Here is a 57,671-nt window from a genome sequence, read left to right as displayed (position 1 = left end):
TGCTCTTGCACCTGGATGCTTGCAATCGCAAGTAACAACCCTAAAACAAAACATAAAAACGGTAGCAAGAGGTCTTTTCGATTCTTTTTCATCCACTCGATCATTTGCTTCACCCCTTCTTCGTCAAACGATACTGACCAGTCTGGTCGCGTTCAAAGGTCAAAGAGACCAATCCATCTGTCACCTGATAAGACAAGGCTAATACTTGCTTGTCCTTTACAGAGGTCAAACTAAGAGAATTGGGAAGACCTGATTTTTTCAAGACTTCTTCTACTGCCGTTCCCTTTTCCATTTTTCCATCCAAAGGCTTATAGCCTGTAAAATCTGCTAATTTTAAATTCTTTTTGCTCTGATAGTGAGACGATTTTGGCGCAAATCCTTGAATCGAGCTCAAATAAAAGGTATCATCCTGCTTTTGAAATTCTATGGTATAAGGATAAATCCCCTGCACAGGAGTCCCATAACCTAGCTGGACTTGCGCTCCAAAACTCGTATCTTCTTGTGTAAAACTCGCTGCTTTTCCAATTTTTTTGACGAATGCAGATAAAGTCACCCAATTTTTTTGTGTCTTTCCTTCTTCCCTTACAAGCTCCAATGATAACAAGTCTTCTAAAGCCGGCTCTTTGGAAGAAGACGCAACAAATTGCTGGCTATCTTCGTGCATGCGAGACAAACTCAACAAGCGATCTTTGGGCAAGGTTTTCACTGGATGAATTATAAACACCAAGCAAACACCAACCATAAAAGCCAGCAAAGCACTTGCAGCTTTTTGGAGGATCCGCTTATGACGTTCTATCCACTGTTTCATTTCTTCCATCCTTCATGCTCTTTCTATTCAAACTCTTTCTATTGTATAGAAAATTAGCGTATTTGTCTCGTCTTATCCCAAAAAAGAGGCGCTTGCCTCTTTCTTGTCTGATCCTTTTAGTAGCTGTCTTTACTGCTCAAGAGAAAATCTCCATTTTCTTGGCGAATAAAGGTCAAATCCACGTAGTCCCCATTTTTCTTTTGGAAGTCCATGACCAATTCTATCTCGTCTGAATCATCAGATGAACTCACCGTCAGATTGACTGCATCACCGTATTTTTCTAAAAGCTCTTTGTAAGAGGTTCCTCCAGCACCGGTCTCACTATTTCCAACTTTGAATCCATCTGCAAAGTTGTCCTCAACCGTAAGATTTTTCCCAAATTGATTAAATTCAAATTTGACAAGCTGGAATTCTTTCCCTTTCTTAGAGTAAGTCGCTTTGACCTCTTTATTATAAGAGTTATCATCCCAAAATAATTTCAATTCTCCACTTTCAAATTGAACGGAGCTAGCTTTCCCATAAGCTTCAATCATTTCCTCAGGAGTCTCCCCAGCATCACTTCCTGTTAAAAACTGAAGTTGCTCGATATCAGACTGTTTCCAGCTAAAATCAACTTCCGCGTCTTCTGCGGTCAATTGATCCAAATCGATATTGGAAGACGAACCAGACTGGTTACCTGACCAAGAAGTCTGCTTTCTAGATGATGACGTGCTAGGGCTAGCATGACCAATCAAATAGCCACTGACTCCACCGATAAGAAGCCCAACTAAAATCCCAAGGGCAAAACGAATCGCCTTCTTGTCCGCAGTATCCATCGGTCTTCCAACAGGAGAAAGAGGAGCTTGTGGAATAGGTGTCTCAGGAACAGGCACTGTTTGCGGACCAATTGGTTCAGCTGCCATATTTTGAGGAGCTTGTGGTGCAGGCTGGAATGGAGGAGTCGGTTGGGGAGCAGCAACTACATCTGGATTTTCTCCAACAGTTGCTTCATCCATCTTTGGAGGCTCCACTGTTTCTGAAACAGCTGGCTCGTCTGCTTCTTCTTTCATTGCTTTCATCTCCGTCACTGAAAGGCCACTAGCTTCTGGAACAACCAAGTCTTCGGCTTCTTCTTTTGGGACAAAGGCTGGCGCAGCCACATCAAAATGCGGTGTCCCATCTAAGGGAGTATCTTTCATAAATTGTTCTTGATCTTTCTCGGACATTTCGAATTCTCCTTTTTATTCTTCTCTTCTACTATAACATAAAACCTATCAAGGACCAACTCCTGTCTGGATGGACTAAAAAAGATCGGAGGGATATCCGACCTTTTAGATGCTTATCTTAAAATTTCTTGCGAAGGGAGACAATAGCAAGCCCTGCAAGTGAGAGCAAGCCCAATGTTGCCAAAACGACACCTGTTTCTTGACCTGTTTTTGGCAATAAACGGCCAACGACAGATTTGCTTGAGTCGCTTGAATTTGAGGAAGAACTAGAAGAAGAGCTTGAGCTCGATGAAGAAGTTGAACTTGAGGAATTTGAAGATGAGCTGTTTGAAGATGAGCTCGATGAGCTACTTGAGCTAGAAGACGAACTACTTGAGCTACTTGAACTAGAAGATGAGCTACTTGAGCTTGAAGATGGGCTTGTTGTACTTGGTGAAGTGGATCCTCCTGTCTCAGAACCGTTATAGCCTGCAATGAAATTACGATAAATTGGGTTTGAACTTGCAAGTGAATCCACCATCAAGCGTCCTGACCCATCGTAAGCAAGGGACACTGTTACTTCCCCTTCTCCATTATCCAACTGTTTAAAGCGACCATCATCTTTTGTGGTTTGACGAATGTAGAGTTTAACAGTTCCAGAATTCAGTCCAGAGAGATCCACATCATCAAATTCGATCGTCCCATCTGCTGTATTTTGCCCTTTAGCAACGGTCTCTTCTTCGCCACCTTCAGATTTGTAAATCAATGCAAATTGGTAGGCTCCTGCATCATGCGCACTTTCTTTCTTGCCTTCACGCGCTCCCACTACATCGACACGACCTGTTTTCAATTTCAAAGAAAGCTGATTCGATTCGAAACCTTCATATGTTGGTTTTTGAACAAGGTCTAGCTGACCATTTCTGTACTCATAAACCGCAGCTTTTGTATTCGCAGATACTGGGTGAGCAATAGCCATTCCACCAAGCATAGATGAAAGCAACAAGAATTTAGCCAAGTTCTTTTTCATAATTTTCATTCCTTTTTCAATTATTTTTCATTCGTCTTTCATTTTATAATATGAAACAACAAATGACAACTTTTATATTCAAATAACTTTTTATATTAAAGGATTTGAGTATAAAATCCGTGCCTGTAGCTATTGTCTAGCTAGAAACCCTGTATCATCAGTATTTTAGAAATGAGTTTAGCAAATGATCAAGAATAATAACTAGTTAGTGTTTATATAATTGAATCTTAAGGGAAAAATTATGAAATTATTTTACAAGTAAAAAAACGACCTCTTGAGAGATCGTTTTATCCAGATGTTGCTACATTTTCAAGTCGGTATTCCCCTTGCTGATTCTTTTTAAATGATAAGGTTATTTTTCTTTGATCTGTTGTAAAGTATAGAATATATATATAACTATTTTCCCCTTCATACAGGTTGTTACTGTAACTATTCTTAGGAATTCCAAACTGACTTATAGCCTCCATTAACCCAATCCCTTCCTGGCCACTTTTAGGTAAATAAGAACGATATTCTTCTAAAGTTTTATTCGCCATGCCCGCTTGAGCTTTAGTCACTTCAAGATAGACACGCTCAACACGACTTTTTCCTTCAAACTCATTAATAACAATTTTGAAAAAACCCTGTTGGTCAGAAAGCTTATAATAAAAGGTTACTCGTTCTTTCCCCGAGGAATTATAATCAAGTAAACCTGCAAACGCCTTTCCATATTTCTCAATTACTTCTGAAGATGTTATCGTTGGCTTCTTTGTAGCATCCATTAACTCAAAGACTTCATCAACTGAAAAAACTCTTACTTGAGATGGATCAACCCACTCAGAATTTTCTTTTTTTAATATATATCCAATTTTTTTATTCTCACTTTTGCTTGCTTGAGTATTTGAAGGGCTGGTAGAAGATTTCTTATTTTGATATCTTTCCGAAGATCTTATGATCTTATTTACGGGTTTATGAACGACTGTTTTTTTATAATACCAGACTCCTATCAGAAAAAATACGAATACAACGATCACTGAAAAGAGTACTCGGATTATGTTACGTGAAATCCGAAATCCTATTTGTTTCTTTTGATCTTCAAAAATCGCCCCTTGAGGTCCTTCATCCGAAAATGCACTCGGAAAAGAGTACAGATTCCCATGATTCTTAGACCATTCACGTTGTACTTTTCTTCCTCTTGACATGTCGTACTCCTTACTTTATTGTCTTACTCTACTATAGCATTAAAAACTGTATCACAGTATATATCTTCCCCATTCTAGTCACCAAGTATTTCATGAAATGAATGTTCTATTTACTTTCCTCTTTTGTCGCCAAACAGTAATCTCCGTTTTCTTGTTTATAGAATGTTAGCTTATATGTTTTTTTATATGACATTTTTTTAAATTCAATTACCATTTTCGTTTTATTTTCATGAGTAATTTTATCTTGGTCTGCCGACATCATGATAGAGCCTGAATGATTATTTTTCAGTACTTCTGAATATGAAACACCATCTTTCCCGTTTTCTGGATTCCCTACTTTCAGACCGTTGTATTGATCGGCAGGCATCTGATCTTTCTCTAAATTATTAGAATTTCTGGAATAATTAATGCTTTTAAGGTAATACCTTCCCTCTGCTTTCTCAAAATAAGCAAATATCATCTCATTAGAACTATTCTCATTAACGTTAGATTTATCAAGGTTTTGCCATATTAACTCAATTTTATCATCATGAATTAATGCCTCTTGAGCTTTTCCATATTTCTCTAAGAAATCATCAATCATGACACCTTGTTTAGGGTTTTCTCGACTCCCAAACTTCAATTCTAAAAACTGGGATATGTTCCAAGAAAAAGCAGAATCTTTTGGAGCTATAATCTTTTTAGATTGATCACGTATGGAGCGACTATTTTTTGTACGTGTTTTTAGCACAGGATAGGCTTTTTTAGTAATCATATTAACACCTTTAGAATAACCGATAGCCAGCCCTATAATCATTCCTAGCAAAATGTACCCAATAGAAGAAGCAATCCAAAAATTTTTTCCAACTCTTTTAAGTTTATCATTCCACCAACTATTATTTAATTTCATAAGTCGATTTATTTTCATTTTTCATTAATCTCCCTTAGAAGCGTTTCGATCCAATGTAAAGAAATTCTCCATCGGGCTGCGCCACAAATAGAAGTGTTTTATAATCACCATCTACTTGATAGGTTACATTCGCAAGCACTCTATTAGATTTATATTCTTCTCCTTCACTTGTTATTTTTTTCTCTGTCTCTATTTCAACGGATGCCCGATGTTTTTTCAAGATTTCTGACAATGGAGTCCCGCCTTTTCCAGTGTTTTTGTCTCCTTTCATCAGATTTTGATACTCTTCTGTCGTCAAACGAAATTCATATGCACTATCGTCACTATTTTCTTTTTGTTCTTTAGATGTCTTTTTGGAAGACAAGCCATATAAGTCTCGAATGGATACACTCTTTAAATAATAGTTATTATTATATTTTTCAAATTCAAAACTTAAGTCTTGCTGGTTTGAACCGATCAAATTAGTCCAACTTAGACTTAATCCATCTTGATTATATCTAGCATATGAAGCTAAACCATAGTTTTCTACAATCTGATCTGCTGTTAATCCAAGTTTAGATGAATTATTATAACTTAACAAACCTAAATCCTTAAGTGCCCATAAAAAGATGACGTCGTCTTTTTTGGATACGAAACCAGTTTTTGTTTTTTTCGCCTCCTTTTTCACTCGATTTAAGAGTTCGAAACGTTGGGATTCTTTGGCTGTCTGAGCAGACTTCCCCCATGCATAACCAGCAATTTTACCAAATAATAAACTAACCACTCCGGATAAGATGATGACTAAAGCCAACATTGATAATAAAATTATTTTTTTCCAATTACGTTTGGATCGCATTTCAACAGTTCTCTCTAACTGATCTTTTTGAAGTTCATTGGGAAAAGATTCCTTTTTTTGCTCCTCTGCCGGCACTGCAAAAGACTGTTTATCTTCTCTTGTCATACTCTCTCCTTTTTGATTCTCTTTGTCCCATTTGACGATCACAGTGAGTGAAAATCATTTGATAAACAAAGTATAAAAATGCTCCTTCTACTATATCATAAATCACCTGAAGGCGCCAATTCATCACTAAATGGGGAAATAGACACAAAAAAACGACCTCTGGCGAGATCGTTTTGTCTATTGATTAAAGACGAGCGTTGAGTTCTGCTCCAAGTTCTTCAAATCCTGGTTTACCAAGAAGGGCAAACATATTTTTCTTGTAGGCTTCAACACCTGGTTGGTCAAATGGGTTGATCGCGTTCAAGTAACCTGAAAGGGCGATGGCCAATTCGAAGAAGTAGATGGCATAACCAAGAGTGAAGGCATCTTGCTCAGGAAGAGTTACGTACATGTTTGGTACATCACCGTCTGTGTGGGCAAGAAGAACACCGTCAGTTGCTTTTTTGTTTACAAAGTCAACGTCTTTCCCTTGAAGGTAACCAAGTCCATCAAGGTCTTCTTCCAATGTAGGGATGATCACGTTCTTACGTGGTTTGTCCACACGGACAACTGTTTCAAACATGATACGAGTTCCTTCTTGGATAAATTGACCCAATGAGTGCAAGTCTGTTGAGAAGTTTGCTGAAGTTGGGTAAATACCTTTTTGGTCTTTTCCTTCTGTTCAGGCACACCTTATGGATGCATCTGCTGGAAATTCCCTTGCACTGGCTGGCTAGTTTGATTGACTTCAAGCTCTTTGCGCTTGACCTTGACCGTCTTTTTCTGGCATGCTTTTATCCTTATAAATTTTGTTGATTTGTCATATTGCGAAAACATTGAAAAACAATGACAAATTTTACAATATTAAAACATAAATTATTTTCCCTATCAAAAAGGGAGTGGGAAAGAACTTCAAACAAGTTAAAAAGTTCATCTTCCCACCCCCGCACAGTTGATCAGGCAATCTTTGGGGCTTAAAAAGCGAAGGAAGATGCCAATCAACCACCGCGTCATCTATTTTTTCTAATTTAGACCCAGAAGCCTGGACTTTTTGTCCAAGCTCTGAATCAATTTTTTTGACTTTTATGTTTCTAAATTGCTTGATTTTAAATTTTGTTATGGTCAAGCAGTTTCGAAAATCTGAATGGTAGAGTCCTTTTCAATTACTACTGCTTGGTCTGCTGCAACATGGAGAGTGCCCGGCAGGCTGCCCTCTTTTGAACCATCAAAAGAAATCGTGATATGGCCCAGTCCAGTTAAATTTTTTTCTACTACATTTCCTACGGCAGTAATCGAATATTCCTGACTATCTACCACCAGCTTTCCACCTTCTAGTATTGCACCTAGAAGATTTTTGTTATCGATTTTAAAACAATACTCTGCTAAGTCTTCCGGAGCTTCTTCTCCAAACAAAATGAGCATATTGGCATCTTGAATCATATTCTGAGCTTCAGGCCCCACTTGAATTACTTTAGCTTCAAAAATTTTCTTCATCTAATTCCTATTCATCCTTTCTCAAATCTGTCATAAACTTATGCTTATAGATAAGTTTAACATAATAGTTGCTATGTTTACGTGCATCTATCAAAGGTTTACTGATAAAGGCCAATACTAGCTATCCAAGCTACTAGCACCCGCGGAACACCATTGAGAAAGCGTGAATAAAGCACAGAAGGGACACCAACCTCAACTGTTTCAGCCTTGGCTTCAGATAGACCGAGTGCTACAGGAATGAAATCACAACCGTTTTGAGTGTTGATAGCAAATATAGCTGGCAGAGCCATTTGGGGCGGAATATTCCCTTTGCCGATTTCAACTCCAATTAAGGTTCCAATAATCTGACTGATAACAGCTCCGGGGCCTAACAAAGGAGATAGGAATGGCAAGGAACAGATAAAGCCAATCAAAATGAGTCCCCAGATGTTCCCAGCTAGGGGAACCATTAATTTTGCCAGCCAATTTCCAACACCTGAACCTTGAATAACCCCAATCAGCAAGGAAACAAAGGCCATGAAAGGAATGATCGTGTTGAGCATTGTTTGGATGGCTTCACGAGCAGCCTGGTTGAAAGTCGCAACGACCTTCCCAGCGCCCATCCCAATTCTTGCTACAATACTTGTTTCAGCTTTTTGCTCTGTAATTTTTTTACTAGTATCGTAAGTTGGCTTTTCTGTTACCACAGTTGTCGCTTTTTCGTCTTCATTAGCAGCAGAAATTTGATTAAGGCCAACTGCTGACACATAGATTTCCTCGGTTATATATTGAGCTAGAGGCCCACTTTTCCCTGTAGCGACAATATTTATTGTAGGGATCCCCTTTTTAGGATAAATACCACAGCGAAGAGTACCGCCACAATCCACGATTGCTAAAGCAATTTCCTCATCTGGGATAGAAGTTTTAAACCCATTAACAGCTTCCATACCGGTCAAATCAGCAATTTTATCCACAATATCTGGCTTTTCTCCTCCGCCAGTGATATAGATGAATTTATGCTTAGCTTCACTAGGTGTAATGACCAAAGGTCCTCCGAAACCGCCATTTCCTTTAACAACTTTTATACTCTTATATGACATAATTTCACTCTTTCTATCAATCAAATGTTTTACTCAAGGTAACACCTTGCTGTTTTGCTACATAAGCAGTTGTAAAATCGGTCACCCAACCGCCTACAAAGTTCATGACAAGCCCAACAAGCATGTAACGAATGGCTAAGTCCATTTGACTTAAACCTAAAGTTTGAATTCCTGTTGCAATTCCCATCCATACAAACAATTCCCCAGGATTGATATGCGGAAATACACCATTTGAAGTATGGCAGAACTGCATCTGAGCTGCTACAAAACTAGGTTTATAATATTCTGGTAAGAAACGTCCCATACTGATTGCCATCGGATTCCCCAGCATAAAGGCTGAAATGAAAGGTAAAATCATATACCGGCTAACAGGATTTTTAGCAGAAATCTTAGCCAGGGAATTGACCTTCTCTTCTCCCAAGAAAGCGATAAGGGTATTCATTGCAATCAATAGCATTAAGACAAGTGGTACAATATTTGTCATCCAGCTAATAAAGGTTTCTCCACCTAATTGGAAGAGTTTCATAAAACTCTCTGCAAAATTTGTAATGTGATTCATAAGGAACTCCCTTTCTTATTTTTTTTAAATAACTGTTTAATAGATAATTGTAAGTAATTCGCATAAAAGCCGAATCCCAGAAAAGAATCAGATGAACTTGTCTCTTTCTCAATACCTGCCTCATGCCAAAGATAGACTTTTCTAGCATCTTCTATGGCTGATTGCATCAACTTATTTTCTTTTCTCACAAGAGGATTATACTTGTCAAAATAATGGATGTCTTCTCCAACATAATCGTCCATATTTTGAAAACGTGCTAAGATTGTGACTCCTTGCATTTTGCTAGCTTTAAGAACCCGACCGTTTTCATCAACCGCGAACATGACAATCGTACCGGATTTGATTCTTCCGGACTTCCTGCCAATCGCTACGCGCCCCAGTCTTCGGAGCATCGTATAGGTCTTATTGAAGTCTTTGAGTTGCTGCCAGCCGAGGAACATTTGAAATATATAAGCTGCCATGACAAATACAGCGAAAATTATTAGCGAATTCATTAAAATACTCCTTTGCTCTTAGAAAATGATAGAAACTCTGTCTCTGTTTCTACAGCCCTCAATGCTTCTTTTAGAGAAGGCTCTCCTGCAATTCGAAAAATGTCGTCATACAATTCCAGCAATTCACTCTCCATTTTGCTTTCAATTTCTGAGGGAATGGCGACTAGAAAGATAAATTCAATCCAATCATCTCCTTTTTGATAAGGCTCTTCTAGCTTTCCAAACATTAAAATAGTCTTTGCATAACCCTGGTTAATTGTATGGGGGAAGGCAATTCCTCCACCAAAAATGGTTGATTGTTTTTTCTCCCTATCAATTATCCGATTTCTAAAACCTTCATCAATCATCTGAAGTTTCTCTAACTCTGCAACCATATTTAGCAAGTATTGCTGATAGGTTTTTTGGGGACTCAACCGAAGAAAACGTAAGCTGACTGTTTCTAGATTTTTTTGATGAAAAGCATTGACCCTCTGCCATTCTTCCTGCAGCCATTGATCATCAAAAAGATGATTAACTTGAATGACTGGAGATTTAGAATCTTTATATTTTAGAGGAACTGTCGTAAAAATCGCGAAATAGTCCTGATTCAAATCCAGATTAAAATCTTCTTCAGAATACTGAGTAATGTCTACATCATTTCCAAGGATTCGTCTGAGTTGCTGAATAATCATCGCAGCAGTTCCTCTTCCTGTTGTGCAAACTACAGCTATCTGCTTGCGAGAACCATTTACAACAGAGTTTTGCTTTCTTAAAATCATTTCAAAATACAAAGCCAGATATCCGATTTCAGATAATTCCAATTCAGAACCAAAAATTGCAGATAGTTCTTCTCCAGCAATTTTCGCCATTTCAAAAGCAAAAGGATATTGAGTTTGAACCTCGCCATGGAATATATCATTAGCTTGCACATGGAAAATCAGTCGATTGATTAAGGGGCCTAGATGAGACTTGATTTCTTCAAATAATTCTTCATCATCAAAGTTAACCAACATTGTTTCTTTGACTTTCTTGACAATCCCTTGAAAAATGTTTGCAAGCTGTTCAGATTGATAAGACGGCTTGCTTAAAGTGTCAATAAAACGGATATTAAACGGAAAACACAAAAAGTCTATTTCAAACTGACTGAGGGAAATCTTATAAGTCATCTCAATATGATAGATTAATTTTTCAACCAAAGGTGTCTCTGTTAAATCATTCCTATAGTAAGGAATAGGGCAACTCAACACCCTAGATGCATGAATACGCTCCACCATAATTGAAATTGTCTTTCGAAGGAGTTCCTTTGTTTCTTTCGGGATTTTATACTCCTGGAGTAGCGTCTCCAGAAAAGAAGATGTTGCCTCGGTGAGTGTCTTTCCTTCAAAGTAAGGGGCCACTTGGTGAATATAGAGCAAGCGCAAATTCAGCTCGGACCCCAAGACCTCCAGCCCACGGTTGGGCTTTCCTGAAATAGTGATAGAGTAACTCTCTGCCAAAGATTTTACTTGTTTTAAATCCTTATTAAGGGTACTTCTACTAACACCTGCTTCCTCAGCCAAGTCGTCAATAAGAAGAGGGGAGGTTGACTTAATTAAACGTTTTAGTAAATAGGCAATTCTTTTACTGGAAGAATTGAAGTCACTCTCCCGTTTTAAACTACCAGATAAAATCCCTTCCAACTCAGTATAGTCATACACCTCTAACATTAACTTATCATCTTGTGAGATAATCTGGATACTCGGAGCCAAAACATCATTTAATTGTTGGATACTCTTTTGCAAGGTTTGCATACTAATATCCAGCTCTGAGCGCATATCTACTAAGGAATAAGTTGGCTGTGAGACCATTTTTTCTAAAATGTTATACCATCGATTTACTATGGTCAACTCTCTTCCTCACCTTCATTTTTTTAACCGCGAGTTTTCCCTCCGGCAATATTTGTAGTGACTCCAGTTATATAGCTAGAACGGTCTGAAATATAGAATGCTACAAGGTCAGCTACTTCCCGTAGTTTACCACTTCGTCCCAAAGGAGTTGTTGAAGTTGAAGCATAACCAGCTCGAATATCTTCTACCGTCTTTCCACGGGTATAAGCAAGAGCTTCCTCATAAGAAAGAGTTCGAAGTCCCGTAGCTTCCATAATTCCTGGAGCAATTCCAACCACACGTACACCATGCTTACCCAGCTCTTTTGCCCATGAACGAGTGTAACTATAGACTGCTGCTTTTGTGGCAGCATAGGCACTTTGTCCTTCAGAACCTTCCAAGCCTGCTTCTGAAGCCATGTTCACAATTACACCTTTTCCATTTTTCACTAAAATACGTCCCACTGCCTGACTAACCAGATACAAACCTTTTTGATTAATCATCGTTACTTTTTCGAACGTCTCATCGTCCAATTCGTAAGGACCTTTAGGATTTTCTGCATCGATTAATAATCTAGGGATATTAATCCCTGCATTATTGACCACTGCATCAATATTGCCAAATCTTTCAACTATTTTGGCAACACCCTCTTCTACTTCAGAGCGAGAAGTTACATCAACTTTCACAAATAATAGATTTGGATGACGCAAATCGTTGTCGCTAAGATCGAAATTCGCTACATTGACACCTAATTCCAGCAATTCTTCAACGATTGCCTTACCGATCCCAGATGACGCGCCAGTCACAAGAACTGTTTTGCCTTTTATGTTTAACCAATCATTCATTTTGATACCTCTCAAATTTTATTTACAAGGCAATTATACAGCGCTTTCATAAAAGAATTAAGACACTCTTTTTTATACTGTTCAAAAAAATAATAAACTAATTATGAGGCTTGTAGTAAAAAATCCACAAGAAATGAACTTGTGGATCTCTTTTTATACTCTAAATGAACTCAAGGCATATAAGAATCAAAGGCGTGCATTCAACTCAGCACCCAGCTCTTCAAAGCCTGGTTTTCCAAGAAGGGCAAACATGTTTTTCTTATAAGCCTCAACTCCAGGCTGGTCAAATGGATTGATACCATTCAGGTAGCCAGAAAGAGCAATAGCCAACTCAAAGAAGTAAATAGTGTAGCCCAAAGTGAACTCATCTTGCTCAGGCAGTGTCACAAACATATTTGGAACTCCACCATCAGTGTGTGCTAACAGCACTCCATCTGTAGCTTTTTTATTGACAAAGTCAACATCTTTTCCTTGCAAGTAGCCAAGACCGTCCAAGTCTTCTGCCAATTCAGGAATCAGCACATTTTTGCGAGGTTTATCTACACGTACAACTGTTTCAAAGAGGATACGGGTACCTTCCTGGATAAATTGTCCCAGAGAGTGCAAGTCTGTTGAGAAGTTGGCTGAAGTTGGGTAAATCCCTTTTTGGTCTTTCCCTTCTGACTCACCAGCCAGTTGCTTCCACCACTCAGAGAAGTATTGCAGAGATGGTTCATAGTTAGCTAGAACTTCTGTCAGATAACCTTTACGGTACAAGATATTGCGTACAACTGCATATTGATATGCTTCATTTTCAGCCAACTTATCAGAAGCATAAGCCTTGCGAGCAGCATTTGCTCCTTCCATTAACTTGCTGATATCAGCCCCTGCAGCTGCGATTGGCAAGAGTCCCACTGCTGTCAATACTGTAAAACGACCACCTACACTATCAGGCACTACAAAAGTATCCCAGCCATTAGCATCTGCTTCAACCTTAACTGCACCTTTAGCGCGGTCTGTAGTTGCATAAATCCGTTTATTTGCTTCTTCCTGACCATACTTCTTAACCAAGAGTTCTTTGAAGACACGGAAAGCAATAGCAGGCTCTGTAGTCGTTCCTGACTTAGAAATAACGTTGACAGAGAAATCTTTGTCTGATACATAGTCTACCAAATCAGCCAAATAGCTTGAAGAAATAGAATTTCCAGCATAGAGGATTTGAGGTGCCTTGCGTTCTTCCTTGCTTTGTAGATTTACAAAAGAATTATTCAAGAAATCAATAGCTGCACGAGCTCCTAAATAGGAACCACCAATACCGATTACGATCAATACCTCACTATCAGATTGGATTTTAGCAGCAGCCTTTTGAATACGAGCAAATTCATCTTTGTCATATTCTTCAGGCAAGTTCAACCAACCAGTCATTTCTGCCCCAGGACCTGTACCATTTCGCAGAGCAGAATCTGCAGCAGTCACTTGAGGCTGCATATAATCTAGTTCATGTGGTGCTACAAATTTATCTAACACCTTTGAGTAGTCAAATTTAATATGTGACATGTTTATCCTCCAATTGTTCTTTTCTTTTATGATAACGCTTTAAGAAAAAATAAGCAAGTGCTTTCACTATTTTAAAACGTTTACATTTTATATTCTATACTATTTTTCTAAATAAGCTAACCTTAGGACATAACCGAGAGCACTCGTTTGCGTAAGTCAACAAATTTTAGGCCTATTGAGAAGAACAATTTTGATTGACAAGAAAACAAATACGCTTCTTAAGATTGGATGTCAGCTGAATTCATTTCAGGTCCGTTCAAACTAGATTCGCTGCTCCAATATTCATCTGCACCTTTTAGGCTTGATTCATTATACTTCGGAACCTAGTTCTCACTTTGTTCGAACTGCGTCAATGCACCTAAGTTCATCCGCGTCCGTTGGACTTGATTCACTAAGGGCTATCATAGGTTTACAGCTTTTTCCCTAACGGGAAAAACTGCATCCATTGCTCTAGGATTCGTCTGCGTCCCTTGGACTTGACGCATCAAGAGCAATAGAAAAGAGCACACAGTTCACTTCGCTTAGGGCTGCTGGATTCCTCCCCTGACCCGCTTCACGCAGAACTGTTGCTCCGATAGGTATTATATCATAATTTGTTCGATTTGCAAAGGTCCGGTTTTTATTCTTGTGTTTCGGCCTTGGCTGCGAGTTTGGCTTGTTTTTTTCGTTCTCGACCTTGGCGGAAGAAGGTCTGCATGATGGCTGCACATTCTGCTTCCAAGATTCCTGTTTCTACTTCGACTCGGTGATTGAGGCGTTCATCTGCCAAAATGTCGTAGAGACTACCTGCTCCACCGAACTTCTGATTGGTCGCCCCGTAAATCACCTGGGGAATCCGAGCTAGACCAATGGCACCACTACACATGACACAGGGCTCAATCGTGACAAAAAGCGTCGTATCCAGCAGGCGCCAGCTATTTTCACGCTGATTGGCCTCCTCGATCGCCATGATTTCCGCATGCATGACCGCCCGCTGCAGCTCCTCACGCGCATTATGTCCACGCCCGATAATCTGACCATCCTTGACCAAGACACAGCCAATCGGTATTTCATCATTGGCGAGGGCAATCTCCGCCTCCTTCAGGGCTTCCCTCATAAACATCGCTTTTTCCTCTATCGTGTAGTCCATCTCTTCCTTCTTCCTTTTCGTTTCTTTGTTCATTATACCATAGGCAGCTTACGACTCACAAAAAAAGCCGCCGATTGGGCGACTCTTATGGGAGATTATTATGAAAAAGTTTAGGAGGTTTAAACAAAGTTAGGAGGTCTTTGTTTATGCTTCTAGTATAGCTGGCCTATCTTAAATAAAGCTTAAGTTCTCTGAGTATTGATGATTTTGGAAATATCACCACTTAGAATCTCAAAAATATCTGACAAATTGCTGGCTTACTACTATCCGCTTTGTCGCAGAACCAACTATTGTGGCATCGCTCATCCTTTACGTAACTCAAGGATTTGGTCATAGCGCTCTTCTTCATCAATATGATGGGCTATTTCTAGTACCGTGATCGGCAAAGAAAAGATTAGGTCTCTAACCAGACGACTATTTTTTTCGTCCAAAGCTGATGTCACTTCGTCCGCTAATAAAATATCCTTCTCGCGTAAGAGAAAACGAGCCAACTCTAATCTGACACGCTGACCTCATGAAATGTTTTCACCATTATTATGAATTTCTACATTCAAAATATCCTGAAATTCATCTATTAAGCCAACTCGGTCCAATACCTCCAATAATTCATGGTCCTGAAAAGGCTGACCAAAAGTTAGATTATAGCGGATAGTATCGTTAAACAGGAAGGGATGCTGGCTAATTAAACCGATATTCCCTTGGAAATGACTCGTTATTTGATTTCCATCATACTGAACGAAAATGTCACCCTCATCACATACTTCTTCTCCTAAAATCAAGCGAAAAAGAGTCGTCTTTCCAGACCCGCTCGGTCCTTTGATTAAGACCTTCTGACCTACTGAAATCGTCGCCGTCAAATCAGAAAAAAGCTGACGTTCAGCAAAACTTTTTGAAATATGATTTAAGCGCAACGATTCGAGATTTTCAACAAATTGATCCTTTGTCTCTTCGAAATCAGGTTCTTCCTCGATAATCTTAAACAGGCGGTTCGCAGTCGGCAAGGCACCTTGGAGATTGGCTGCACTGTACATCAGAGTTTGGATCGGTTCTACCAGCATCCCCGCAGCAACATACATAGAGATGAGGCTTGTAATAGAAATAGAATTTCCCTGTAAACTCAAATAAAAGCCTAAAGCAAGAGGAACAACCTGACTAAAAAAGACCATAAATCCATTAAAGAAAAAAATAATATTATGTGTGAAACAAAATCTTTGGATGGCTTTTTGATATTCTCCGTTTAAATCATTCACGCGCTCTTCATTCAGCCTCATGGCCTGATTAATCCGTAAGGTTTGGCTGCCTTGCATACTATCCGAGACAAGCCCATGTAATTTCGTTCTAAGCTTGGACCAGCTGTCTCCCGAATCTTGTAAACGACGATTCATGATGAACTGAGGAATAGGTCTCATAATCGTAAAAATGACAAAAATAAGTCCTAAGAGAAAATTTTGTGAAACAATATAAATGGCTGTAACAAGGGCGACAAATCCCCAACTCACCATAACATTTATATTTTCCAAATAATTATCGCCCACATATTCCATATCTTGAGTTAGCAGACTAACTTTTTCATCATTGGAAAATTTAGGATTCAATATGACTTTCTTAAATAAAAGGGCACGGACACTTTTGTTGATTTCTCTTCGGAATATATTGTGCGAATAGTTTGAAAACAGCATCAGACTATAAATAACAAGATAGACAGACAAACCAAATAAAACAAAATTGAGAATTTTTCCATAAGAAAGGCCGTTTTGATCTAACTTCAAGGCCTTCGTTAAAATCAGAGGTTGCGCCAACACCAAACCACTATTCACAATACGCCCTAAAAAAATAGGAAAAAGATACTTCTTATCAATGTACTTATAAATATTTCTCATAATTATCATCCATCAAAATAGAGGGCTAGCACAACCCTCTTCTCTAATTTATTTAAAATCGTGATTATTTACAATCACAATTATAGTTAAATACTCTAGGTTTAGCATTCATTTTGTCATCGAATTTGTTATTCTTAGTCAATAAATAACCATTCGTAGTGATTGCACTTTGATAATGAATCTGATATTTCTCACATAAATCTATAAAAACAGGAGACAACCGCTTGATAGTTTTATATCCCAACAGTGGTTCTCCTCCAAACCAGCCTACTGACAAATACTTATACTTCCCGGACTGAAGTTTTTCTTTCAAAAATTGGACAATGGCATCTTCTGTCTCTGTTGACATAGCAATATTTTCAAATTTTTCATAACAATACTTACACCGAAAATTACAATCTCCATGTGTCAAAATTGTTAGTTCCAATAATTCAGCATCTGTATCGCTTATTTTAGATAGATACTTTTCGACCTCATACTCACCCTCACTTAAATATTTATTTTTATCAAGATAAGCATGAAACTCTTTCCTAATCACATCATTGCTGTCGACTACTCTATTCAATTCATTCGTAAGAAAAAATGAATGATTGGTTTTAGTATTAAAATACAACGTACCATCATCAGTACTATATTTTAATATATATCGTGACAAATTCATATTATCACCTCTTAATCTGTGTGACTTAACCTACAGTAAGTATACACCGATAGAAATATTAAATAAAGCAATATTCAGCAGATTAGAAAAGTTCCAACTTTTAATATTTTGGAAAAGGTTATCCTATAAAAGCTGCAATTTCGCCAACTTCTTGAGCAATATAGGTGGCGCCGGCTTCTTCCAATTCTTCCCTGCTTCCAAAGCCATAAAGGACACCGATAGAATCAAGCTTTTGCGCTTGAGCGCCAAGCACATCGTGCTCCCTGTCTCCAATCATGATGGTATGCGCCAAATCTGTAATCCCATTTTGCTCCAAGGCATACTGGATAACATCGCTTTTTTTACTACGTTTTCTATCCATGGTCGCACCAGCGACAAAGTCAAAATAATCATACAAACCAAAGTGTTTGAGAATTTGAATGGAAAATTCTTCAGGCTTTGACGTAGCTACAATCAACTGTTTGCCAGCCTGCTTGAGAGAAGCCAGCAAGTCAGGAACGCCTAGATAGACCTCATTTTCATAAAGGCCTTTTTCGGAAAAATACTCATGATAGTAGTCAATGGCCTTTAAACATTCTTCCTTAGAAAATCCATAAAAGCGCTCAAAAGACTCCTGCAAGGGCGGACCGATGAAAACTCTCAATGCTTTCTTGTCTGGCACTTGAATCCCATATTTTCCTAAGGCATAGGCCACCGAGTTGGTAATCCCTAGTTCTGAATTGGTCAAGGTGCCGTCTAGGTCAAATAAAATCGTTTGATACATTTTTTCCTCTTTCTGCTTTCAAAAAGAGGCTGGGACAAAAGTCCTAGCCTCTCAATTGTCTTTGGATTGTCGAGCAAGACGCAGTGGTTGAGTGGGCTCTACTACGCTGATTTCATCAGCTTTTACAGCCCTACTCAACTGTGCGGAGGTGGGACGATGAAATCGAATTCTAACGAATGACCGATTTCTGTCCCACTCTCTTATCTTCATTTGCTTATAAACTAGACCACACACTTTCAAGGATATTGGTTTGGTCACGATCTGGTCCGACTGAGAAGGTTGAAATGCGCACACCAACTAATTCACCGACACGGCGGACATAGTTGCGGGCATTTTCTGGAAGCTCATCCAAGTGGCGGACACCTGTGATGTCTTCTGACCAGCCTGGTAATTCTTCATAGATTGGTTTGCAACGTTTGAGTTGCTCCAAGCTTGCTGGGTAGTGGTCGATGCGTTCCCCATCCAAGTCGTAGGCTACACAGATTTTCACTGTATCCAAGCCTGACAGAACGTCGATCGAGTTCAAGCTAAGGTTGGTAATTCCTGACACGCGACGGCTATGGCGCATGACAACTGAGTCAAACCAACCAACACGACGAGGACGACCGGTTGTTGTCCCATATTCATGACCGACTTCACGGATCCGGTCACCCACTTCATCAAAGAGTTCCGTAGGGAATGGGCCATCACCAACACGGCTAGTGTAGGCTTTACATACACCGACAACCTTGTCGATCTTGCTTGGGCCGACACCTGATCCGATAGTCACCCCACCTGCGACTGGGTTTGAAGAGGTTACAAATGGATAAGTTCCTTGGTCGATATCCAACATAACCCCTTGGGCTCCTTCAAAGAGCACGCGCTTACCGTTGTCCAAAGCATCGTTCAAGATGACAGAAGTATCGGTTACATATTGCTTGATTTGTTGACCATATTCATAGTATTCTTCGAAGATATCGTCAAATGACAGAGCCTCTGCATCATAGAGTTTGGTAAATTGACGGTTCTTTTCTTCCAAGTTGATACGAAGACGTTCCGCAAAGACGTCGCGATCCAAAAGGTCCGCGATCCGGATTCCCACACGCGCAGCCTTGTCCATGTAGGCTGGTCCAATCCCTTTGATGGTCGTTCCGATTTTGTTGTCGCCTTTAGACTCTTCTTGGAGACGGTCCAATTCGATATGGTAAGGAAGGATGACATGGGCACGGTCTGAAATGCGCAAACTGTCCGTTGTCACACCTTCTTCATGAAGATAAGCCAACTCTTTGACCAATGATTTAGGGTTGACCACCACGCCGTTTCCGATGACAGAGATCTTTTCAGGGAAGAAGATACCAGAAGGAATCAAGTGCAACTTGAACTTTTTGCCGTCGATTACGATGGTGTGCCCGGCATTGTCCCCACCTTGATAGCGAGCAATGACTTCTGCATTGGCTGATAGGAAGTCTGTAATCTTCCCTTTTCCTTCATCACCCCATTGGGTTCCTACTACAACAACTGATGTCATAATTCTTTTTCATATACCATAGATAGTTGCCTATCTATGCCTTTCTTCAAACTAAGGGCAGGAGTCTCACCTGCAAGTTTGTCTTACACTCTATTATAAGCAATTTTTAATGTTTTTTCAAGATTCACTCGGCTATCGTTTATTTTTCTCCTTTCTTTTTAAACCAACTTCTCTATGAAACTCGTCTTTTACTTGGAAATGGCTTCTTTCTAGAAATAACGTTCGGAATTTTCTTTTCTTCTCGTCCTTCTTCTGAAACGACTGATTTTCAGAATTCTCCTTGTCCCCACTTTGCTTGATTTGTGCTAAAATAGTAGGTATGGACAAAATTATTAAAACTATCTCAGAAAGTGGTGCTTTTCGTGCTTATGTACTAGACAGTACAGAAACTGTACGAACAGCCCAAGAAAAACATCATACACAAGCTAGCTCCACGGTCGCACTTGGCCGTACCCTCATTGCCAGCCAAATCTTGGCGGCAAACGAGAAAGGAGATACTAAAATCACGGTCAAAGTCCTTGGGACTAGCTCACTCGGAGCTATCATCACCGTGGCAGATACCAAGGGAAATGTGAAAGGCTACGTGCAGAATCCTGGAGTGGATATCAAGAAAACCGCGACCGGTGAAGTTCTGGTCGGACCATTTGTCGGAAACGGAGAATTCTTGGTCATCACAGATTATGGTACGGGAAATCCTTATAACTCCATGACCCCTCTTGTAACCGGTGAAATCGGAGAAGACCTGGCCTTTTATCTGACAGAAAGCCAACAAACACCATCTGCAGTTGGACTCAATGTTCTGTTGGATGACGAAGATAAGGTTAAAGTGGCGGGTGGCTTCTTGCTCCAGGTCTTGCCAAATGCCAAGGAAGAAGAAATCGCGCGCTTTGAAAAACGCATCCAAGAAATGCCTGCCATCTCCACACTTTTGGAATCTGAAGACCATATTGAAGCTCTTCTTGCCGCTATCTATGGGGATGAACCTTTCAAACGCCTCTCTGAAGAAGGACTTCGCTTCCAGTGCGACTGCAGCCGTGAGCGTTTCTTGAACGCTTTAGCAAGTCTGCCAGCTAGTGATCTAAAAGAGATGAAAGACGAAGATCACGGTGCAGAGATTACCTGCCAATTTTGCCAAACCCACTACCACTTTGACGAAAATGACTTGGAGGAACTCATTCGTGACAAATCTTAATACGCCATTTATGATCGGGGATGTCGAAATCCCTAACCGTACCGTCCTAGCCCCAATGGCCGGAGTGACCAACTCAGCTTTCCGGACCATTGCCAAAGAACTGGGAGCAGGACTCGTTGTGATGGAAATGGTCTCTGACAAGGGAATCCAGTACAACAATGAAAAGACGCTTCACATGCTCCATATCGATGAAGGAGAAAATCCTGTATCGATCCAACTCTTTGGAAGTGACGAAGATAGCCTCGCACGCGCAGCTGAATTTATCCAAGAAAATACCAAGACCGATATCGTCGATATCAACATGGGTTGCCCGGTGAATAAAATCGTCAAGAACGAGGCTGGTGCCATGTGGCTCAAGGACCCAGACAAGATTTACTCCATCATCAATAAAGTTCAATCCGTCCTTGATATCCCACTCACTGTTAAAATGCGGACGGGTTGGTCGGACCCTTCCCTAGCAGTTGAAAATGCCCTCGCTGCTGAAGCTGCGGGTGTCTCTGCCCTTGCCATGCACGGACGGACCCGAGAACAAATGTATACAGGTCACGCTGACCTTGAAACCCTTCACAAGGTTGCCCAAGCTCTGACCAAAATTCCATTTATCGCAAACGGAGATATCCGTACGGTTCAAGATGCCAAACAACGGATCGAAGAAGTCGGTGCTGATGCGGTCATGATTGGTCGCGCTGCTATGGGCAATCCTTATCTCTTCAACCAAATCAACCACTACTTTGAAACAGGAGAAATCCTGCCTGATTTGACTTTTGAAGACAAGATGAAGATTGCTTACGAACACTTGAAACGCTTGATTGATCTCAAAGGTGAGCACATTGCCGTTCGTGAATTCCGTGGTCTCGCCCCTCACTACCTCCGTGGAACATCTGGTGCAGCCAAACTCCGTGGCGCCATCTCCCAAGCTAGCACCCTAGCAGAGATTGAAGAACTCTTACAATTAAACTCATAGAAATAATAAAAGCAGGGCCTCACATGAGGTCCTGTTTAGAATTATGACAAAGTCATCTTAGAAACTTTCCTTAGGTGAGTACGGACGTCAGCGAACTTCGAAGAAGTTCCATGACTTAGTTTTGAGCCTAAGGTCTCAAAACTCCCGAGTGTCTGAAACAATTGTGTTTCAGACACTTTTCTCACGGCGGAAAGTTTCAGTGTATATTTGAACAATCCTAATAGTATATATCAGTTTAATTTTTTTGCATCACCTAGATTGCTTAATATTAAAAACAATTTGTCTACAATCTATATAGGACCTCATGTGAGGTCCTATTATAGATTATCTGTCTGTAAGCCGAGTTGTTTGACTCTAGCGGTGTAGTAAGTCATGATCAAAAAGAGGTTGGCTGTGATCAGCCAGATGGACCATTGGTGGATGAAATGCATGAGGATGGCCACGCTAATCGCTCCCGCGACAAAACTTCCAACGACAATCCCGTAGTTCATGGCCTGACGCCGATACTCGTCCAAATCTCCCTTTCCTCGAGTGATTCGGTACAAGGCCGTCAGCATCTTGCGGTAATTTCCAGAAGTCATAAAGATCACATAAGGGTGATTTTCGATGAGGCTCCCTGTAAAGGTCAACATCATCATCCCTGTCCCAAAAGCAATAAAGGGAACTTCTACAGGTGGTATGACAGACACCAAGGGAATCAGGAGTGTCACCACAAACAAAGGAATTAACATCTTGGTCCGCCAAAAGGCTGTCTTGCGATACTCTTTGATATGGAGGGCAACCACAAAGCCGATCGAGAAAAATAAAATAGATGAAAAACGCATGATGGTATTTTCGACACGGGGATCGTGCCAATCAGCGATGAGAAGCAGGAGGTTCCCCGTTTGGGTCGCGACCAAACTCCGGTAGTGCATGTGGCAAAAAACATCGAGGCCCCCTCCGATAAAACCAAGCAGAGCCCCCATCAGTCGTGTATTTTGTGGTAAAATTATTTTTTCTTCCATAGTCTTGTCTCTTTTGATCTCAATTATGTTTATTATACCACTTTGCACACAAGTGGAGCAGGAAAAATCAGAAAAAGCCCTTCCGTTACTATAAGTAAGGGAGGGCTGGTAGAATGAACCCCGCTCGATCTACTGTTTCAGGCGATAGGTCTTGCGTGGTTTTTTCTTAGGTACTCGCTTGACACCCACTTCTTCCACGAATTCTCCGAATTTCACGAGGAAGTTATTGCTAACGATGGGACGTCCAGGATTGATCAGATTGACCAATTCGGTTGCTTCATAAACGGTGAAAGGCTCCTCTAACAGATAGAGGAAGGTTGGATTCCAGTCGAGACGTCCCTGAATCCGCTTGATCGATTCTTGAATGATTTGATAGTGGTCAAAAGCAAAATCAGAAGCAACTAAGGGTTTTCCATCGAGCAAACACTGGGACTTTTTGAAATCGACATCGAGAAAAACAACTTCCTTGGCATCGTCTCCTGCTTGGACCATGTTTACTGCTTCTGCTGGCAGATAGACCAGATGAGCGATGGTAATGACCCAGCCTCTGGGATCCCGCCCAGGGGTGGAAACCGTCATGAGCTGCTCCACCTTATTAACTGGAAGATCGAGCCCGACTTCTTCTTTGACCTCTCGAATACAAGCATGGGTTGCATCTTCATCCTTGTTCACAAAGCCCCCCACCAAGGCTAGGCGGTGTTGATATGGGTGGGCCTTGCGGCGAATGGCTAAAAGCTTGAGCTGGCCTTCGACAAAACAGTAGGCCACCATGTCCGCTGTGACACTAGGGGTTTCATAAGTCGGTAAGTCTTGTTCCTTGTACCACTTGAGAAAGTCTGCTTCACTTGCGACCGTCTCAAAATACTCTTTCTCCGTCATTCCTGCTGGAATCAAGAGATTGGTCATTTAGGCCACCTCCTTCTTGAGGGCTTTGGTCCATTGGTACCAGCCCACTAGGCTATTCAGCGTGTAGACCCAGTACATCCCTTGAATTTGAATACTCTGATCCCACCAGAGGTAGATACTAAAGACGTTGGTCGCAATCCAGAAGATCCATTGCTCCCGGTATAGGCGGGTCATTAGGAGCTGGCCAACCCCATTGGTCGCGTCGGTGATACTATCACGGAAAGGACGAGCACTATGGATGCTCTGATAAGCAAAGCCCATACCAATCCAGATCACGGCACTCAAGGCCAAGTAGCGCATCCACTCGATCAAGGTCAATTTCTTGGCTTCAAAATGAGATTCTTCGACCTTTCCTTGATCGTTGATCCGATTGGAGAGCCAGACATAGAGACCGATCGGTTGCATGATGAAGAAATAAAGAGTTGTCAGGACTTCCCCATAGAAGTTTTTATTGAGGGCTAAAACGAGGTAGATGGCTGAATTTACTGCTCCAAAAAGGTAGTTGCTAGCTCGCCCTTCTGCAACGAGAATGACACAGACAATTCCTGTCCAAGAGGCAAACAATCCCAGCCAATCATGTTGTCCTATTAAATTTGTCCAATCTATGGAAAAAGAACCATTAGAATGAAAAAGGACCTTGATGAAATATTGTATTTGAGTCATGAACTCTAATACAAAAGGAACGCTAGAAAGAAGAAGGAGATAGATCCATTGAAAAGCTGTCCGTCCCATAAAAAGGTCCTTCCAGAGGAGTTTCATAATATTGACAAAGCCTTGCTTTCTCGCTTCTCGGTGGACATTTGTAAAGTCTTGGATAAAGGTTGTGAATTTTTTAGTGAGGTTGTTCATTAGGTGATTCATAAGCTGCTCCTTAGTCGGCTTGGTAGATGGTATCAATAACGTTCTTGGCTTCTTCATAGTTGCCGAGGTAGTCTGATGCGAGGAAAGTAGTCGGAATGTTTCCTAGGTATTGCTGGCGCAATTGGTCTAGGTAATTTGAAAAGCTGGTACGGATCTCTTCATCAGCCATGGTCATGTCTCGGAAACCATCATTGACATAAGAGCCGATCGGCTGAACAAAGAGGATCAAATCCCATTTTTCTTTAGACAAAATACTAACAAAGAGGTTGTCAAAGGTATCGGTCATACTGGTATCCTGGCCTTCGACTTCCATATAGTAGTCGTAATAACCCTTGGTCACCAGGGAATTGGTATCTGCGATGACAAGGCCTCGATTGGCACTACTATCGATGAGCTTAGAGGTTTGATCATACTGTCCTAAAAGTAGGTAATAGTAATCTTTTGGCGTAAGCTCATCATCCCGAACATTGTTCTTGATCTGGTATTCACGGGCATATTCAAGACTAACAGGAGCATCGTAAAAGCGAGCCAAGTCCTTTGCAAGGGTCGTTTTCCCGTTACTGGCGCTCCCCATGATCAAGACTTTTTTCGTGAACTGGCGACGGAAGGGTTGAGCGATGTATTTCCAATATTTGCTTGGATTTTCTCGGATCATGGTAGCAGAGATCCCAAAGCGACGCTCCTCTAAGTGGACTTCAAACCCTCTCGCTTCCAACTCTTCCTTGTAGGCTTTCTCCCCCACATAAAATATCAACTCTTCTATCTCTGTTTGATACTGTATGGTGTCAAGGGCTGTTTGTAACCAAGGTTCCCAACCCAAGGGATAACGAGGAAGTTCCGTCTCATCTAGCTTATAGACTTGGGTCAATTCATCATCTGAGAAGGCTTCACGGATATAGCGGAAGCGTTTTTGTAAGGTCAAGCCCACTTCTTCGCCACGGTCCCCTTCATAACCAGAAACGATGACACGAACACGATCACACTGACGCTTGGCCCGCTGGATCAGGTCAATATGCCCTTGATGCAAGGGGGCAAAGGTTCCAAATACCACAGCGATTCTTTCTTTCTTCATACTGACTCCTTTTTATAATTTTTTATAAATAAGTTTTCTTTATGTTTTTATTATATACTATATTTTCTGGATGTCAACACTTTTTTATAAAAAAATATATTTTTCTTTAAAACAGCAAAAAAAGATCTGAAAAGATAAGATTTTCTTTTCAAATCTTTCGACTTTTATTCACGAGTGAGGGAGTGGCTGACACCGTCTTTAAGAACAGTCACACTGGATACAGAGCCATCTTTTCCAACTACGATATCTAGAGTCGCTGCAGACCCATCGCCTGCTGAGAGATTAGCATGGTAATGGCCGTCATCCAAGGTATAGTTATAACCGCTGACGCCATAAGCTACGGGTTGACCTCCAGGAAGCTGGATCGTTACTTGACCACCTTGACCAATAGTGACCCCAGTGTCGCGTTTGTCAGACCAATTCCCTGTTGCTGCGGAGAAGTCCCCTGCTGCCACGGAATAGACTCCCTTGTATTGGGCATTCTCCGTAGCAGACGCTTGCTTCTTAGCATGAGCATGACCTTCTTCTAGACTTGGCAATTTTTCTTTAGCTGGTGTTGCTGGAGCGGCCACTTCTTTTGTTTCTTTTGTTACTGGCGCTGCTGGAGTCGCTGCTTTAGCTGGAGCAGGTGTTTGACTAGCTGCTGCTTGGTTATTTTTGCTACCAACGGTATGACTTTCTTCTGATTTGCTATCAGAGGATGAAGAGGCAATCGGATCTTTACTAGTGATCACTTTTTTCTTAGAAGAAGAGCTTGTTTGTTTAACCAGACTGGTCTTTGAACTACTTGCTTCTGAAGTTTTTTCTTCTTTATTCCCGCCACAAGCTCCTAGGAAAAGACTAGCTGTCAAAGCTAGGGCTGCTAGGGAAATGATTTTTTTGTTTTTCATAACAGAACCTCTTTTTGTAACATTTGTAATATTTTGTAACATTATTGTAACACTGTTATATGAGGCTGTCAATAGTTTCTCAAATATTTTTCTAATTTGAAAGAAATTTTAGGTAAGTTCCTAAACTTTAGCAAAAAAGAGGCTGGGACAAAAGTCCTAGCCTCTCAATTATTTTTGGATTGTCGAGCAAGACGCAGTGGTTAAGTGGGCTCTACTACACTGATTTCATCAGCTTTTACAGCCCTACTCAACTGTGCGGAGGTGGGACGACGAAATCGAATTCTAACGAATTACCGATTTCTGTCCCACTCTCTCCTCATTATTTATACACTTCTTGATAGAATTCGATCTTATCCCCTTTTTTAACGGTGGTTTCAGCAGCACCTTTTGGGGCCATCTCGCCATTGATCTTGTACATCCAGTAAAGACCTTTGGCTTCATCTTGGCTGTGACCGTCAATCGAGGTGATCATGCCATTTTTTTCTTCAATCTTGTAGTTGGCTTTGAGCACTTTCATGAGGTTGCTCTCTTCTGCTACTTTCAAGGTTTTTGATTGCGCTTTTTGACCTTCTGGCGTCACGCTAATTGTAATCGAAATTTCGTTTTTCTTGGCAACTTCTGCGCTAGAAGCTGTTGGTTGATTGTTTGTGCTATGAGACGGAGCGCAACTCGCTAAAAGAAGAGCTGCAAGTAAGGTCATCAAGCTAGAAATGGTTTTTTTCAACATAAAATCTCCTAAAGATTTGATAGATAATGGGATAGAAAATGATCGTCGACAGAGCATGGGCAAGGTTAAAACTAAAACCATTGACCAAAGCATAGGTCCACCAAGGAATATGGTACATCAAGGCATAAACACTATCGATCAAGACCCCATAAGCAAAGGACAGTAGGCCCACAAAAAGGATCTGAAGGACAATGGGCAACCACTTGTAACTGATGCGCCAAATGAGCATCAAACAGCCAAAGGCGACAATCTGAAAGAACACAATCAGGCTCATCCCCAGGAAAAAGGCGGAGACAAACATGGTGATCATCATCACAAGAAAAGCAAAGCTATACCCTTCAAATATCACCAAGAGAAAAAAGATGGCCGAAATAGGTTGGACATTTGGGAAAGGGGCAAAAGCCTGACGTAGAGCGACACAAAGGGCCGCCAAAAGCGAAATACGGGTTAATCGCTGAAGCGTCATGACGTCCTCCTAGACAATCTCGAACTTGATCGTTCCGGCTGTCGTTCCAACCTTGATGGTTTGCCCTTCTTGGGCTTGGCCTTTCAGCAATAGCTCTGCTAGTTGATCTTCCACTTCGGTCTGCAAGACACGACGCAGTGGGCGAGCTCCCATTTCTGGATCGTAGCCTTTGGTTGCTAGCAACTTGAGCGCTGAAGGCTGGAATTTGAGGGTCATGCCTTGTTCGGCCAAGGTCGCGATGAGCGGTTTGACCATGACTTTCACTACCTGCTGCATGTCCTCACTGGAGAGACTATGGAAGACCACCTTTTCATCAATCCGGTTGATAAACTCTGGACGATAGGTCTTCTTCAACTCTTCAAACATGCGTTTTTCCATATTGGCCTGATCAAAGCGGATATCTTTGGCACCAAAGCCAACGGTCTTATCATCCCGAAGGGCTGTAGCTCCCAGGTTTGAGGTCATGATGATAATGGTATTGGAGAAGTCGATCTTCCGGCCTTTGCTATCGGTTAAGACTCCGTCATCCAAGACTTGCAAAAGGACATTGAAAATATCTGGATGGGCTTTTTCCACCTCATCAAATAAGAGAACTGAATATGGTTTGTTGCGGACTTTCTCGGTCAACTCGCCTCCTTCTTCGTAGCCCACATAGCCTGGAGGGGCTCCGTTGAGGCGGCTGGCCGCGAATTTTTCCATGTACTCACTCATATCAAAACGGATGAGGGCCGATTCATCATCAAACAAAACTTCCGCCAAAGCTTTGGCTAGCTCTGTTTTTCCGACACCGGTAGGTCCTAGGAACATGAAAGAACCGATCGGACGTTTATTGCTACGGATACCTGATTGATTGCGTCGAATAGCCCGACTGATACTCGAAACGGCTTGGTCTTGACCAATCACGCGCTTATGCAATTCTGCTTCTAAGTTTAGGTACTTCTTGGCATCGGTTTGGGTCAGTTTTTGAGTTGGAATACCGGATAATTGGCTCAAGGTCACCAAGACATCTTGGTCAGTGACTTCTTTTTTGTAGACAATGGGAGCGGCCTCTACTTCTAAGAGCTGGGCTGCTTTCTTCCACTTGCCATCCATCAAGGCCCGATCCAAGGCGGTCAACTCTTCTTTTACGTGACCGTTGGAATCGCGGTTTTGTACGGTAGCTGCCGCTTCATCCAAGAGATCAATGGCTGAATCTGGCAATTGACGACTAGTCAAATAGCGGTGGGCATATTTGACAGCTGTTTCGATCGCTTCATCGGTAATGGTCACATGATGGTGGTCCTGATAAGTCTCTTTCAAGCCTTGGAGAATTTGGATGCTATCTGCAACACTTGGCTCTTCAATGGTGACTTTCGCAAAACGCCGAGAGAGGGCTGCATCTTTTTCGATATGCTTTTGGTACTCATCTTGGGTTGTTGCCCCAACTGTACGCAAGGTTCCCCGTGCCAGGGCTGGTTTTAGAATATTGGCTGCGTCTAAGGTCGAATCAATACCGGATCCTGACCCCATAATAGTATGCAGTTCATCGATAAAGAGAATCACGTGACCGTCTTCTTCGATGTCCTGGATGATATTGTTCATCCGTTCTTCGAAGTCCCCACGGAAGCGCGTCCCAGCAACGACATTCATGAGATCCAATTCCAGAACACGCATCTGCGCGATTTCAGTTGGTACATTGCCACTAGCGACACGCTGGGCCAGACCTAAGGCAAGGGCTGTTTTTCCGACCCCTGCTTCTCCCACCAATACAGGATTGTTCTTCGTCTTGCGGCTGAGGATTTGGATCATGCGTGAAATCTCTGCATCCCGACCAATCACAGGCTCAAGCTGGCCTGCACGCGCCATTTCTGTCAAATCACGGGTATAATCTTCAAGACCTCCACTGGTGCTTGGGGGCATGCCCATCATATTTCCCATGGTTTGGCGGTTAGGGTTTTGGGCCCGATAGAGACTCCGAATGGCTTTGATATCATTCTTGTCCCAGCCTGCCTTGTCCTCAAGATTCTTTCGAAGAGAGGCAATAGGAACTCCCTTGTCTTGCTCTGTAAAGGCAAAGCCGGCAAACTCCATGACTTGGCTCGCTAAGGTCCCACGGTCTGCTAGAAGAGAGAGGAGCACATGCTCTGTTCCCAAGGTCTTGGCATGAAGGACCTGGGCAATCTCTCTTGCGTGCTTCATAATGGCTTCCATCCGATAAGAAAATGGGAAGATTTCATACCGATTGTCGCTTTGAAAAGCTTGGCCTGTAATATGCTCCGCCGCATCCTGAAACTCATCGATCTGCATAGGATAATCGTTCAGTACAGAACCTGCCACGCTATAGGGATTATTGGCCATAGCCGTCAGGAGATGCCAAGTATCTAAGGTATGCCCCTGATAGTGGCCTGCTAGTATTTGGGCCGCTTCTATACTTTCTAACAGTGCTGTTGAATAGTTCATCTAGTCGGTATTTCCTTTTCTATCTACTTGTTGAATGATTTTTTTCAGCATCGTTGCTCGTAGGATGAGAGCATCTCGACCTAGGACCTCATCGGAGGTCGTCGCAAGCAAGAGCTGAGCCTCACGTTTTGTCAATAATTTTTCTTCATAGAGCATCTGGAGGATATCATGGAAGACCTGCTGGCTGATGGTCTCTCCAATATTGGCTGCCAAGTCTTGGAGCATCTGATGGTGATCTGAAAACTGGACCTTGCCAATGCGGATATAGCCACCACCACCGCGCTTGCTCTCTACAATATAGCCTCGGCTCTCGGTAAAACGAGTCTTAATGACATAGTTAATCTGACTAGGTACGACCTGAAAGACATCGGCTAACTCACTTCTTTTGAGCTCTGCCATGCCAGCTTGAGCCAGCAAGGCCTTAATATAAGCTTCGATGCTATCAGATGTGTTCTTATTTGCCATGATGCTCCTTTCTGGCTTGTTTTTTTCTAGATGGATGCTCTGTTCTTTGGCCCATAAAAAATGGCCTTGGAGTGTTCCTTCTCATCATTGACCTTATTTGACTATTATACAATTTTTACGGCTGTAAATAAAGCAAAGACTCCATGGAAATAGGAATCTCTTAAGAAGGCAAAACAAAAGAGGCTAGTGAGAACTAACCTCTTATGCGAAGAAGGAGCTACTCTTTGCGACGAGCAAATTTGGCGCCTCCGCCCAAGAATCCTAGACCAAGAAGGCCTAACCAAGCAAACAATCCACTTTCTTTTGTACCGGTTTGAGGAAGTTTTCCTTCCGATTGTAGAGAAGGACTTTTAACCACTTCTTTTTCCGGATGGTCTGAAGTCGAAACAGAAACTGCTTCTGGGGTTTTCGATTGCAAGAGAACAGGTCTTTCTTTTTCTTTTTTGTCTTCAGCTTGAGAAAGAGTCATAACTTCTGGTTGCACCTTACTTGGAGTGACAGGAGTGGTTGGAGTCGGCATATCAGCTATCAACGGACTTTCTTCGGCTTCCTTCGTTCCGACTTCTGTGATCTGGTCCTGGGCCTCCACTTCGACAAAGGCATCGACTTCTGTCCGAATTTCTTTGCCTTCTTCTTGTCGAACCTCGATCAATTTCAACCGGCGTCCGACCTTTCCTGCTTGAAGGATCCGGCTTTCCCCCTTGGCCAAGTCCTTGTTCTCACGTGTTTGACTTTCAAATGGAATCTCCTCTGCTTCGATGAGAAGTTCTGGCTTTTCAAGAATCAAATCCCGAACACCTTCTTCTGGGCGTGTCTGCGTCAAGGGTTCATAATTGCGAGCATCTTCTAAGATGGTTTCAAGGGCTGCGACTTGATTAGCTGCAGCAACCAAATCTGGTCGCTCTTGATCCAGCAACTGAGTCAAGACCGTCAATTGTCCTTGAACCGTCGGTTTGAGGTCTGCTTTCAAGCGATCGAGAGAAGCAGCCTTGATCTTTTCTACTCCTTCTCTGATGATCTGTTGCAGCTCTTCTTGACTGAGCAACTGACTATCTTTCCCTGATAGGATAAATCGGTCTACCTGGATGGCTCTAGATGACTGAGGGTCATTGAGAGATGGATCCAGGTGCAGGCGTAGCTGGTGGTAGCCTTTTGCTAGACCTTGTAGATTGACCAAACTCTGGTCGAGCTTGCGTTGGTCTCCGTAGCCACTGAAATAATGATCGCCTTCGATCTCATAATCATGGCCCCGACCTTCTTCGAAGGCCATTTCTTTTCCATCCAGAGTGACGCTGTAGAGACCATGACTTGGATCAACCACTCCTCGGACCTCCACGCCTGTGCCCTTAAAGGTAATGGTCACTTCAATGTGTTTCTTGCCTTCCTCATCGGTCACTTGGTTAAAGCTGGACCAAGATTCTGTGCCATTTGAGAAGTCTTTGTTGTCTGTCTCATGATGCCAGCCTTGGCTATAGTGCAGTTTTGGATCTTGGTCATCCACTTCTTTACGATTTTCTGGAAGCAGGTCCTCGTTCATCACTTGGACTGTCAGCTCTGAAATAAAGCCGACCAGACTTCCTTGATCCGGATGCAACAATTTGACCTTAAAGTCATAGACATCTGTCGCCTTGCCTGCAAAATCAAGGGTTGGGACTTGGACTGTTTTTTCTGTCTCTCCATCTGCAAACTCGAGAGTGACATTGGTATCTTTATAAACCTTGCCATGAACCCCTGTTCCTGGTTCTGTGATTAATTTAAGACTGGCACTTCCTTTAGAGCCACCTTTTCTCTTGACGACGACTTGCGCTGGGTCGCCTTTCTTAACAGCTAGGGTTGGCTGGGCAAACTCAAAGAGACCCTTTTCTTGGTTATTGAGGGCATAAATCCCTTCCGTTGCAATCGCATCTCCCTTGCTATTGACCAAGGTCAAAGTATGGGCTCCTGCTTTCAAATCCGGTGTTTCATAAACCTTTTGGCTGCGTTTGCGGGTTGGACTTTGGGTATTAACCGTCGCTAGTTTTTGGCCATCAACATAGACATCCATTTCCCCATGACCAGGGTCTACGGTTACGACCACATAGGCCTTGGTGCCTTCGAACTGATAGGTCACCGAAGCTCCCTTTTCCTTGGTCCACATAGAAGTGCCTCGAACGCCTTCTCCCTCTTCATTCCATTGGCTATTGGCACGGTCAGCAGTCCGGTCAGAATGATAGGCCAAACCAAGCGGATAGCCATCCGTTTCTTCAATGCTAGCTGGCGTCTTATAGACAGAAACGCCGTTCAAGATTGGAGTGGCTTGGGCATCGGTGATGGACACTCGGAGGTAGCGACTATCAACTGGTTGCCCTTTGATCAAACGGCGGTATCCAACGGTTGACCCAGCCCCAAAAGGAACCCATTGCCCATTCACCGCTACATCGATGGTGAAACCGGAAATCCGTTGGCCTTTCTCGATGGTTTCTTTGAGCTCTACCACATCAAAATGTTGCTCTTTTCCAAGATCGAGGACAAAAGAGCCAGTCTTAGCATCATCAGCCGGAGCCCAACTGGTCTTTTCATCGCCATCTGTCAAATGGCTGGCCTTGTAGAGAGCATTGCGTCGTGTCGAGTCAGCTTCTACCAAAGCGCCTGCCGCATAGTTCACACTGTAGAGTTGGTCCAAGGTCTGACGGAATTCTTTCAAACGGGCCACATCGGCATCCGCAAATTTTCCGTCTTGGTTCGGTGGAATATTGAGCAAGAGTGGAGTTCCACGGCCAACCGATTTGAAGTAAATGTCCATCAATTCGCGCAAGGACTTAGGCTCTTGATTGTCATGGTAGAACCAGCCGGAGCGAATGGAAACATCGGCTTCTCCCACTGAGTATTGCTTCCCTTCTGGATCCCCGTGATTGAGGTAACTGTTGGAAGGATTGTTGCGGATCTTATCTGGATTGACCTTTTGCCAAACCGGATCTCCGGCAATCCCCTTTTCATTTCCAATCCAACGAACATTGGTCGGCTCAGCTGAGAAGATGGCAATATCCCCTTGGGCCTTGCGAATGGCTTCAAACCACTTGTCGAAGGTATAGGTGACTTTTTGAGCCCCATCGCCACGCGCTCCATCCATCCAAACTTCCACGAACTTACCCTTGTTCCCATATTTTGGATCTTCAAGGATTTCTTTGAGCTGGTTGAGGTAGTATTCGTTGTACTGTTCCTCTGTATCCACATGGTAGAGCGGGCTGTGAGCATCCCAAGGGGAGAGATAGACCCCCATGTCCATGTCATACTTGCTAGCAGAAGCAGAAACCTCGGCTAGGACATCGCCTTTCCCTTCCTTCCAACCACTTTTAGCAATGGTATGGTCGGTGTATTTGGAAGGGTACAAGAGGAAGCCATCGTGGTGCTTGACGACCATGATCGTCCGTTTAAAACCAGCATCCTTCAGGGTTTTGATCCACTGATCGGTATCCAGATGCTCTGGATAGAAATAATAAGGGTCTTCTTCCCCATCTCCCCACTCACGATCGTAGTAAGTATTCATCCCAAAGTGGATGAAAGCCGCTAGTTCTTCGCGGTGGTATTGCATCTGAGCCTTACTTGGAAGCGGTCCGTAATCTTCAATCTCAGTCTCCTCATCTAGAGAAGTGGCTGGTTGAGTGGCTTCTGTCCCTTGGCTGGCTGTGCGATTTTCTTTCTCGCTAGTAGCTACTGAGGCATGCTCTGATTCTTCTTGGTGCTCGTTCACAGTTTTCTCCTCCTTTCCTTGGTGATCGACATCGCTCGTTTCAACCCGTTCTTCGCGAGTTTCACTCCTCTCAGCTTGTTCCTCTGCGTAACTAGTAGTCACTCCTAAAAAACAAGTCGCTACGACTACCGAGCAGACGCCTACTGAGAGTTTACGAATGCCAAATCGATTTCTCTGATCAACTAATCTTTTTCCCATATTCTATTCCTTTATGTCACCAGGTAAAGAGGGTGGGGTTTCCCCATCCTCCTTCTTTTACCTGTGAACTTTTCACCGTATAGTTACTGGCTTATCCAGCTTTTTACTTGGCCTTATTGGCTCTTTTTTTCTGATCGTCCAGCACAGCACTGGCAAGGCCTGCCGCTAGGATTCCAGCAACGAGGCTTGCGACGCTTTCGTCTGATCCTGTATTTGGTAATTTTCCTTCGGAAACCGGAGCAGCTGAAACTGCTGGTGTTTGAGCCGTTTTTTCGACTTCCTTCTCTACTGCATTTGTCCCTTCCTGACGTACCGCTTTGACCTCAAGCGATGCTTGAGAAGTTGCGGTAGCTACTGGTCCTTCTGAGCCATGAGGATGTTCTGGGTTTGGAAGCGGTTGTGGTTCTGGTTGCGGCTCTGGTTGTGGTTCTGGCTGCGGTTGCGGCTGTGGCTCTGGTTGTGGAGTATCTGGAAGTACTTCTTTCGTGCCCACCTCCGTGATCTCTGCCACTGGATCTAGCTCTACAAAGGCATCTAGTTCCTTCCGGCTTTCCACACCATTTTCTTGAGAGACTTCCACCAAGCGCAATTTGCGGCCTTTTTGACCTTCTTGAACCACACGTTTCTCACCTTTTGGAAGATCCGCATTTGGACGTTCTATGCGTTCAAAGTCCATCTCTTCTGGCTCAATCACCAACTCTGGTTTGGTATGAACCAGATTCTTAACCCCTTCTTCAGGAATGGCTGAGCCTGTAGGTGCTTTTGCGGAGAGAGAAAGTTGATATACTTTTTCGAGCTTGCCATCTTCTGAGACAACCTTGACAAGCACAGGGGCATTGGCACTTTTAGCATCCACGACCGTAACGGCTGTTCCATTCTTGCCTTTTGCTGAAACGATTGGACGTTCTCCCTCATACTCTAGATGATAATCTGTCACATCTGGTTGAAAACCTTCTAGGTCTTTGCCATTCACTTGGATGGTGACATCAGTTATTGCCTGAGCCTCTTCTGTTGGAGCATAGGCGCTCAATTCAACGATTCCAATTCCTTTTAGATTTTCATCACGGACCATTCTTAAACGGATGGCTTTGGTTCTGGTTTCATTGAAGCTGAGGTTAGAGATATAACCAGGCTCAAAGGCATAATCCAAGCTATACGGAATTTCTTCCCAGTTAGAGGCCTGGTTAAATGGATGATCTGGAAGATTCTTCAGATTGCCATAATCATCCGGAACCTCAAAGTCTGGACCAATGTAGCGTTCAAGAACCGTTTTCGTTGGCAGACCTGTTTCCTGATCTGCAAAGAAGTCGACCGCTACTTTATTAACCAATCGCTCTGTTACCTGACCATTTTTCTTGAAGATGAGACCAGCAAACACTTCTGTTTGATCCGGTTCTCTCTTCCAGTTTGTCCAGCGATAGTATTCGTTGTAGCCACCATCGTTGATGTAATCGATATAGTCGATTTGATTTGGATCGAGATCATTGGTTTCACTAGCAAATGCCCTGGTATCTTCTGCATTGTAGTCACGGTTCACAGAGAGGTTTTCTCCTGTCTTTTCTGACACCCGGACGGTCAGCTGAGCAGTCAGATCATAGCCAATGACTTTTCCTTCCAGCGTGAAGCTACCTTCGTGAGAAAGTGCATCAGCTGGGATAGCCTGCCAGTCCACCGTCAGTTCCTTGCGTTCATAGCCTGTATCCCCTTGGAAGTAAACGCCTACGGTAGATGGTAGAACTAGATCTTGACCGACTTTCACAAAACGGCTGCCTGCTTCTACTGCTACTGGAGTAGCTTGTTTCAGTTTTTCTGCATCGCTTGTGAGATGGAGGCGGTATTCTTGTAAGATGGTACCATCTTCCGCTTTATGGATGACACGGATTGGCTCCCCTTCATGGACACTTGGCACAACCGTTGTAAGGCCGTGATGGCTGGCTGTCGCTTCCACTTGTGGATAAGCCCGATCACGCGCATCGATGTAGTAATCGGTCACACTTGGGTTGACACCTGGCAAGACATCGCCATTGACACGAATGGTCAACTGGCTCTTCTCTTCTGCCGCAACCTTATTGGCAAAGATCTGAATCTCTGAAATAGAGCTTCCACGCTTGCCTTCTGGTGTCTTCATGCGGATCCGAACGGCATAGGTGTCGACTTTATCAAAACTGAAATGGTTCATCTTACCAGCTGCTACCGGTTCTTCAACGGTTAGGTTGCTGACTTCTTTCCAGTTAGCTGGATTGTTAAATGGATGGTCTGTTTCGTCTTTGACACGATTTGGATTGCTTGGAACTGTTGGGATTTGTTCCCCTGTATAGTACTCAATCACATACTCACTTGGAGCCCCAACGCCGTGGTCTTCGTGGAAACCAACATGGAGGTTGTCCACTGCTCGCTTGGTCAAGATACCAGAATCCCCAAACAAGATACCGACAGAATCTTCCGCATTGTTACGGCCCCAGTTGGTCCAACGATTAGCCGGAGCATCGGTAAAGGAGATGACCTTGTCATTGACCTTAGCGACTGGATCCGCATCGTTAGAGTCACTTGCAAAAGCGAGCGGCAAGACAGATCCTGTCCATTGCTCTGCTACATTGGCTCCCTTGACTGTGTTTGCGGAAACACGAATATGAAGACGTGTTGGAAGGTTGGTTCCTTCTACACGGCCTGCTAGGACAACTTCTCCTTCTTGGGCCAAGAGTTGCGGATCGACCGCATCCCAGGCCACCTTAGCTGTATAGGTCTTACCATTAGAGTGATAGGTCCGCACGCTTTCTGGAAGAGCTGGTTTTTCGCCGACTGGAGTGGTGGTGCTGACTTCTTCTACAGCGATAATGCCTTCAACCGTCACTTGAGCTTGGGCTTCTTTTTCCACACCCTCTACATGACCTGTGACTGTAAAGCTATGGTAATCCTTGACTTGATCTGCGGTCACAGCATCCCAGGTCACGCGTTTTTCTTTCGGGAATCCCTTGTCATACTCGACCAAGACGGTCTCTGGAAGAGCTGGCAAAACGTTTCGATCCGTACTAATCCGTACAGGACGCACCTTGACAACCGTCTTTTCTTCTGGATTTGGCGTGATGGTAAAGGTGACTTCTCCCGTTTGTCCTTGGTAGTTGGCTTCTAAATGAACCAATCCTGCTTCTCGCAATTCCAAACCTTTATTGGTTGCGACGGCTTTTCCTTGGCTACCAGCTCTTGTTTTCACATCGATTTGATCTGCTTTGAGACTTGCCTGGCTACCATCTTGGTAATGGGCAATGACTTCAAGTGGTACCGTTTGGTCTTCCTTGAGTTCCTGTCCTTCTGGCAGACGCAATTCCAAACGCTCGATCTGTGGACTTTCTTCTTGGAATTGGACCACATAGGTCTGTACAGCTCCCGTATCCTGAGCAGTCACAAAGATTTGAGCTTTCAAACCATTTTCACGGCTAGCTTGTAGGACCGTCACTTGAGCATTTTCTGCACTTGCTGTGACTTGACCTGGCTCTTGACCATAAGCGAGGGAACGGAAAATGGTATGGTTGCCACTACCAAATTTTGGAAGAGCTACTCCATCTAGCTGAACCGTTGGTTTCTTAGCCTTGGCTACATCTCCTCCTGCAACCACTAGTGTCGCTTGGACCGTTTCCCCATTGCCTAGGAGTCCTGTCGCTTTCAAGCGTGCTCCTGGTGTGGACAACTGATCTTCTTGACCAGCTTCCAAGGTCCATTGATCGACTTCATAGTTAACTGTCCGGCCATCTGTGAAGACCAATTGCACAGCTTTATCCACCGTTGCTAGATCTGCTCCCTGTGGGATTTGTTTGATGACTGGAAGGACTTGTTCCACGCCGATCACATCGACCAGAGCTTCGACCGTGCGTCCTTGAACATGTCCTGTCACACGGACTTGGCCTGCACGGCTATAGTCTGCCGCATCCCATTCAACGGCTTCTTCTTGGGCCTTGCCATCGCTATAGACCACATTGACCTTACTTGGTAAGGTTGGTTTTTCTCCTAGATAAGCACTTTGTCGAACAGGTTCCACACCTAATACAGTGCGTTCTGCTTGGTCCTTCTTACCTGTAAAGAGGCTGACTTGGTCTGATTGCAAGCGATCTGAGTCTGCATACAGGGTAAAGGCACCCGCCTGCTCAGTTGATTTGACAATGACCACCCCTTTGCCGTTGAAGGCTTTGCGTTGCCATGAGCCATCTTCCTGCGCTTTGTAGCGTTCACGGCTGGCTTGTTCCCCATTATCGACACCGACAATTTGGCCTTGTCCATGCAAATGGAAATGCACCAAATTATTGGCAGTTGGCACCACACGACCTGCTTCATCGATGATTTCGTAGGTAATATAGGTCAAATCCTTACCGTCCGCTGCGATCGCATGTTCTTCTTTCAACAAACGAACACCCGCAGCCTTGCCGGCTGTTTCGACTTGATCTTTCGCGATCACTTCTCCTGCTTCGTTGCGCGCAATAGCTTCTACTTTACCTGGTACATAAGGGACCAACCACTCTAGATAGAGTTCATCCGGATTTGCCCCTTCTTGGTAGGTCCGGCCATCAGCTGTGGTCTTCTTGGTAAAGGTCTTCACTCCTTGTGATTCCCCATTGACAATCAATTCCACACTGTGGGCATTGGAGAAGGTCCGAACAGGAATCCGTCCTTCTTCATCCATGACACGATTGGCTAATTCTGGATTGTCCCAGTTCCAATGTGGCAAGAGATGGACCATTGGATGTTTCTCAGCTGACACCCATTGACTTTGGTAGAGATAAAAATCATTCTTTGGAAGGCCGGCAGTATCGACAATACCGAAATAAGAACTTTTTACAGGTGTGTCATTTTGGTTGTGCCATGGTGTTGGCTCGCCGATATAGTCCGTACCGGTCCAGATAAATTGTCCTGCATAGCCGGCATGATCACGGTCAAAGGTCCAAGAGGCGGTCGCTGTCCGACCCCAACCAACCCGGTCATTGCCGTAGTCTGATTGTTCATAATGGCGGTCTTCTTGGTTGCTACCGACCCATTCTCTTTCAGGATGGTAGTAAGAGCCCCGTGTCCGCGTTGCAGAAGAGGTTTCCGAACCATAAATGAGCCAGTTTGGATGTTTCGCCCGTAAGCTTTCATAGTTGGCCTCTGAATAGTTAAATCCAACCGCATCGAGCTCTGCTGCTACTTTTTCATGGCCTCCTGAGCCATCGCCAAAGCGGAATTTATCAGCTCCCATAGTGACATAGCGGGTTGCATCCACGTCCTTGATGGTCTTGACCAACCGACGAACGGTTGCGACAGATTTGTCTGAACCATCTGCTTCACCGACTTCGTTACCGATTGACCACATCACAATGGCTGGATTGTTCTTGCCCCGCTCTACCATGGTCCGTAGATCGTAATCTGACCAAGTATCCCCCTTACGAGCTTCTGGGTGAGTGGCATCTTTTTCAAAGAAACGACCGTAATCGTATTGTTTCTTGCCACCATACCAGGTATCAAAGGCTTCTTCTTGGACCATCAAGCCCAACTCAGCAGCAATTTTTAAGGTTTGTTCACTGGCTGGGTTGTGGGTCGTCCGAATGGCATTGACCCCCATGTCTTTCATCTGTTTGAGACGACGGTATTCAGCCTTGTAATTTTCCTCAGCTCCAAGAGCCCCGTGGTCATGGTGAAGGGATACCCCGTGGAATTTCGTCGCCACCCCATTGAGGAAGAAGCCACCTTCTGGCGTCCAGTTGAGATAGCGATAACCAAAGCGTTCCTTTTGCACATCCACTAACTGCGAATCTCGATAAACCCGCGTATACAAGGTATAGAGAGCTGGATGATCCGTTTTCACATCCCAGAGGGTTGGTTTTTCAACATGCAAGGTTTGAGATAGGTTGATCTCTTGACCTGCTAGAACAGCTTGTGCTTCACTGCGCGTTTTTTCGCTCACCACTTGGCCATTTTGATCGACAATTTCATATTCCGCATAAATACTATGGGCTTGATCATCCTGGTTGACAATGCGGCTCTTCACCACTGTATCTACTGCCCCATTTTGCTGTTTTTCCAACTGAGGGGTCGTAATCGTAGTCCCATACTGCGCTAAATGAACCTTGTCCGTCACACTCAGCTTAACATCCCGGTAAATCCCGCTACCAGAATACCAACGGCTACTTGGTTGTTGATTGACCACATGAACGGCGATGGTATTCTCGCTTCCATCTGCGTTCAAATAAGGAGTAATATCATAAGAAAAGGCATTGTAGCCATTTGGATAATGGCCGACGAATTGTCCGTTTACATAGACTTTGGAATCCATGTAAACCCCGCCAAATTCCAAGCGGACCTTCTTATCTAGATCTTTGTCGTCCAAACGGAAGGTCTTACGATACCAAGCATCCCCTCCGTTTAATTGCCCCCCTTCATTTTGAGCAGGAGAGTTGTGATCGAAATCAAAGAAAATAGACCAGTCATGAGGAAGATCTAATTTTTTCCAATCCTTGACATCCACTTGACGCCCTTCTGCACCAGGAGCTGCATTTGATTTAAAATACCAATCTTTATTAAAATCACGTTCTCGATCTTGCACAATATCCTCCGCTACACGATTTTGATCTGGAGCAGCAGTTTCTTCCGTTCCTGTAGCACGCTCAGATGAAGCTGAAACGGGCTGGCCTTCGCCTTGAGGCGCCGGCTTTTCCTCAGCTCTGGTAGGGGTGATGACAGCTGGAGCTTCTGAAACCCTTGCAACAGCTCCAGGAACTTCCGCTTCTGAGTTTTCCGTCACAACACTTGGTGTCTCAATCGAAGTCGGTTCACTTTCGAGGGCTGGCTTTTCTTCCGCATGGACCCTTGAAAGACCCAAGGCAGAAATCCCAATCACAACAGAACAAGCTCCAACTGAGAGCTTACGAATACTAAAAACAGGACGCTTTTCAAAAAAAGACTTTCCCATAAAAACCTCCTCTTAGGATTAACAATTAAATTTGTAAGCGCTTTCTTATGCCTGCGAATGCTTACAGAAAATCACATATTAACTATACCAAAAAAGGAGGAGTGATAGGCCTCGATTTCGCTCCAACTATAGTTAGATTAAGAATTCCTTTAATTAGTGGAAATCTCCTACAAACCAAAAAAATAGAAGCCCACGGCTTCTATTTTTTTATGATCTTATAATCCTGGTTCTTGACCAAGTTCAGCAGCCACCATCCAAATGTTCTTTTCAAGTTCTGCTTTAGCCCCAACAAAGATATCGTTGGTTACATCGTCGCCTTCAGCATCGGTAACATCCAAAGCTTTTTGGTAAAGGCCATCAAGGTAATGGAAGATTTCAAGAACACGTGTCAAGCTTTCTTCTACATTTTTTGTAAATGTTCCACGGCGTTCTTCAATATTGCTGTGTTCCAAAAATTCAGTCATGCTAGAATATGGCGCACCACCAAGAGTGATCAAGCGTTCGCTCACTTCATCTAAGGTTGCATCCAAGCTGTCCATGTATTCGTCCATTTTTGGATGCCAAACCATAAAGCCACGTCCACGCATATACCAGTGTACTTGGTGAAGGGCAATGTGAGCCACGTAGAGATCTGCTACGACTTGGTTCAAGAGAGCTTTTGTTTCTGGAAGAGTTTCTTTATTTGAAGGTGCAAAAGTTGCTACATCAGTAGCTGCTTCATGTTTCATAGTTGTCATGTCATTTCTCCTTTTTTATAATGATTCTAATTAACTATGTCTTTATTATATGCTTCCTCCACCAGAAAGTCAAGATAAAAGATTTAAAAAGTTCATCCCAAAGCTGGAATAGTTGTCAATTGAAGGAAGATACGATAGAATGAGGAAGACTAATCGAAAGGCTTGACCAATGAAATATATCTTTATCTTCCTGATCTCCATGGTTCCCCTCGTTGAATTGCGCGGGGCCATCCCTTTTGCCATTGCAAATGGTATTCCCTTATGGACAGCGCTCCTGATCGGAGTGATTGGAAATCTTCTCCCCGTCCCTCTGATCTTCTTCTTCGCCCGCCATATCCTCACTTGGGGCGCAAAAAAACCGATCATCGGAGGCTTTTTTAGCTGGTGTCTCAATAAGGGCCATAGAGGCGGACAAAAATTAGAGAAAGCTGCAGGAGACAAAGGAATCTTCTGGGCTCTACTCCTATTCGTCGGCATTCCTTTACCAGGAACTGGTGCCTGGACCGGAGCTCTTGCAGCTTCTATCCTTGACTGGGACTTCAAACGCAGTAGCCTCGCAGTCATGCTCGGAGTGATCCTAGCCGGCCTCATCATGGGAACCCTGTCCCTGCTTCTAGGAATCGATACCTTCGCACATTAAGCAAAAGACTGAAGCAACGGCTTCAGTTTTTGCATGCAAAAAAGATGCTTCCGTTCCTCTAAGAGTATAGACAAACTATTTTTTTTAAAATCTAATAAATTCTATAAAACAAAAAAATTTATTTATTAGAATTACTCAGTCATCTACTAAAACTTTCCGCTGTGAGAAAAGTGCTAGAAACAATCATGTTTCTAGCACTCGGGAGTTTTGGAACCTTAGGTCCAAAACTAAGTCATGGAACTTCTTTGAAGTTCGCTGACGTCCGTACTCACCTAAGGAAAGTTATTTAGATGAATTTATCTTACAAAAAAGAGGTTTCCTTCGAAACCTCTTTTTGTTTATTCTTAGTTGTTAAGAGCTGCTGCCATTGTAGCTGCAACTTCTGCTTCAAAGTCATTTGAAGCTTTTTCAATACCTTCACCAACTTCAAAACGAACGAATTCGATAACTGAAGCATTTACTGATTCAAGGTAAGCTTCAACTGTCTTGCTGTCATCCATGATGTAGACTTGTGCAAGAAGAGTGTAGGCTTGGTCAACTTTTGTGTTGTCCAAGAAGAAGCGATCCATTTTACCTGGGATGATTTTATCCCAGATTTTTTCTGGTTTACCTTCAGCTGCCAATTCAGCTTTGATATCTTCTTCAGCTTGAGCAACCACTTCGTCAGTCAATTGTGCTTTTGAACCGAATTTCAAGTGTGGAAGAGCTGGTTTACCAACCATTGCACGGCTTTCGTTATCTTGGTCGATGACGTGGTTCAATTGTGCCAATTCATCTTTCACAAATTGCTCATCCAATTCTTTGTATGAAAGAACAGTTGGTTTCATTGCAGCGATGTGCATTGAGATTTGTTTAGCAAGTGCTTCGTCTCCACCTTCGATCACAGAGATAACACCGATACGTCCACCGTTGTGTTGGTAAGCACCGAAGTGTTGTGCATCTGTTTTTTCAAGCAAAGCAAAACGACGGAATGAAATCTTTTCACCGATTGTAGCTGTTGCAGATACGTATGCAGCTTCAAGAGTTTCACCTGAAGGCATTGTCAAAGCAAGAGCTTCTTCGTTGTTAGCTGGTTTACCTTCAGCGATCACTTTCGCTGTTGCGTTTACCAATTCAACGAATTGAACGTTTTTCGCAACGAAGTCAGTTTCAGCGTTTACTTCAACTACTGCTGCAACGTTACCATTGACATAAACACCAGTCAAACCTTCAGCGGCAACACGGTCAGCTTTCTTAGCTGCTTTAGCCATACCTTTTTCGCGAAGCAATTCGATCGCTTTTTCGATATCACCTTCAACTTCAACCAATGCCTTTTTAGCGTCCATGACACCGGCACCAGATTTTTCACGCAATTCTTTTACAAGCTTAGCTGTAATTTCTGCCATTTTTGTTCTCCTATATTTTTTAATAAAATAAGAGGGTCGGGCTGAGCCCTGCCCTCTTAGGTTCGTTACTTATTGAATGAAATTAAGCGTTGTCGCCTTCTACAACTTCAACGATTTCTTCGATTGAATCAGCTTGACCTTCAGTAGCTGCCAATTCAGCTTCTACTGTAGCAACACTGTCTTCACCTTGACGTCCTTCGATAACAGCGTCAGCCATTTTCGCAGTGATCAATTTAACAGCGCGGATAGCGTCATCGTTCGCTGGGATGATAACATCGATATCATCTGGGTCAGTGTTTGTGTCGACCATCGCTACAACTGGGATACCCAATTTCTTAGCTTCTTTAACAGCGATTTGTTCTTTATGTGGATCCACAACGTACATTACGTCTGGGATACGAGGCATGTCTTCGATACCGCCCAAGAATTTTTCAAGACGAGCGCGTTGTTTGTTCAACAATGCAACTTCTTTCTTAGGAAGAACTTCAAAAGTTCCATCTTCTTCCATGCGTTTGATTTCTTTCAAACGAGCGATACGTTTTTGGATTGTTCCCCAGTTAGTAAGAGTTCCACCCAACCAACGGTGGTTGATGAAGTATTGACCTGAACGAACAGCTTCTTCAGCAACAGCATCAGCAGCTTGTTTCTTAGTACCTACGAACAAGATTACTGCATCGTTTGCAGCTGCATCACGCATGAAGTCGTATGCTTGGTCTGCATATTTTACAGTTTGTTGCAAGTCGATCACGTGGATTCCGTTACGTTCAGTGAAGATGTACTTAGCCATCTTAGGGTTCCAGCGACGAGTTTGGTGACCGAAGTGTACACCAGCCTCAAGAAGTTGTTTCATTGAAATTACTGCCATGAGTAGTTTCTCCTTTTTTGTTTTTTTCTCCTCTCTCAGACGTCAACTTGCAGCACGACCACAAGGGCAACGGTGACACAATGGATCCGAGATGAGTATTTGCTGTCTTAGACAACTCTATAAGTATAGCAGAAATCCCTAGAATTCGCAAGCTATTTGAGAGATTTTTTCAGCATTCTTCATCTGTAATGATTTGAAGGAAAAAGTTTTTCTTGACCTATCTTGTTTTTTAGGTTACAATATTATATGTTACGGCGGTATAGCCAAGTGGTAAGGCACGGCTCTGCAAAAGCTTGATCGTCGGTTCAAATCCGTCTACCGCCTTGATAATAAAATTTTTTATCATCTTTTATCTTTTAAAAATTCCCCTAGCAATAGGGGATTTTTTGTTTCCATTTGCTCCATTCCTTGATTATTGATATAATAAAATCTCGCCTGATCGGCGAAGCACATTAGAAAGGGTCATTATGAAAAACATTCGTTTCTTTACGATCGGCCTTCTTTCACTAGTAACACTAGCAGCTTGCTCACCTGCCAATTCTGCGCAACAAGCAAAAACAGCTTCTAGTTCTAGAAAACCGATCAAACAATCTTCAACCAAAAAATCATCTAGTAAACCATCGAGCACTTCTTCAGACAGCACTAGCTCAAATGATTTTTCAGATCGCTACAGCATGGATCCAGATGATGGTTCTTCTCTCCAATATGTGCCGGGAGCTGCATCCATTCCTGAGATCGAAAAACTCAAGAATCTCCATCTGAGCACTGGAATTATAATGAAAGTGAATGGGCAAGAAGTCGGTGGAGACAAACCAACATCTAGTTACGATGATATGGTGGCAGCCTTTGGTCAGCCAGTAAGTAGCACAGATAGTGCGAATCCTGGAGATGGGGTTAATGTTTGGGTAACAGATAATGGCGATATCATGGCTTTTTCCCACAATAATGTCCTAACAGATATCACCTTCCGACTAAGAGGGGGCGATGCCAACCACCAGTCTACTGGCGCCATTTCCAAATCAGATACACCAAAAACAGCTCTCGAGCGTCTCGGAAAACCCTATGCCATTATGCGTTCTGAACGTTGGACCAGCTATGTCTATAAAGATAGTAACGGGGACGAATCTAACTTCTCTACACAAGGAGACCAGATCGTTAATGTTATGTCTGCTGCAGAAACCAAGCGCTTAAAAGGCATCACAGGTCTGGATAAAAATCAATAACGATCCATACAAAGAGGCTAGGACAAAAGTCCTAGCCTCTCAATTGTCTTTGGATTGTCGAGCAAGACGCAGTGGTTGAGTGCTCAAAGCACTGCTTCGAGGTGGCGGATAGAACTTGCGAAGCAAGTATCCTAAGTCTTTGTTCGCTTTTTAAGCTTCAAAGATGCCCTATGTTGACGGAAACTATGTTTCCTTTATCTGCAACCTTCAACATTCTCCCAGACTGTTGAAGCTGTCCCACTCTCTCTTTCTTACAATTCAGCAATTTGGTTCAAATTCACTTCTGCAACCGTATCGTTACCGAACATAGAAATGACCATTTTGACCTTGTTGTTATCAATTTCAGTGATCTTACCAGTATAGTCTGTGAAGGCACCGTCGATGATACGAACTGTATCGCCTACCTTGACATCCAAATCAAACTCTTGAACAGTTTGACCCATAGAGAGCAAGATACTGCGGATTTCTTCTTCCAACAATGGAGTTGGTTTTGAACGGTTCCCGTGTGATCCAACGAAACCAGTAACGTTCGGTGTATTCCGAACAACAAACCAAGCTTCATCTGTCATGACCATTTCTACCAAGACATAACCTGGGAAGCGGTTTTCTTCGATTTCTTTTGTTTTACCGTTTTTCTCAACTTGTACGGTTTGAGTTGGAATCTCTACGCGCAAGATGTTTTCTAACATATTATAAGTTTGCGCACGTTGCAAAAGATTCTCTTTTACCTTGTTTTCATATCCTGAGTAGGTTTGTAGTACAAACCAGCCTTTATCAAAACTGTCCATTTGGGCATCCTTTCTTTCTGTTTAGCCTGCTCGAGCTTTTGTGAACATACTAAAAAAAGCCTCTTGGCTTTCCTTTTCCTAGCTTCATTATACCACATTTTGCCGGAATGCAAAGAGGTTTGCTGATTTATTTTTAAGAAAAGACCATAAAAAGCAGGACCCTTGGGATCCCGCCTGGCTTCTTTTCTTAAAAGAAATTGATCATGTGCAATAGGCCACGTGCAATGACTCTGTCAAACAAATAAATCAATGCAACAAAGAAAGCGGTGTACTCAATCACTGAGATAAAGTTTTTCCATCTTTCCTTGCGATTTGGCCAAGTTGTATCTTTTAGTAAGACGAAAATATCTTTAATGAATTTCACAACTCTCTCCTATCGTGTTTCTTTATGGATGGTATACTTGCTGCAATGTTTGCAGAATTTATTGACTTCTAGACGTGTTGGTTTTGGCGTCCCACTCAACTTAATGGAGTAATTGCGTGACCCACAAACCGTACACGCTAGACTTGCTTTTTTTAATGCCATAACGCCTCCGTTCACCCCATTATAGCAAGTTTTCCACGTTTTGACAAGGACAGAAAATCTACTGTTAATAAAAAAGCAAATCTAAAGCGTTATCACTCTGGTTTTTTCCTCATTTTTGGTAAAATAAAACAAAAGGAGACGAATATGAAAAGTGATAACTTAAAAGAAAGTAGAAATATCGAAGACCGTCGAGGGCAAAGTTACTCCCAGTCTTCAGGCAACAGTAACCTTGGCGGGGGCATTTTACAAATTTTGCTATCGCCTGGTAGCTTCAAGAGTAAGATCATCATCATCCTTGTCATGGTCCTTCTAGGAGGGGGAGCTAGCCTTGGGGGCCTCTTTGGAAATGGGACTTCACAACCTTACCAGTCCACCCAAGTCACGCGCACCAATAAGACCCATGTCGACGATGCAGACGCCCAGTTCGTCAGCAAAGTCCTTGGGACAACAGAAGATCATTGGCACAAGGTCTTTCAAGCAGAAGGACGGACCTACCAGGAGCCCAAACTAGTCTTCTATACCGGACGGACAAAGACAGGCTGTGGGGTTGGGCAAGCATCAGCTGGTCCCTTCTACTGTCCAACCGATAAGAAAATTTATTTGGATATGAGTTTCTACAAGGAATTGACCACCAAATACAAGGCTAGTGGCGACTTTGCCATGGCCTACGTCATCGCCCATGAAGTCGGCCACCACGTACAAAATGAGCTGGGAATCCTTGGCAAATACCACCGTATGCAGCAAGGACTTTCTGAAAAGGAACGGAATGCCATCAGCGTCCGCATCGAGCTACAAGCAGATTACCTAGCAGGTGTCTGGGCCCGCTCCATTCAAGACCGAAACCTTTTGGATATCGGTGATATCGAAGAAGCCATGAATGCGGCCCATGCAGTCGGTGACGATACTCTCCAAGAGCAAGCTTACGGCTACTCGGTGCCAGATAGCTTTACCCACGGGACTTCGGAACAACGCATGCGCTGGTTCAAACGGGGCTACCAGTACGGGGATCTCCAACACGGCGATACCTTTAGCTTGTCAGATAGTGAACTTTAAACAAAGATCTATTCAGAAATGCTTCTGAATAGATCTTTTAGAATATAGACAAATTGCATTTTACATAAAACAACCTAAGTGACGTTGAAAAATTAAAATAATTAATACTATTAGGATCATTTCAATAGAAACTTTCCGCCGTGAGAAAAGTGCTAGAAACACTGGTGTTTCTAGCACACGGGAGTTTTGGAAGTAAAACAGTTCGGGGAACTGTTTTAGCATGAGCCTAAAATTTGAAAAGCGAATGGGTTTAAAACGAATTGAACACGGGCTGCGGATCGTGTCAAAAAGATAAGTCTTCCTAGAATCTAAAGATTCTGCGTCAAACTTCCTATTTTGACTTTATCCGCCGCGCCCTTTGTATCTTAATTTAGTCATGGAACTTCTTCGAAGTTCGCTGACGTCCGTACTCACCTAAGGAATGTTGCTAAGATGACTTTATCTTCAATCTGCAAAAATCGATTCAGAAGAATTTCTGAATCGATTTTTTTAATTTTAGAAACCAAGCCAGCCTTTGAAGGTATCCCAAGCGTTTTTCGCTTTTCCTGGGATATCGGCCTCGTCGATTGCTTTTTTCGCATCATCGACCATATTCGACGCCTTTTCTTTGACATCCTCAAAGAAACCTTTGTCTTCTTTGCTATCTGTTTCTGTCGTTTCTTCTCCGACTGGTGCAATACCGTTTTCAGCATAAGAGTTCTTCACCGAGTCAAACTGGGTACCGTCTGTATAAGGCAGAACACTGTTGGCAACATTGCGGAAGATCTCTGACGCCGTTCCAGCACTACTGTCCGTCAGGTAGTGATTTTCATCGGTCGTTGGGAAACCAAGCCACTGACTGATGACCACATCTGGCGTGTAGCCGATCACCCATTGGTCTCCAGAGAGGTCCTTGTTAAAGCTGGTCTCTGTCGTACCGGTTTTCCCTGCCATGGTATAGCCATAAGGCGCAGCGTTAACCCCTGTACCATTACTGAAGGTACCAAGCATCATATTGGTCATCTTATCTGTCGTTGAACCACTAAGCACTCGGGTTGATTTCTGGCTGTGGCTCTTGACCACTTGGCCACTTGCATTTTCGATCTTGGTAATGAGGTGAGCATCATTCATGACCCCGCCGTTAGCAAAGGTTCCATAGGCCTGAGCCATCTGCATCGGATTAGTTGTCACACCAGCTCCCAAGGCAACGGCAAGCGACTTGTCCACCTTGTCCATGTTGAGTCCGAATTTTTTCCCGTATTCAAAGACCGTATCGAGACCCAAATCATTAGCGGTCGCTACGGCTGGAAGGTTAAGGGACTCTGCCAAGGCCTGGTACATCGGTACCGTTGGGCTAGACTGGATTCCCGCATAGTTATTGACCTCATAGCTTCCATATTGGGTGGTACTATTGTCCAACTCCTTATTGGTCGACCAACCTTCAGCAACAGCTGGGCTATAGACGACTAAAGGTTTGATGGTTGATCCTGGACTACGAGCAGCCTGGGTAGCGTAGTTGTAAGTACGGAAACCTGGATTTTGATCGCTGCCGACACGCCCTACGAGAGCCCGAACCCCTCCGGTCTTAGGATCAAGCGCCACACTACCAGATTCCGCGCGCGTGCCGTCTTCTGCTACTGGGAAGAGGGCCGTATTGTCATAGATCACCTGCATGCTTGCTTGGTAATTTTGATCCAGCTCGGTGTAGATCCGGTAGCCATTTTTGACAATGTCTTCTTCGGTCAGGCCGTATTCATTGACCGCTTCATTGATGACCGCATCAAAATAGGATGGGTAGCGGTAATCCTCCGACTTGCCTTCATAGGCATCGACCAGCTGGCCATGGATATCGACAGCAGCCGACTGATCAGCCGTTTTCTGGTCAATATAGCCAGCCGCCACCATATTTTGGAGGACCGTATTGCGGCGATTGGTCGCATTCTCTACTGAATAGAGCGGGTTATAGATCTCAGGTCCCTTGAGCATACCGGCGAGTACCGCAGACTGATCCAGGCTTAATTGACTGGCTGAAACCCCAAAATACTTCTTGGAAGCATCCTCAATTCCCCAAACCCCATTTCCAAAATAGGCATTGTTGAGGTACATGGTGAGGATTTCTTTTTTGCTGTATTTCTTATTGATTTCAAGCGCCAGGAAGAATTCCTTGGCCTTACGCTCCACCGTCTGGTCCTGAGACAGGTAAGCATTCTTGGCTAGCTGCTGGGTGATGGTCGACCCACCACCTGAGCGACCCAGGGTCAAAATCGCTAAGAAGAAGCGACCATAGTTGATCCCGCTATTCTTGTAAAAGCTCCGGTCCTCTGTTGCGACCACGGCATTTTGCAGATTCTCACTAATGGCATCGAGTTCGACATAGGTTCCTTTTTGCCCGGTCAAACTTCCCGCCTGGTCCCCATTCTTATCATAGATAATGGTGGTCGCCTTCAGTGCATTCTGCAAATCTTTGACGTTGGTCGTCTTTGCGAGGTAGAAGAGATAGCCCCCTGTCAAGAGGCTAAAGCCTAGCCCAATGATCAGGAGAATCTTGGTCAAATGGAAGCGGCGCCAAAAACGACGGAAAGGATGCTGAGAGAGAGGCTTGCTTCTGTGCTTGCCTGAGCGACTATAGGTCGGCTCTACTGTCTCTTCCGGTAGTTCCGTGTCTGGCACTTCTTCTGCCACCGCTTTGGGCGGATGATCCTTTCTAAAAAAAGTGATCAGGTTTTCAAATAATTCTTTTATTCTATTCATACCTGTTATTGTAACACCTTATCCTTGTCCTAGCAAGAAAAGATAGCTCATCCCCTTCTCTCATTTAGTTTTCTTTAAGCTTAGATTTTGCTACAATAGGGTCATGAATTATCAATTTACCATTCCACAATCCTTTCCCCAGATGACTGTGAAAGAGTTGCTTGAGGACTACTTCCTCATTCCCCGTAAGATCCGGCATTTTTTACGAACCAAGAAGCACGTCTTGGTCAATGGCGAGACCATCAACTGGCAGAGCCCCGTTCAAAAAGGAGACCAGATCCAGCTAATCTTTGATGCCGACGATTACCCTGAAAAGGAGCTCCCAGCCGGAGACCCGAGTCTGGTCGAAGAACTCTATCAGGATGAGCATGTCATCATCGTCAATAAGCCTGAAGGTATGAAAACCCATGCCAATGAGCCGACAGAAATTGCTCTTCTCAACCATGTTTCCAGCTATGTTGGATCCACCTGCTACGTTGTGCACCGCTTAGATAAGGAAACCAGTGGGGCCATTTTATTTGCTAAAAATCCTTTTATCCTGCCCATTCTCAACCGCATTTTAGAAGATAAAAAGATCCAACGGGAGTACTGGGCCTTGATCCAAGGCAGCTTAGCACAAAAGACCATCGTCTACAAGGATAAAATCGGACGCGATCGCCACGATCGGCGCAAGCGCCTGGTCGATCCACGCAAAGGGCAGTATGCAGAAACTCAGGTGACGCAACTGAAAAAAATCGGGCGAAACAGCCTGGTCAAATGCCAGCTCAAGACGGGCCGTACCCATCAGATCCGGGTGCATCTCTCCCATCATGGGCACCCGATTGTCGGGGATCCTCTCTATAACCCTGCACGCGGAGAGCGACTCATGCTCCATGCTCACCGCTTGACCTTCACCAATCCATTAACCCTTGAAACCATCCAAGTCGAGGCCCCTTCTAAGAGTTTCGAAGAAGGGTTGAAAAAATAAGAAAAGAACCGAAATAGTATTCTTAGAGACTTTCCTTAAGTGAGTACGGACGTCAGCGAACTTCAAAGAAGTTCCATGACTTAGTTTTGAGCCCAAGGTCTCAAAACTCCCGAGTGCTTGAAATTCTAATATTTCAAGCACTTTTCTCACTGCGTAAAGTCTCCAGTCATTATCGAATAATTCAAAAGATAAAAATCATTTAAAACAATTGACAGAATCTCTCATTTTATTTTAAAAACTTATCTGCATTCAAAAAAGAAGCCACAAAAAGAGGCTGGACAAAAACTGTTCAGCCTTTTATATTTGATAGAAATAACTGTATGACGCAGTGGTTGATTGGCATCTTTGTTCTCTTTTTAAGCTCCAAAGATGACCTAATCAACTGTGCGGGGGTGGGAAGACGAACTCTTTTTTACTAGTCGGAGTTCTTTCCCACTCCCTTTTTATTATTGATAGCGAGGGGTTGCAAATCCACGGATATTGCCATGTCCGATTCGGTAGGTATTGCGACGGACTTGGTTGTTGGAGTTTCCTTCAATGGTATGAATGATTCCGTTTGAGACGCTTTCGACAATTCCGATGTGATCCGCAAAGCCATTGTTTTGTTGGCTATTTTGATCCCAGTTAAAGGTGATGATGTCCCCTGCTTTTGGTGTAGTGGTACCATCTTCATTCCAGATGCCCAAGCGTTTGAAGATCTGGATGTGACGTTCGACTCCACATTCACGACCAATCAAACCGCTCAAACCTTCCCGCTGGAAGACTGTTGTGACAAAGATATCACACCAGTCATCGGTCGTCTTCACTGCATAACCAACTGGAAGTGGTTTGACACTGTTGTAATCATTGACCAATTGATGGTGAGCTGCAGTGCCGCCACGAACGCCCACTAGACTAGCTGCTGCCCGTAAGACACGGTCCCGTTGTCCATTCGTTACACGAGGACTAAAAGCAGTTTGATCTACTGTCGCACGGGGATGAAGGGCTGTTTGACCAAGGTTAAAGCCTTCAACGCCACCATCGACATAATCCACATAGACGTGAGTGGTATAGTTACCTGATTGGTACTGGTGATTTGCTGCAGAGACCTGCACTTCTGTATGCATACCAGAAGGTGCTGTTGAATACCAGAAAAGATTTTCTTGGTGCGCTTGAGACCAGGCTGCGACACGGATGTTCTTAATCCGACGTCCCTGAGGCGCTTGATCCACTGTTACCGTATAGGTTCCAGCACCAGAATTGACATTCTTAATAGAAGCTTGCGTCTTAGTCATGGCATTTCGGAACTCCACTTCTGTAGTCGTGGTACCAACACCTACACGAGAACCATCATTTTGGATATAGTAGAGGTGGATATGGTACTTACCAGTAGAGTTCTTGTGATCGCTCGCTTTGACCGATACCTTGTAGTCTCCATTTGATTGGCGAGTCGCTTCATACCAGCGAATATCATCTTGGCCGTCCTTATCAGACCAAGTAGGGACTTGAACGGTCCGCACACCTTTAGGATTGTAGACATCCTTGATGATGACGTCAAAGGTACCCGCATCCTTGTTGTTGTTTTGGATTAGGATCGTGCCAGAGCGGCGGGCTTGACGCACTTCTGTCGTAGTTTCTGTAATATAGCTTCGTTGGTTATTTTGATCTACATAGTAGACATGGACATTGTACTTCCCATCCTCATTTTTATGATCGCTTGCCTTAATCGTTGCACGGTAGCTGCCGTCACTTTGACGGACTGCTTTGTGCCATACTAGATCATCTTGCCAGTTCTTGTCTGACCAGGTTGGAATCAAGACTTCCTTCAAGCCATTTGGTGCAACAACATTACGAATAACTGCATCAAATGTGCCTGTTTCAGAATTATTGTTCTCAATGGTGACAGTGCCACTTGGTTTAACGTGGTGTACTTCTGTAGTGGTTTCTGTGATGTAGTTTCGTTGATTATTTTGATCTACATAATAAACATGGACATTGTATTTACCATCTTCATTTTTATGGTCTGAGGCTTTGATAGTTGCACGGTAACTTCCATCACTTTGACGGACTGCTTTGTGCCATACTAGATCATCTTGCCAGTTCTTGTCTGACCATGTTGGGATCAAGACTTCTTTTAATCCGTTTGGAGCTACTACATTACGAATTACTGCATCAAAGGTACCCGTCTCAACATTATTATTTTCAATTGTTAAAGTACCACTTGGTTTAACGTGGTGTACTTCTGTAGTGGTTTCTGTGATGTAGTTTCGTTTGTCTGCTTGATCCACATAGTAGACGTGGACATGGTACTTACCATCTTCATTTTTATGATCGCCTGCTTTAATAGTTGCACGGTAGCTTCCATCACTTTGAAGGACTGCTTTGTGCCATACTAGATCATCTTGCCAGTTCTTGTCTGACCAGGTTGGGATCAAGACTTCTTTCAAGCCATTTGGAGCTACCACATTGCGAATAACTGCATCAAAGGTACCCGTCTCAACATTATTATTTTCAATCGTCAACGTGCCACTTGGTTTTACGTGGTGTACTTCTGTTGTAGTCTCTGTGATGTAATTTCGTTTGTCAGCTTGATCTACATAATAAACATGGACATTGTATTTACCATCTTCATTTTTATGATCTGAGGCTTTGATAGTTGCTCGGTAGCTGCCGTCACTTTGACGAACCGCTTTGTGCCATACTAGATCATCTTGCCAGTTCTTATCTGACCAGGTTGGGATCAAGACTTCCTTCAAGCCATTTGGAGCTACTACATTGCGAATAACTGCATCAAAGGTTCCTGTTTCAACATTATTATTTTCAATTGTTAGCGTGCCACTTGGTTTCTCTACTTTCTCAACCGGCAAACTATTATCTTCTGATTCTACCACTCGTGCGCGTGCGCCATATGGTGCGCGACTAACTACCACAGTTGGTGCTGGTTTCTCTGATGCAACCTTGTCGCTAGTGCCCTTGTCAGAAGACTGGTTATTGCTAAGAGTCGGTGTGGCAGGTGTTGCCTCTGTTGCAACGGTATTTTCTGTCTGAATACCTTTCTCAACTCCCACTCCTTCGCTTACAGTATTCTGCGCTTCTGATGAAGTTGTTGTTGCAACGACAGCTGATGTATTTTCTGGTGTTTGATCGGACGCATGTTGCTCATCGGCTTTGACTTGTTGTGTCGAAAAAGCTAACAAAACGGCTGTCCCAGCATAAAAAATAAGATCTTTCTTTTTCATGTATCTTCCCTTACAATTTTTTATACGGATTGTACCCACATAGTAGTATTATAGCACAAACCGCCAGATCAAGAAACAATATCATGAGAAGAATCCTATTTTTAAAGAAAAAAAGAAGGCCAGATTGGCCTTCTGATTAGCTTATGCAAAAATTGAGAAGAAAGGTGCTCCAAGCTTATTATCCATCGGATCTTTACTCTTAATGGAGTGAAGATAGTTAATGGAGTACCAGCCGTTGTTGCCACTATTATAAGGATCGCGAACATAGGTTCTTCCATTGTCATAACCATGCAAGACCAATTCATGAGTATAAGGATCGCTAGTGAATTGGCTATTGCCTACCGCAGCAAGTACATGCTTGCCAGCCATGAGAGCTTCTGCAATGCCTCCAGCTCCATTAATCAATTGGCTCTTCAAGCCCCAGTTACGAGTGGCAGCTACAATCCCATCAGAATCTGTTCCTGCTTCACCTTTGTTGAATGAATCAGTATTGTTGTAGAGATAATCAGCTACTGTTGTTGGCAAAATAGTTCTACCTAGGATATCTGTAAAAGTCATAGCAAGGGAGGTTGGCACACAACCTGACTGATCGACATTGCTCACACCGTAATATTTCCCAGCCCAACGAGGATCCCGTTGAGAATAATAGGTTGTTTGTGGATTCACCTTTTGATTTCGTGGAGACAAGGCTGTCTGACCGAGGTTAAAACCTTCAACTCCCCCATCTTTGTAGTCTACATAGACGTGAGTGGTGTAGTTGCCCGCTTCATTACCGTGGTTATTGGCAGAGACAGTGATCTCTGTATGCATACCTGTCGGTGTTGCGGAATACCAGTATAGATTTTCTTGGTGCGCTTTAGACCAAGCTGCGACACGAATATTCTTAATCTGACGTCCCTGAGGTGCCTGATCTACAGCTACTGTATAAGTCCCGTTCGTTGCATTGACATTCTTGATAGCAGCTTGCGTCTTGGTCTGGGCATTTCGGAATTCAACTTCTGTAGTCGTGGTACCAACACCTACACGAGAACCATCATTTTGAATGTAATAAAGGTGAATATGGTATTTACCAGTAGAGTTCTTGTGGTCACTTGCTTTTACAGATACCTTGTAGTCTCCGTTTGCTTGGCGAGTTGCTTCATACCAGCGGAGATCATCCTGTCCGTCCTTATCCGACCAAGTAGGGACTTGCACAGTTCGCACACCTTTAGGATTGTAGACATCCTTGATGATGATATCAAAGGTACCTGTATCCTTGTTATTGTTTTGGATTAGGATCGTACCAGAACGGCGGGCTTGACGCACTTCTGTCGTGGTTTCTGTAATATAGTTTCGTTGATTATTTTGATCTACATAATAAACATGGACATTGTATTTACCATCTTCATTTTTATGGTCTGAGGCTTTGATAGTTGCACGGTAACTTCCATCACTTTGACGGACTGCTTTGTGCCATACTAGATCATCTTGCCAGTTCTTGTCTGACCATGTTGGGATCAAGACTTCTTTTAATCCGTTTGGAGCTACTACATTACGAATTACTGCATCAAAGGTACCCGTCTCAACATTATTATTTTCAATTGTTAAAGTACCACTTGGTTTAACGTGGTGTACTTCTGTAGTGGTTTCTGTGATGTAGTTTCGTTTGTCTGCTTGATCCACATAGTAGACGTGGACATGGTACTTACCATCTTCATTTTTATGATCGCCTGCTTTAATAGTTGCACGGTAGCTTCCATCACTTTGAAGGACTGCTTTGTGCCATACTAGATCATCTTGCCAGTTCTTGTCTGACCAGGTTGGGATCAAGACTTCTTTCAAGCCATTTGGAGCTACCACATTGCGAATAACTGCATCAAAGGTACCCGTCTCAACATTATTATTTTCAATTG

The 57,671-nt window shown here is 43.2% G+C and carries 44 protein-coding genes, 1 tRNA gene, 1 other RNA gene and 2 pseudogenes (1 of these 48 only partly in view); 7 read left to right on the top strand and 41 right to left on the bottom strand.

The genetic code is table 11. From position 1 onward, the window contains the following. The 21 genes and pseudogenes from I2F76_RS04000 to I2F76_RS03900 form a co-directional block, all read right to left on the bottom strand. A protein-coding gene (locus tag I2F76_RS04000; protein ID WP_195487277.1) for a hypothetical protein crosses the window boundary here: on the bottom strand, positions 1–104 show its 5' portion. The gene continues 586 nt to the left of window position 1, outside the view; 104 of the gene's 690 nt are visible here — the first part of the coding sequence; the start codon lies at positions 102–104; its stop codon lies beyond the left edge, outside the window. 5 nt (positions 105–109) lie between these two features. After that, positions 110–817, bottom strand: coding sequence for a hypothetical protein (locus tag I2F76_RS03995; protein ID WP_195487276.1), 708 nt, complete (start codon positions 815–817; stop codon positions 110–112). Between the two features lie 107 nt (positions 818–924). Continuing rightward, a complete protein-coding gene (locus I2F76_RS03990; protein WP_195487275.1) occupies positions 925–2,013 on the bottom strand; it encodes a hypothetical protein in 1,089 nt (362 codons plus the stop codon). A 118-nt stretch (positions 2,014–2,131) separates the two neighbouring features. Then, the gene (locus I2F76_RS03985) at positions 2,132–3,019 is read right to left on the bottom strand and encodes an LPXTG cell wall anchor domain-containing protein (protein ID WP_195487274.1); all 888 of its coding nucleotides are present in this window, start codon (positions 3,017–3,019) and stop codon (positions 2,132–2,134) included. Positions 3,020–3,306: 287 nt separating this feature from the next. Further along, complete coding sequence (locus tag I2F76_RS03980; RefSeq protein ID WP_195487273.1) at positions 3,307–4,200, bottom strand: hypothetical protein; 894 nt, start codon at positions 4,198–4,200, stop codon at positions 3,307–3,309. 106 nt (positions 4,201–4,306) lie between these two features. Beyond that, on the bottom strand, positions 4,307–5,107 hold the full coding sequence (locus I2F76_RS03975) for a hypothetical protein (RefSeq protein WP_195487272.1): 801 nt from the start codon (positions 5,105–5,107) through the stop codon (positions 4,307–4,309). A gap of 16 nt (positions 5,108–5,123) precedes the next feature. Beyond that, positions 5,124–6,029, bottom strand: coding sequence for a hypothetical protein (locus I2F76_RS03970; protein ID WP_195487271.1), 906 nt, complete (start codon positions 6,027–6,029; stop codon positions 5,124–5,126). Positions 6,030–6,213: 184 nt separating this feature from the next. Then, positions 6,214–6,690: pseudogene (gene pgi, locus I2F76_RS03965) on the bottom strand (glucose-6-phosphate isomerase); the annotation flags it as partial. A 440-nt stretch (positions 6,691–7,130) separates the two neighbouring features. Beyond that, positions 7,131–7,502, bottom strand: coding sequence for a PTS glucitol/sorbitol transporter subunit IIA (locus I2F76_RS03960; RefSeq protein ID WP_008808177.1), 372 nt, complete (start codon positions 7,500–7,502; stop codon positions 7,131–7,133). Between the two features lie 98 nt (positions 7,503–7,600). Next, positions 7,601–8,581: a PTS glucitol/sorbitol transporter subunit IIB gene (locus I2F76_RS03955; protein WP_020992831.1), complete on the bottom strand. Its 981-nt coding sequence runs from the start codon at positions 8,579–8,581 to the stop codon at positions 7,601–7,603. Positions 8,582–8,597: 16 nt separating this feature from the next. Then, positions 8,598–9,140 (bottom strand): PTS glucitol/sorbitol transporter subunit IIC, encoded by a 543-nt coding sequence (locus tag I2F76_RS03950; RefSeq protein WP_023024625.1) that lies wholly within the window; start codon positions 9,138–9,140, stop codon positions 8,598–8,600. Beyond that, the gene (locus tag I2F76_RS03945) at positions 9,137–9,634 is read right to left on the bottom strand and encodes a transcriptional regulator GutM (RefSeq protein ID WP_001086645.1); all 498 of its coding nucleotides are present in this window, start codon (positions 9,632–9,634) and stop codon (positions 9,137–9,139) included. Before I2F76_RS03945 ends, I2F76_RS03950 begins: the two co-directional genes overlap by 4 nt. Further along, complete coding sequence (locus tag I2F76_RS03940) at positions 9,634–11,460, bottom strand: BglG family transcription antiterminator (RefSeq protein ID WP_080713450.1); 1,827 nt, start codon at positions 11,458–11,460, stop codon at positions 9,634–9,636. The genes I2F76_RS03945 and I2F76_RS03940 overlap by 1 nt, the downstream gene beginning before the upstream one ends. Before the next feature lie 62 nt (positions 11,461–11,522). Continuing rightward, positions 11,523–12,323, bottom strand: coding sequence for an SDR family oxidoreductase (locus I2F76_RS03935; protein ID WP_001000837.1), 801 nt, complete (start codon positions 12,321–12,323; stop codon positions 11,523–11,525). 186 nt (positions 12,324–12,509) lie between these two features. Further along, on the bottom strand, positions 12,510–13,859 hold the full coding sequence (locus I2F76_RS03930; protein ID WP_008808173.1) for a glucose-6-phosphate isomerase: 1,350 nt from the start codon (positions 13,857–13,859) through the stop codon (positions 12,510–12,512). Between the two features lie 485 nt (positions 13,860–14,344). Further along, positions 14,345–14,440: signal recognition particle sRNA small type (ffs, locus tag I2F76_RS03925), an RNA gene on the bottom strand. A 38-nt stretch (positions 14,441–14,478) separates the two neighbouring features. Further along, the gene (gene tadA / locus I2F76_RS03920; protein WP_003016809.1) at positions 14,479–14,988 is read right to left on the bottom strand and encodes a tRNA adenosine(34) deaminase TadA; all 510 of its coding nucleotides are present in this window, start codon (positions 14,986–14,988) and stop codon (positions 14,479–14,481) included. Between the two features lie 302 nt (positions 14,989–15,290). Beyond that, a pseudogene (locus I2F76_RS03915) lies at positions 15,291–16,868 on the bottom strand (ATP-binding cassette domain-containing protein). Between the two features lie 64 nt (positions 16,869–16,932). After that, entirely contained in the window at positions 16,933–17,529 is a 597-nt protein-coding gene (locus I2F76_RS03910; protein WP_229289656.1) for a radical SAM protein, read from the bottom strand. A gap of 118 nt (positions 17,530–17,647) precedes the next feature. Continuing rightward, positions 17,648–18,292 carry an HAD family hydrolase gene (locus I2F76_RS03905; RefSeq protein ID WP_003002091.1) on the bottom strand — a complete coding sequence of 215 codons (645 nt, stop codon included), beginning with the start codon at positions 18,290–18,292 and terminating at the stop codon, positions 17,648–17,650. 214 nt (positions 18,293–18,506) lie between these two features. Beyond that, positions 18,507–19,799, bottom strand: a complete 1,293-nt coding sequence (locus tag I2F76_RS03900) for an adenylosuccinate synthase (protein ID WP_003014816.1) — start codon at positions 19,797–19,799, stop codon at positions 18,507–18,509. Between the two features lie 319 nt (positions 19,800–20,118). Here I2F76_RS03900 and hslO point away from each other — a divergent pair, with 319 nt between their 5' ends. Further along, positions 20,119–20,991, top strand: coding sequence for an Hsp33 family molecular chaperone HslO (hslO, locus tag I2F76_RS03895; RefSeq protein WP_195487270.1), 873 nt, complete (start codon positions 20,119–20,121; stop codon positions 20,989–20,991). Next, the gene (gene dusB, locus I2F76_RS03890) at positions 20,978–21,955 is read left to right on the top strand and encodes a tRNA dihydrouridine synthase DusB (RefSeq protein ID WP_195487269.1); all 978 of its coding nucleotides are present in this window, start codon (positions 20,978–20,980) and stop codon (positions 21,953–21,955) included. The genes hslO and dusB overlap by 14 nt, the downstream gene beginning before the upstream one ends. A 317-nt stretch (positions 21,956–22,272) precedes the next feature. Here dusB and I2F76_RS03885 read toward each other — a convergent pair whose 3' ends face one another. From I2F76_RS03885 to I2F76_RS03830, 12 genes are all read right to left on the bottom strand, one after another. Further along, entirely contained in the window at positions 22,273–22,959 is a 687-nt protein-coding gene (locus I2F76_RS03885) for a YoaK family protein (RefSeq protein ID WP_155127900.1), read from the bottom strand. 129 nt (positions 22,960–23,088) lie between these two features. Further along, positions 23,089–23,865 (bottom strand): NUDIX domain-containing protein, encoded by a 777-nt coding sequence (locus tag I2F76_RS03880; protein WP_134974778.1) that lies wholly within the window; start codon positions 23,863–23,865, stop codon positions 23,089–23,091. Further along, positions 23,866–24,714: a nicotinamide riboside transporter PnuC gene (gene pnuC / locus I2F76_RS03875; RefSeq protein ID WP_195487345.1), complete on the bottom strand. Its 849-nt coding sequence runs from the start codon at positions 24,712–24,714 to the stop codon at positions 23,866–23,868. 22 nt (positions 24,715–24,736) lie between these two features. Beyond that, entirely contained in the window at positions 24,737–25,798 is a 1,062-nt protein-coding gene (locus I2F76_RS03870) for an AAA family ATPase (protein ID WP_195487268.1), read from the bottom strand. Between the two features lie 164 nt (positions 25,799–25,962). Beyond that, positions 25,963–26,688, bottom strand: coding sequence for a hypothetical protein (locus tag I2F76_RS03865; protein ID WP_195487267.1), 726 nt, complete (start codon positions 26,686–26,688; stop codon positions 25,963–25,965). 319 nt (positions 26,689–27,007) lie between these two features. Further along, positions 27,008–27,415, bottom strand: coding sequence for a DUF4430 domain-containing protein (locus I2F76_RS03860; RefSeq protein ID WP_049483392.1), 408 nt, complete (start codon positions 27,413–27,415; stop codon positions 27,008–27,010). Further along, entirely contained in the window at positions 27,393–27,881 is a 489-nt protein-coding gene (locus I2F76_RS03855; RefSeq protein WP_049483393.1) for a hypothetical protein, read from the bottom strand. The genes I2F76_RS03860 and I2F76_RS03855 overlap by 23 nt, the downstream gene beginning before the upstream one ends. Positions 27,882–27,890: 9 nt before the next feature. Continuing rightward, the gene (locus I2F76_RS03850) at positions 27,891–30,320 is read right to left on the bottom strand and encodes an ATP-dependent Clp protease ATP-binding subunit (protein WP_049483394.1); all 2,430 of its coding nucleotides are present in this window, start codon (positions 30,318–30,320) and stop codon (positions 27,891–27,893) included. Then, a complete protein-coding gene (locus tag I2F76_RS03845; RefSeq protein ID WP_049485776.1) occupies positions 30,321–30,785 on the bottom strand; it encodes a CtsR family transcriptional regulator in 465 nt (154 codons plus the stop codon). A 217-nt stretch (positions 30,786–31,002) separates the two neighbouring features. Next, the gene (locus I2F76_RS03840) at positions 31,003–34,713 is read right to left on the bottom strand and encodes an alpha-L-fucosidase (protein WP_195487266.1); all 3,711 of its coding nucleotides are present in this window, start codon (positions 34,711–34,713) and stop codon (positions 31,003–31,005) included. Positions 34,714–34,816: 103 nt separating this feature from the next. Continuing rightward, positions 34,817–41,647, bottom strand: a complete 6,831-nt coding sequence (locus I2F76_RS03835) for an Ig-like domain-containing protein (protein ID WP_195487265.1) — start codon at positions 41,645–41,647, stop codon at positions 34,817–34,819. A 215-nt stretch (positions 41,648–41,862) separates the two neighbouring features. After that, positions 41,863–42,384, bottom strand: a complete 522-nt coding sequence (locus I2F76_RS03830) for a Dps family protein (RefSeq protein WP_003001978.1) — start codon at positions 42,382–42,384, stop codon at positions 41,863–41,865. Positions 42,385–42,553: 169 nt separating this feature from the next. Here I2F76_RS03830 and I2F76_RS03825 point away from each other — a divergent pair, with 169 nt between their 5' ends. Then, complete coding sequence (locus I2F76_RS03825) at positions 42,554–43,024, top strand: COG2426 family protein (RefSeq protein WP_195487264.1); 471 nt, start codon at positions 42,554–42,556, stop codon at positions 43,022–43,024. A gap of 344 nt (positions 43,025–43,368) precedes the next feature. On the opposite strand, the gene tsf is transcribed toward I2F76_RS03825, so the two are convergent. Together tsf and rpsB are read right to left on the bottom strand one after the other, a co-directional pair. Further along, entirely contained in the window at positions 43,369–44,409 is a 1,041-nt protein-coding gene (tsf, locus tag I2F76_RS03820; protein ID WP_195487263.1) for a translation elongation factor Ts, read from the bottom strand. 82 nt (positions 44,410–44,491) lie between these two features. Next, on the bottom strand, positions 44,492–45,274 hold the full coding sequence (gene rpsB / locus I2F76_RS03815) for a 30S ribosomal protein S2 (protein ID WP_003016971.1): 783 nt from the start codon (positions 45,272–45,274) through the stop codon (positions 44,492–44,494). A gap of 253 nt (positions 45,275–45,527) precedes the next feature. Here rpsB and I2F76_RS03810 point away from each other — a divergent pair. Next, a tRNA-Cys gene (locus I2F76_RS03810) sits at positions 45,528–45,598 on the top strand. 143 nt (positions 45,599–45,741) lie between these two features. Next, entirely contained in the window at positions 45,742–46,497 is a 756-nt protein-coding gene (locus I2F76_RS03805; protein WP_195487262.1) for a hypothetical protein, read from the top strand. Between the two features lie 251 nt (positions 46,498–46,748). Here the strand turns inward: I2F76_RS03805 and nusG are convergent, their stop codons facing one another. The 3 genes from nusG to rpmG form a co-directional block, all read right to left on the bottom strand. Continuing rightward, complete coding sequence (gene nusG, locus I2F76_RS03800; RefSeq protein ID WP_003002077.1) at positions 46,749–47,285, bottom strand: transcription termination/antitermination protein NusG; 537 nt, start codon at positions 47,283–47,285, stop codon at positions 46,749–46,751. 187 nt (positions 47,286–47,472) lie between these two features. Continuing rightward, positions 47,473–47,649 (bottom strand): preprotein translocase subunit SecE, encoded by a 177-nt coding sequence (gene secE / locus I2F76_RS03795; protein ID WP_061591186.1) that lies wholly within the window; start codon positions 47,647–47,649, stop codon positions 47,473–47,475. Between the two features lie 9 nt (positions 47,650–47,658). Continuing rightward, the gene (gene rpmG, locus I2F76_RS03790; RefSeq protein WP_003009043.1) at positions 47,659–47,811 is read right to left on the bottom strand and encodes a 50S ribosomal protein L33; all 153 of its coding nucleotides are present in this window, start codon (positions 47,809–47,811) and stop codon (positions 47,659–47,661) included. 144 nt (positions 47,812–47,955) lie between these two features. Here rpmG and I2F76_RS03785 point away from each other — a divergent pair, with 144 nt between their 5' ends. Further along, a complete protein-coding gene (locus I2F76_RS03785) occupies positions 47,956–48,864 on the top strand; it encodes a neutral zinc metallopeptidase (protein WP_061591185.1) in 909 nt (302 codons plus the stop codon). A 495-nt stretch (positions 48,865–49,359) separates the two neighbouring features. On the opposite strand, the gene pbp2a is transcribed toward I2F76_RS03785, so the two are convergent. Continuing rightward, the gene (gene pbp2a / locus I2F76_RS03780; protein ID WP_023919836.1) at positions 49,360–51,594 is read right to left on the bottom strand and encodes a penicillin-binding protein PBP2A; all 2,235 of its coding nucleotides are present in this window, start codon (positions 51,592–51,594) and stop codon (positions 49,360–49,362) included. 103 nt (positions 51,595–51,697) lie between these two features. On the opposite strand from pbp2a, the gene I2F76_RS03775 reads away from it, so the two are divergent. Further along, positions 51,698–52,561: an RluA family pseudouridine synthase gene (locus tag I2F76_RS03775; RefSeq protein ID WP_195487261.1), complete on the top strand. Its 864-nt coding sequence runs from the start codon at positions 51,698–51,700 to the stop codon at positions 52,559–52,561. 446 nt (positions 52,562–53,007) lie between these two features. Here I2F76_RS03775 and I2F76_RS03770 read toward each other — a convergent pair whose 3' ends face one another. After that, positions 53,008–55,779 (bottom strand): GBS Bsp-like repeat-containing protein, encoded by a 2,772-nt coding sequence (locus I2F76_RS03770; protein WP_195487260.1) that lies wholly within the window; start codon positions 55,777–55,779, stop codon positions 53,008–53,010. Between the two features lie 141 nt (positions 55,780–55,920). Beyond that, positions 55,921–57,671: GBS Bsp-like repeat-containing protein (locus I2F76_RS03765; protein WP_195487344.1), on the bottom strand; the 1,751-nt coding region annotated here is incomplete at its 5' end.

Origin of the sequence: Streptococcus parasanguinis (assembly GCF_015557775.1) — a bacterium.
Taxonomy (GTDB): domain Bacteria; phylum Bacillota; class Bacilli; order Lactobacillales; family Streptococcaceae; genus Streptococcus; species Streptococcus parasanguinis_AA.
This window is presented reverse-complemented; position numbering and strand designations above follow the sequence as displayed.

Coding starts and splice junctions, on each gene's coding strand:
- I2F76_RS03995 (WP_195487276.1), bottom strand. CDS start 817: ATGGAAGAAATGAAACAGTGGATAGAACGTCATAAGCGGATCCTCCAA.
- I2F76_RS03990 (WP_195487275.1), bottom strand. CDS start 2,013: ATGTCCGAGAAAGATCAAGAACAATTTATGAAAGATACTCCCTTAGAT.
- I2F76_RS03985 (WP_195487274.1), bottom strand. CDS start 3,019: ATGAAAAAGAACTTGGCTAAATTCTTGTTGCTTTCATCTATGCTTGGT.
- I2F76_RS03980 (WP_195487273.1), bottom strand. CDS start 4,200: ATGTCAAGAGGAAGAAAAGTACAACGTGAATGGTCTAAGAATCATGGG.
- I2F76_RS03975 (WP_195487272.1), bottom strand. CDS start 5,107: ATGAAAATAAATCGACTTATGAAATTAAATAATAGTTGGTGGAATGAT.
- I2F76_RS03970 (WP_195487271.1), bottom strand. CDS start 6,029: ATGACAAGAGAAGATAAACAGTCTTTTGCAGTGCCGGCAGAGGAGCAA.
- I2F76_RS03960 (WP_008808177.1), bottom strand. CDS start 7,502: ATGAAGAAAATTTTTGAAGCTAAAGTAATTCAAGTGGGGCCTGAAGCT.
- I2F76_RS03955 (WP_020992831.1), bottom strand. CDS start 8,581: ATGTCATATAAGAGTATAAAAGTTGTTAAAGGAAATGGCGGTTTCGGA.
- I2F76_RS03950 (WP_023024625.1), bottom strand. CDS start 9,140: ATGAATCACATTACAAATTTTGCAGAGAGTTTTATGAAACTCTTCCAA.
- I2F76_RS03945 (WP_001086645.1), bottom strand. CDS start 9,634: ATGAATTCGCTAATAATTTTCGCTGTATTTGTCATGGCAGCTTATATA.
- I2F76_RS03940 (WP_080713450.1), bottom strand. CDS start 11,460: ATGGTCTCACAGCCAACTTATTCCTTAGTAGATATGCGCTCAGAGCTG.
- I2F76_RS03935 (WP_001000837.1), bottom strand. CDS start 12,323: ATGAATGATTGGTTAAACATAAAAGGCAAAACAGTTCTTGTGACTGGC.
- I2F76_RS03930 (WP_008808173.1), bottom strand. CDS start 13,859: ATGTCACATATTAAATTTGACTACTCAAAGGTGTTAGATAAATTTGTA.
- tadA (WP_003016809.1), bottom strand. CDS start 14,988: ATGGACTACACGATAGAGGAAAAAGCGATGTTTATGAGGGAAGCCCTG.
- I2F76_RS03910 (WP_229289656.1), bottom strand. CDS start 17,529: ATGAATTTGTCACGATATATATTAAAATATAGTACTGATGATGGTACG.
- I2F76_RS03905 (WP_003002091.1), bottom strand. CDS start 18,292: ATGTATCAAACGATTTTATTTGACCTAGACGGCACCTTGACCAATTCA.
- I2F76_RS03900 (WP_003014816.1), bottom strand. CDS start 19,799: ATGACATCAGTTGTTGTAGTAGGAACCCAATGGGGTGATGAAGGAAAA.
- hslO (WP_195487270.1), top strand. CDS start 20,119: ATGGACAAAATTATTAAAACTATCTCAGAAAGTGGTGCTTTTCGTGCT.
- I2F76_RS03885 (WP_155127900.1), bottom strand. CDS start 22,959: ATGGAAGAAAAAATAATTTTACCACAAAATACACGACTGATGGGGGCT.
- I2F76_RS03880 (WP_134974778.1), bottom strand. CDS start 23,865: ATGACCAATCTCTTGATTCCAGCAGGAATGACGGAGAAAGAGTATTTT.
- pnuC (WP_195487345.1), bottom strand. CDS start 24,714: ATGAACAACCTCACTAAAAAATTCACAACCTTTATCCAAGACTTTACA.
- I2F76_RS03870 (WP_195487268.1), bottom strand. CDS start 25,798: ATGAAGAAAGAAAGAATCGCTGTGGTATTTGGAACCTTTGCCCCCTTG.
- I2F76_RS03865 (WP_195487267.1), bottom strand. CDS start 26,688: ATGAAAAACAAAAAAATCATTTCCCTAGCAGCCCTAGCTTTGACAGCT.
- I2F76_RS03860 (WP_049483392.1), bottom strand. CDS start 27,415: ATGTTGAAAAAAACCATTTCTAGCTTGATGACCTTACTTGCAGCTCTT.
- I2F76_RS03855 (WP_049483393.1), bottom strand. CDS start 27,881: ATGACGCTTCAGCGATTAACCCGTATTTCGCTTTTGGCGGCCCTTTGT.
- I2F76_RS03850 (WP_049483394.1), bottom strand. CDS start 30,320: ATGAACTATTCAACAGCACTGTTAGAAAGTATAGAAGCGGCCCAAATA.
- I2F76_RS03845 (WP_049485776.1), bottom strand. CDS start 30,785: ATGGCAAATAAGAACACATCTGATAGCATCGAAGCTTATATTAAGGCC.
- I2F76_RS03840 (WP_195487266.1), bottom strand. CDS start 34,713: ATGGGAAAAAGATTAGTTGATCAGAGAAATCGATTTGGCATTCGTAAA.
- I2F76_RS03835 (WP_195487265.1), bottom strand. CDS start 41,647: ATGGGAAAGTCTTTTTTTGAAAAGCGTCCTGTTTTTAGTATTCGTAAG.
- I2F76_RS03830 (WP_003001978.1), bottom strand. CDS start 42,384: ATGACAACTATGAAACATGAAGCAGCTACTGATGTAGCAACTTTTGCA.
- I2F76_RS03825 (WP_195487264.1), top strand. CDS start 42,554: ATGAAATATATCTTTATCTTCCTGATCTCCATGGTTCCCCTCGTTGAA.
- tsf (WP_195487263.1), bottom strand. CDS start 44,409: ATGGCAGAAATTACAGCTAAGCTTGTAAAAGAATTGCGTGAAAAATCT.
- rpsB (WP_003016971.1), bottom strand. CDS start 45,274: ATGGCAGTAATTTCAATGAAACAACTTCTTGAGGCTGGTGTACACTTC.
- I2F76_RS03805 (WP_195487262.1), top strand. CDS start 45,742: ATGAAAAACATTCGTTTCTTTACGATCGGCCTTCTTTCACTAGTAACA.
- nusG (WP_003002077.1), bottom strand. CDS start 47,285: ATGGACAGTTTTGATAAAGGCTGGTTTGTACTACAAACCTACTCAGGA.
- rpmG (WP_003009043.1), bottom strand. CDS start 47,811: ATGGCATTAAAAAAAGCAAGTCTAGCGTGTACGGTTTGTGGGTCACGC.
- I2F76_RS03785 (WP_061591185.1), top strand. CDS start 47,956: ATGAAAAGTGATAACTTAAAAGAAAGTAGAAATATCGAAGACCGTCGA.
- pbp2a (WP_023919836.1), bottom strand. CDS start 51,594: ATGAATAGAATAAAAGAATTATTTGAAAACCTGATCACTTTTTTTAGA.
- I2F76_RS03775 (WP_195487261.1), top strand. CDS start 51,698: ATGAATTATCAATTTACCATTCCACAATCCTTTCCCCAGATGACTGTG.
- I2F76_RS03770 (WP_195487260.1), bottom strand. CDS start 55,779: ATGAAAAAGAAAGATCTTATTTTTTATGCTGGGACAGCCGTTTTGTTA.